The organism is Deltaproteobacteria bacterium (assembly GCA_016709225.1).
Taxonomy (GTDB): domain Bacteria; phylum Myxococcota_A; class Polyangia; order Nannocystales; family Nannocystaceae; genus Xiheibacterium; species Xiheibacterium phototrophicum.
This window is the reverse complement of sequence record JADJEE010000001.1, coordinates 288,358-346,028: the sequence shown is the minus strand read 5'-3', so window position 1 is coordinate 346,028 and position 57,671 is coordinate 288,358. Positions and strand designations below refer to the sequence as shown.

Annotated in this window: 46 protein-coding genes (2 of these 46 only partly in view); 28 read left to right on the top strand and 18 right to left on the bottom strand. The window is 71.7% G+C overall.

The window, feature by feature from the left end; genetic code table 11:
• Positions 1–1,356 carry the 3' portion of a hypothetical protein gene (locus IPH07_01475; GenBank protein ID MBK6916047.1) on the top strand. 690 nt of this gene lie to the left of the window's left edge, so only the last 1,356 of its 2,046 coding nucleotides appear in the window; its start codon lies off the left edge, out of view; its stop codon occupies positions 1,354–1,356.
• Positions 1,357–1,366: 10 nt separating this feature from the next.
• Here the strand turns inward: IPH07_01475 and IPH07_01470 are convergent, their stop codons facing one another.
• From IPH07_01470 to IPH07_01455, 4 genes are all read right to left on the bottom strand, one after another.
• The gene (locus IPH07_01470; GenBank protein MBK6916046.1) at positions 1,367–2,686 is read right to left on the bottom strand and encodes a TRAP transporter large permease; all 1,320 of its coding nucleotides are present in this window, start codon (positions 2,684–2,686) and stop codon (positions 1,367–1,369) included.
• A 2-nt stretch (positions 2,687–2,688) separates the two neighbouring features.
• Positions 2,689–3,816, bottom strand: a complete 1,128-nt coding sequence (locus tag IPH07_01465; GenBank protein ID MBK6916045.1) for a TRAP transporter small permease — start codon at positions 3,814–3,816, stop codon at positions 2,689–2,691.
• 150 nt (positions 3,817–3,966) lie between these two features.
• Complete coding sequence (dctP, locus tag IPH07_01460) at positions 3,967–4,992, bottom strand: TRAP transporter substrate-binding protein DctP (GenBank protein MBK6916044.1); 1,026 nt, start codon at positions 4,990–4,992, stop codon at positions 3,967–3,969.
• A gap of 129 nt (positions 4,993–5,121) precedes the next feature.
• Positions 5,122–6,063 carry a hypothetical protein gene (locus tag IPH07_01455; protein ID MBK6916043.1) on the bottom strand — a complete coding sequence of 314 codons (942 nt, stop codon included), beginning with the start codon at positions 6,061–6,063 and terminating at the stop codon, positions 5,122–5,124.
• A 247-nt stretch (positions 6,064–6,310) separates the two neighbouring features.
• Between IPH07_01455 and IPH07_01450 the strand changes: the two genes are divergently transcribed.
• Both IPH07_01450 and IPH07_01445 read left to right on the top strand, forming a co-directional pair.
• The gene (locus tag IPH07_01450; GenBank protein MBK6916042.1) at positions 6,311–6,745 is read left to right on the top strand and encodes a hypothetical protein; all 435 of its coding nucleotides are present in this window, start codon (positions 6,311–6,313) and stop codon (positions 6,743–6,745) included.
• Positions 6,746–6,761: 16 nt separating this feature from the next.
• Positions 6,762–7,667, top strand: a complete 906-nt coding sequence (locus IPH07_01445; GenBank protein MBK6916041.1) for a hypothetical protein — start codon at positions 6,762–6,764, stop codon at positions 7,665–7,667.
• 51 nt (positions 7,668–7,718) lie between these two features.
• Here IPH07_01445 and lon read toward each other — a convergent pair whose 3' ends face one another.
• A complete protein-coding gene (gene lon / locus IPH07_01440) occupies positions 7,719–10,187 on the bottom strand; it encodes an endopeptidase La (protein ID MBK6916040.1) in 2,469 nt (822 codons plus the stop codon).
• A gap of 91 nt (positions 10,188–10,278) precedes the next feature.
• Entirely contained in the window at positions 10,279–11,469 is a 1,191-nt protein-coding gene (locus tag IPH07_01435; protein MBK6916039.1) for a hypothetical protein, read from the bottom strand.
• Between the two features lie 204 nt (positions 11,470–11,673).
• Between IPH07_01435 and IPH07_01430 the strand changes: the two genes are divergently transcribed.
• Positions 11,674–14,517, top strand: coding sequence for a serine/threonine protein kinase (locus IPH07_01430; GenBank protein ID MBK6916038.1), 2,844 nt, complete (start codon positions 11,674–11,676; stop codon positions 14,515–14,517).
• A 14-nt stretch (positions 14,518–14,531) separates the two neighbouring features.
• On the opposite strand, the gene IPH07_01425 is transcribed toward IPH07_01430, so the two are convergent.
• Complete coding sequence (locus tag IPH07_01425; GenBank protein ID MBK6916037.1) at positions 14,532–15,518, bottom strand: hypothetical protein; 987 nt, start codon at positions 15,516–15,518, stop codon at positions 14,532–14,534.
• A 185-nt stretch (positions 15,519–15,703) separates the two neighbouring features.
• Here IPH07_01425 and IPH07_01420 point away from each other — a divergent pair, with 185 nt between their 5' ends.
• Positions 15,704–16,120, top strand: coding sequence for a hypothetical protein (locus IPH07_01420; protein ID MBK6916036.1), 417 nt, complete (start codon positions 15,704–15,706; stop codon positions 16,118–16,120).
• A 23-nt stretch (positions 16,121–16,143) separates the two neighbouring features.
• On the opposite strand, the gene IPH07_01415 is transcribed toward IPH07_01420, so the two are convergent.
• Positions 16,144–19,185 (bottom strand): insulinase family protein, encoded by a 3,042-nt coding sequence (locus tag IPH07_01415; GenBank protein MBK6916035.1) that lies wholly within the window; start codon positions 19,183–19,185, stop codon positions 16,144–16,146.
• Between the two features lie 275 nt (positions 19,186–19,460).
• Between IPH07_01415 and IPH07_01410 the strand changes: the two genes are divergently transcribed.
• The 3 genes from IPH07_01410 (at position 19,461) to IPH07_01400 (ending at position 25,263) form a co-directional block, all read left to right on the top strand.
• Positions 19,461–21,905 (top strand): hypothetical protein, encoded by a 2,445-nt coding sequence (locus IPH07_01410; GenBank protein ID MBK6916034.1) that lies wholly within the window; start codon positions 19,461–19,463, stop codon positions 21,903–21,905.
• Positions 21,906–21,930: 25 nt separating this feature from the next.
• Positions 21,931–23,814 (top strand): hypothetical protein, encoded by a 1,884-nt coding sequence (locus tag IPH07_01405; protein ID MBK6916033.1) that lies wholly within the window; start codon positions 21,931–21,933, stop codon positions 23,812–23,814.
• 114 nt (positions 23,815–23,928) lie between these two features.
• A complete protein-coding gene (locus tag IPH07_01400) occupies positions 23,929–25,263 on the top strand; it encodes a glycosyltransferase family 39 protein (GenBank protein MBK6916032.1) in 1,335 nt (444 codons plus the stop codon).
• On the opposite strand, the gene IPH07_01395 is transcribed toward IPH07_01400, so the two are convergent.
• Both IPH07_01395 and IPH07_01390 read right to left on the bottom strand, forming a co-directional pair.
• Complete coding sequence (locus IPH07_01395; GenBank protein MBK6916031.1) at positions 25,260–25,673, bottom strand: hypothetical protein; 414 nt, start codon at positions 25,671–25,673, stop codon at positions 25,260–25,262. The genes IPH07_01400 and IPH07_01395 overlap by 4 nt on opposite strands.
• Complete coding sequence (locus IPH07_01390) at positions 25,651–27,231, bottom strand: hypothetical protein (protein ID MBK6916030.1); 1,581 nt, start codon at positions 27,229–27,231, stop codon at positions 25,651–25,653. Before IPH07_01390 ends, IPH07_01395 begins: the two co-directional genes overlap by 23 nt.
• Positions 27,232–27,253: 22 nt before the next feature.
• Between IPH07_01390 and IPH07_01385 the strand changes: the two genes are divergently transcribed.
• The 4 genes from IPH07_01385 to IPH07_01370 all read left to right on the top strand — a co-directional run bounded on the left by IPH07_01385 (position 27,254) and on the right by IPH07_01370 (position 30,819).
• Complete coding sequence (locus IPH07_01385) at positions 27,254–28,996, top strand: hypothetical protein (protein ID MBK6916029.1); 1,743 nt, start codon at positions 27,254–27,256, stop codon at positions 28,994–28,996.
• 83 nt (positions 28,997–29,079) lie between these two features.
• A complete protein-coding gene (locus IPH07_01380; protein MBK6916028.1) occupies positions 29,080–29,844 on the top strand; it encodes a hypothetical protein in 765 nt (254 codons plus the stop codon).
• Positions 29,841–30,122, top strand: a complete 282-nt coding sequence (locus IPH07_01375; protein ID MBK6916027.1) for a hypothetical protein — start codon at positions 29,841–29,843, stop codon at positions 30,120–30,122. The genes IPH07_01380 and IPH07_01375 overlap by 4 nt, the downstream gene beginning before the upstream one ends.
• Positions 30,123–30,345: 223 nt before the next feature.
• Complete coding sequence (locus tag IPH07_01370; GenBank protein ID MBK6916026.1) at positions 30,346–30,819, top strand: hypothetical protein; 474 nt, start codon at positions 30,346–30,348, stop codon at positions 30,817–30,819.
• Positions 30,820–30,933: 114 nt separating this feature from the next.
• Here the strand turns inward: IPH07_01370 and IPH07_01365 are convergent, their stop codons facing one another.
• The 3 genes from IPH07_01365 to IPH07_01355 all read right to left on the bottom strand — a co-directional run bounded on the left by IPH07_01365 (position 30,934) and on the right by IPH07_01355 (position 33,445).
• Positions 30,934–31,395, bottom strand: coding sequence for a DUF2383 domain-containing protein (locus IPH07_01365; GenBank protein ID MBK6916025.1), 462 nt, complete (start codon positions 31,393–31,395; stop codon positions 30,934–30,936).
• Positions 31,396–31,530: 135 nt separating this feature from the next.
• Positions 31,531–32,493, bottom strand: a complete 963-nt coding sequence (locus IPH07_01360) for a homoserine kinase (GenBank protein MBK6916024.1) — start codon at positions 32,491–32,493, stop codon at positions 31,531–31,533.
• 13 nt (positions 32,494–32,506) lie between these two features.
• Complete coding sequence (locus IPH07_01355) at positions 32,507–33,445, bottom strand: thioredoxin domain-containing protein (protein ID MBK6916023.1); 939 nt, start codon at positions 33,443–33,445, stop codon at positions 32,507–32,509.
• 277 nt (positions 33,446–33,722) lie between these two features.
• On the opposite strand from IPH07_01355, the gene IPH07_01350 reads away from it, so the two are divergent.
• The 11 genes from IPH07_01350 (at position 33,723) to IPH07_01300 (ending at position 47,218) form a co-directional block, all read left to right on the top strand.
• Complete coding sequence (locus tag IPH07_01350; GenBank protein MBK6916022.1) at positions 33,723–34,541, top strand: electron transfer flavoprotein subunit beta/FixA family protein; 819 nt, start codon at positions 33,723–33,725, stop codon at positions 34,539–34,541.
• A complete protein-coding gene (locus tag IPH07_01345; GenBank protein ID MBK6916021.1) occupies positions 34,538–35,506 on the top strand; it encodes an electron transfer flavoprotein subunit alpha/FixB family protein in 969 nt (322 codons plus the stop codon). Before IPH07_01350 ends, IPH07_01345 begins: the two co-directional genes overlap by 4 nt.
• A gap of 133 nt (positions 35,507–35,639) precedes the next feature.
• On the top strand, positions 35,640–37,256 hold the full coding sequence (locus tag IPH07_01340) for a HAMP domain-containing histidine kinase (protein MBK6916020.1): 1,617 nt from the start codon (positions 35,640–35,642) through the stop codon (positions 37,254–37,256).
• Positions 37,253–39,325: a hypothetical protein gene (locus tag IPH07_01335; protein MBK6916019.1), complete on the top strand. Its 2,073-nt coding sequence runs from the start codon at positions 37,253–37,255 to the stop codon at positions 39,323–39,325. Before IPH07_01340 ends, IPH07_01335 begins: the two co-directional genes overlap by 4 nt.
• A 37-nt stretch (positions 39,326–39,362) precedes the next feature.
• Complete coding sequence (locus IPH07_01330; GenBank protein ID MBK6916018.1) at positions 39,363–40,007, top strand: class I SAM-dependent methyltransferase; 645 nt, start codon at positions 39,363–39,365, stop codon at positions 40,005–40,007.
• Positions 40,008–40,177: 170 nt separating this feature from the next.
• Positions 40,178–41,173 (top strand): MoxR family ATPase, encoded by a 996-nt coding sequence (locus tag IPH07_01325; GenBank protein MBK6916017.1) that lies wholly within the window; start codon positions 40,178–40,180, stop codon positions 41,171–41,173.
• 9 nt (positions 41,174–41,182) lie between these two features.
• A complete protein-coding gene (locus IPH07_01320; protein MBK6916016.1) occupies positions 41,183–42,145 on the top strand; it encodes a DUF58 domain-containing protein in 963 nt (320 codons plus the stop codon).
• On the top strand, positions 42,142–44,307 hold the full coding sequence (locus tag IPH07_01315; protein MBK6916015.1) for a DUF3488 domain-containing protein: 2,166 nt from the start codon (positions 42,142–42,144) through the stop codon (positions 44,305–44,307). Before IPH07_01320 ends, IPH07_01315 begins: the two co-directional genes overlap by 4 nt.
• A 61-nt stretch (positions 44,308–44,368) precedes the next feature.
• Positions 44,369–45,166, top strand: coding sequence for an SDR family NAD(P)-dependent oxidoreductase (locus IPH07_01310; GenBank protein MBK6916014.1), 798 nt, complete (start codon positions 44,369–44,371; stop codon positions 45,164–45,166).
• A gap of 747 nt (positions 45,167–45,913) precedes the next feature.
• Positions 45,914–46,681 carry a VCBS repeat-containing protein gene (locus IPH07_01305; GenBank protein ID MBK6916013.1) on the top strand — a complete coding sequence of 256 codons (768 nt, stop codon included), beginning with the start codon at positions 45,914–45,916 and terminating at the stop codon, positions 46,679–46,681.
• Positions 46,682–46,846: 165 nt separating this feature from the next.
• Complete coding sequence (locus IPH07_01300) at positions 46,847–47,218, top strand: hypothetical protein (GenBank protein ID MBK6916012.1); 372 nt, start codon at positions 46,847–46,849, stop codon at positions 47,216–47,218.
• 41 nt (positions 47,219–47,259) lie between these two features.
• Here the strand turns inward: IPH07_01300 and IPH07_01295 are convergent, their stop codons facing one another.
• The gene (locus IPH07_01295; protein MBK6916011.1) at positions 47,260–47,766 is read right to left on the bottom strand and encodes a hypothetical protein; all 507 of its coding nucleotides are present in this window, start codon (positions 47,764–47,766) and stop codon (positions 47,260–47,262) included.
• 174 nt (positions 47,767–47,940) lie between these two features.
• Here IPH07_01295 and IPH07_01290 point away from each other — a divergent pair, with 174 nt between their 5' ends.
• Together IPH07_01290 and IPH07_01285 are read left to right on the top strand one after the other, a co-directional pair.
• A complete protein-coding gene (locus IPH07_01290) occupies positions 47,941–49,284 on the top strand; it encodes a VCBS repeat-containing protein (GenBank protein MBK6916010.1) in 1,344 nt (447 codons plus the stop codon).
• 250 nt (positions 49,285–49,534) lie between these two features.
• Positions 49,535–50,038 carry a hypothetical protein gene (locus tag IPH07_01285; protein ID MBK6916009.1) on the top strand — a complete coding sequence of 168 codons (504 nt, stop codon included), beginning with the start codon at positions 49,535–49,537 and terminating at the stop codon, positions 50,036–50,038.
• A 64-nt stretch (positions 50,039–50,102) separates the two neighbouring features.
• Here the strand turns inward: IPH07_01285 and IPH07_01280 are convergent, their stop codons facing one another.
• Positions 50,103–50,828, bottom strand: a complete 726-nt coding sequence (locus tag IPH07_01280; protein MBK6916008.1) for an NAD(P)H-binding protein — start codon at positions 50,826–50,828, stop codon at positions 50,103–50,105.
• A 95-nt stretch (positions 50,829–50,923) separates the two neighbouring features.
• Here IPH07_01280 and IPH07_01275 point away from each other — a divergent pair, with 95 nt between their 5' ends.
• Positions 50,924–52,396, top strand: a complete 1,473-nt coding sequence (locus IPH07_01275) for a M20/M25/M40 family metallo-hydrolase (protein MBK6916007.1) — start codon at positions 50,924–50,926, stop codon at positions 52,394–52,396.
• On the opposite strand, the gene IPH07_01270 is transcribed toward IPH07_01275, so the two are convergent.
• Genes IPH07_01270 through IPH07_01260 form a run of 3 tightly spaced genes read right to left on the bottom strand, consistent with a single transcriptional unit; the run spans position 52,393 to position 55,637 of the window.
• A complete protein-coding gene (locus IPH07_01270; protein MBK6916006.1) occupies positions 52,393–52,980 on the bottom strand; it encodes a hypothetical protein in 588 nt (195 codons plus the stop codon). The genes IPH07_01275 and IPH07_01270 overlap by 4 nt on opposite strands.
• Positions 52,981–53,012: 32 nt before the next feature.
• Positions 53,013–55,151, bottom strand: a complete 2,139-nt coding sequence (locus IPH07_01265; protein ID MBK6916005.1) for a hypothetical protein — start codon at positions 55,149–55,151, stop codon at positions 53,013–53,015.
• 9 nt (positions 55,152–55,160) lie between these two features.
• The gene (locus IPH07_01260; GenBank protein ID MBK6916004.1) at positions 55,161–55,637 is read right to left on the bottom strand and encodes a MarR family transcriptional regulator; all 477 of its coding nucleotides are present in this window, start codon (positions 55,635–55,637) and stop codon (positions 55,161–55,163) included.
• A 179-nt stretch (positions 55,638–55,816) separates the two neighbouring features.
• On the opposite strand from IPH07_01260, the gene IPH07_01255 reads away from it, so the two are divergent.
• Positions 55,817–57,022, top strand: coding sequence for an acetyl-CoA C-acetyltransferase (locus tag IPH07_01255; GenBank protein ID MBK6916003.1), 1,206 nt, complete (start codon positions 55,817–55,819; stop codon positions 57,020–57,022).
• 28 nt (positions 57,023–57,050) lie between these two features.
• Positions 57,051–57,671: the 5' end (the start) of an enoyl-CoA hydratase/isomerase family protein gene (locus tag IPH07_01250; GenBank protein ID MBK6916002.1), read on the top strand. The gene runs 1,515 nt beyond the window's last position; the window shows 621 of its 2,136 coding nt (coding positions 1–621); it begins with the start codon at positions 57,051–57,053; its stop codon lies beyond the right edge, outside the window.

Genomic DNA, 57,671 nt, shown 5'->3' with positions numbered 1-57,671 from the left:
GTGCACCTGACCGGCAGCTTCGCGTTCGACGGCGTCGCAGCCCCCGACAGCGCCACCGAGCACGGCCGCGTGTACCTGCGGGGGCTCGCCACCGGCGACGAGATCCTGCTCGGCGACACCCGCTACGGCGGCTTCGATCGGCGGGTCGTGCCCGGCGACTACGTGATCTACTACGAGGCGATCGCGGGCGCCGACGTCGCCCCCGTCAACGCGCGCGCGCAGGTCGGCGAGCTGGTGATCCCGAAGTCCGAGAGCCTCGACGTGGCGATCGACATCGCCACGGTCGAGATCGGCGGCAGCTTCAGCTTCGACGGCGCGCCGGCGCCGTCGTCCGCGGCCGAGAACGGGGTCGTGAGCCTGATCGGACCGGGCGACGACCTCATCGTGCTCGGCGAGACCAAGAACGGCAGCTACCAACGCCGCGTCGTCGCTGGCAGCTACGATCTCGTGTACGAGGCCAAGGCCGGCTTCGAGACCGCGCCCGCCAACACCCGCGCAGTGTTCGATGTGCTCGACACCTCGAGCGGTAGCTTCGACGTCGACGTGACGACGGTCGCGATCGCGGGGGCGATCACCGTGAACGGACAGCCCGCGCCCGCCGATCCGACCGACGACGGCCGGGTGTTCCTGCGCCACGCCAGCGGCGACGAGATCCTCTTGGGTTCGACCTCCGAGGGCAGCTACCAACGCCGTGTGATCGCCGGCTACTACGAGCTCTACTACGCGCAGGACACCAGCCGCGTCGACGTGCCGCGCAACTCGAACGCGCTGCTGGGCTCCTTCGACGCCACCGTCGGCGCCGACACGCCGATCGACATCTCGTCGATCGCCATCGACGGCGCGATCACCTTGGCCGGCGACACCCCGCCCGACTCCGAGTACCAGAACGGCCACGTGTACCTGCGCGACATCGAGACCGGCGACTCGGTCCTGCTCGCGACCACCCGCGCGGCCGCCTTCGCCGCGCCGGTGGTGCCGGGCGCCTACGAGATCGTCTACGTCGCCGACCACGCCGGCGGGCCGCTGCCCGCCAACACCGGCGCGGTCATCGGTGATGTCGTGCTCGACGACGCGCCGGTGCAGTCGTTCGCGATCGACGTGCCGGTGGTGGCGCTCGCCGGTCCCGTGACCCTCGACGGCGCGACCCCACCGGCGGCGGCGGCCGACCTCGGCAACCTCTACCTCGTCGACGCGCGCACCCGCGACCAGATCTACCTCGGCACCACCGCCGAGGGCATGTACAGCCGCCAGATCACACCCGGCGACTACCTGCTGTACTACCGCGCAGCGGCGAGCACCGGGTTGGTGCCGCAGAACAGCAACGCCAACCTCGGCTGCTGGCAGATCGTCGAGTAGCGCGTCGGCGTCACGGCGCGGGCGGCCGCAGCCAGTGCAGCAGCCCCAGCGAGAGGCTGTCCTCGAAGGTGATGAGCAGCAGCGCCGCCAGCATCAGCAGCAGGAACGGGATGGTCATCCGGTACAGCTGCACGATGGGACGGTTGAACGCCAGCGACGAGATGAACAGGTTCAGCCCCACCGGCGGCGTCAAGTAGCCGATCTCGAGGTTGGCGAGGAAGATGATGCCCAGGTGCACCGGGTGCACGTGGTACTCCGCGGCGATCGGCGTGATGAGCGGCACCACCACGATGATCGCGGAGAAGATGTCCATCAGGCAGCCGACCACCAGCAGGAACAGGGTCAGCAGCACCAGGAACGTGAAGCGGCTCTCGATGTGACCACTGATCGCCTCGAGCAGCTTCATCGGCACCTGCTCCTGGATCAGGAAGTTGGTCATGCCCATCGCGACGCCGAGGATCAGCATGATCGCGCCGACCATCACCAACGACTCGCGGATGACCTTGCCGAGGTCGGGGACCGCGGGATCGTTGGAGCGCAGCTTGATGTCCTTGTGGACGAACACCTCGACCACCAGCAGGTAGATCGCGCAGATGGCCGACGCCTCGCCGATCGTGACCAGACCGTCGGTCACGCCGGGCACGCCGTAGATACCCACCACCACCACGACCGGCACCAGCAGCTCCCACTTCGCGGCCCAGGTCGACGCCCACGCCTCGCGCAGGTCGAACGCCGTGCGCATGACGTCGCTGCGGCGACCCACGATGATGCAGTAGGCCCCCAGCACCAGCAGCAGCAGCAAACCCGGCACCACGCCGGCGACGAACAGGTCGTCGATGCTGGTGCCTGCGACGATGCCGTAGAGGATGATCGGCAGCGACGGCGGGAACAGCAGGCCGATCGAACCCGACGACGTGATGAGCCCGAGGCTGAAGCCCTCGGGATAGCGCTCCGACAGCAGCATCGGATAGAGCAGCCCGCCGAGCGCGATGATCGTGACGCCCGAGGCGCCCGTGAAGGTGGTGAAGAACGCACACGACGCCACCACCACCACGCCGAGTCCACCCGGCAACCACCCCAGCAGCGCACGACTCACCCGCACGAGGCGGTCGCCAGCCTTGGACTCGGCCATCAGGAAGCCCGCCAGGGTGAACAGCGGGATCGTGACCAGGTGGGGGTTGGTCGCGAGCTTGTAGTGCTCCTCGGAGAGCACCACCAAGCTGGTGTCCGAGCCGACGAAGTTGCCGATGCCGATGCCGCCCAGCACCGAGAACAGCGGCGCGCCGAACAGCGCCAGCGCGACGAGCAGGATCACGACGAGCGCGCCCATGGCTAGGCCTCCCCTTTGCGCGCCACCGACGGCGTGTCGACCATCGGCGCTTCTGCCACCGGCGCGGTGCCGGTGAGCGCCTCGAGCAGGCGGACCCCGAAGTGGAACGCCAGCAGCCCGAAGCCGAGCGGGAACATCAGCTGGAACGCCCACTCGTCGGCCCACGGCATCAGCGGGCTGGGGTGCTCGCGTCCGATCGCGACCAACTCGGCGCCGGCGCGGGCGAACACCGCGCAGACCCCGACGGCCAGCGCGTTGGTCACGACCGAGAGCGCGCGGCGGCCAGTCGGCGGTACCAGCTTGCTGAGCGCATCGACGTTGATGTGCTTGCCGCGGTGGGTCGCCATCATCGCGCCGAAGAAGCTGACGAGGATCACCAGCTGCCGCAGCAACACGTCGATCCAGTCGAGCTTGATGGCATCGATGAACGCGACCATGTTGGCGGCGAACGAGCCCTCGGGCGGCGGGCCGCCCTCGTCGGGGTCGATCGGCGGCGCGGCGGGCCCGCCCTTGGCGTCGATGTCCGGCAGGTTCGCGAACGGATCGGAATCGGCCTCGTCGCCGAAGTCGTCGCCGCCCTCGTCGGGCTTCGCATCGGCGCGATCGGCCGGCGCCTTGGCGTCGCCACCCTCGCCCCAGTCACCCGCGAAGCCCTCGGCCGCGCCGGGCTCGGCCGGCGCCGCCGCGGCGCCGTCGTCCTCGCCCCAGTCGCCGCCGAAATCGCCGGCGTCGTCCTTCGCTGCTTCGGCCTTCGCTGCGGCGGCCTTCGCTGCTTCGGCCTTCGCTTCGGCGGCCTTCGCTTCGGGGTCGTCGTCGGCCGGCGCGTCGATCTCACCGCCCTCGCCCCAGTCACCCGCGAAGCCCTCGGCCGCGCTCTTGTCGGGTGGCGGCGTCGCGGGGCTCGCCGCAGCGCCGGCCGCCGCGGGCGTGGCCGGGGCCGCCGGCGTCGCGTCGGGCTCGGCCGCCGCGGGCTTGGGCCCGCTGTGCGCCCAGTGCCGCTGCATCGGCACCAACACGTTGCGGTACACCACGTTGTAGCCCGCGAGCGCGAGCATCAGCACGACCAGCGCCACCGCGACGGTGCCCTCGACCCGCAGCAGCGCCGCCTCGAACGCGCGCAACGACTTCATCGCGGTCCAGTAGATACCGCAATTGCGCGCCATCGGATCGCCCACGCGCAGAAGGCCCCACGCGACGACGCGTGGCAGCGCGCGGACATGGCAGCGCTCGGGCGCAGGCCGAGCTCGCGGGCCCGCGGCGAGTCCGGTCGCGATGGGTGGCTAGCGGCCGGCCGCGATCTTGACCTGCTCGAGCACCTTGGCCACGATCGTGCCGTCGAGGTCACCTTCGGCGACCAGCTTCTCGCGGGCCTGCACTGCGATGGTGGCCCACTTGACGATGTCGGTCGGCTCGACCACCTCCATGCCCTTGTCCTTGAGGGTCTTGATGGCGCGGCCGTTGTCGTCGCGGATGCGGGTCAGGAGCTTGCCGTAGTTCTCCTGCGTGATGGCGGTGAGCGCCTCTTGGTGTGCGGGCTCGAGCGAGTCCCACGCCTTGGTGGTGATCACCGAGCCGCCGATGCCGACCGAGAGCTTGAGGTTGGTGACGTAGCGGGCCTTCGTGTACCACTGCAGCGCGATCGCGCCGTACGGGGAGTTGGTGAACGCGTCGATGAGCCCGGTCTCGAGGCTCGGCAGCACGTCGGGCACGCCCAGCGGCACCGCGTTCACGCCGGCGACCTTCATGACCGCCTTCGACACCGGGTCGGTGTCCCAGACCCACATCTTGGTGCCCTTGATGTCGTCGGGCGTGGCCACCGGCGTGTTCGAGAACAGGTAGATGAAGCCGACGTCGCCCCATGCGCCGAGGCGGAAGCCGGCGTCGCCGAGCAGGCCCGAGAAGGTGTCGCTCATGGCCCCGCGCACCGTGTCGAGTTCCTTGTCGTTCTTGAACAGCAGCGGCAGCTGCAGCGCCAGCAGCTGCTGGTTGATCTGGCCCAGGCCCACGCTCGTCAGCGCGGCACCATCGAGCTGCCCGTGCCGCATCTTGCGGACCATCGCGCCCTCGTCACCCATCGTGCCGCCGGCGTAGATCTTCATCTCGAGCGCGCCCTCGGTGCGCTCCTTCAGATCGCGGGCGGTCTTCTCGAAGGCCTTGTGCCAGCTCGAGCCCTGCGGGGCGAGCGTGGCGATGCGAAGCTTGCGACCCTCGGCGCGGCCGATGAGCGGCACCGCGAAGATGCCCGCTGCGCCGGCGGCGGCAGTGGTCTTCAGGAAGCGACGACGGGACGCGCGAGACTTGTGCATGGGCTGCACCGATCCATACCCGAGCAGGGCTAGCGCAATGAAGCCCGTCGCGGAAAAACCCCCGCACGGCCCGTGTGGGTCGGCTCCGCGGCCCCGGCCGAAACCGCTGCGCGGGGCCCCCTCGCACCCTCACTGCGGCAAGATGAGATCGTCGGCGTGGGCCCGCCAGAAGCGGGCGCGGGCCCGCGCGACCTCGTTGTTCAGCCGCAGATCGGGCTGCTTGGTGACGTCGGCGGTGAGCACCCTGGCGATGAGCTCGTCGAACAGCTTCTGGTCCTGCACCTGCGGGCAGTAGAAGCGCGCGTAGAGGTACGGCACCAGGAGGTTGCGGTCGCCCCACGTCGCCATCGCGCGATCGAAGTACTGCTTGGCGAGCTCGGGCTTGCCACCGAACACCTGGGGTCGCGACGCGTGATAGACCGCCTGCAGCAGCAACGGCGTGCCAGCGTTGTAGTCGGGGTCGAGCGCGATCACCCGCGCGAGCATGTGTTCGATCGAGGTCAAGCCGGTCAGCGCGGCGGGGTCGTCCTTCGAGAGGTTGATGATCGACAGCCAGCCGTAGGTGGCCCAGAACAGCCCCGGCACGTCGTCGCGGCGCAGCTTCGCCAGCTCGGCGTCGAGCGTCTTCATGTCGCCGGCGAACGCCGCGCGCTCGAGCGCGGGCTTGGCGAGCAGACGGAAGCCGTAGCTACGCCCACGCAGGTAGTGGATCTTGGCGCGGCGAGTGTACTCGTCGACCTCGGCATCGGTGCCGTCGAGATCGGCGCGCTCGAGCTCGGCCTCGAGCGCCGCGAAGGCATACGAGTTGTAGCCGCGGGCCAGCAGCAACAGCAGCGATTGGTTCTCCGGCGAGGAGATCAGGAAGGTCTCGAGGGTCTTGAGACTGGCCGGGAACGCGTCCTTGGCGAACTCGAGGTCGCTCTCGCGATCCATCGCGACCGCGCCGAACTCGAGCATCCCCGAGGTCGCATTGGCCGTCAGCTTGTTGAGGTTGCAGGCGGCGGCGCAGGCGAGTGCGCCGGCGAGGACGACCGCGGTGCGCAGTCGGCAGAAGACCGTGGAAGACGACATCGCGGGCACCTCGGGGCGCGCGAGTATCGCAGCGCCCGCGCGGCGAAACAACCGCGAGCACCGGCCCTGCGAGCGCAGCCATCACACCCGTGGTGTGCTTCTGGGCCCGAGGCCGCCGCGATCGCGCGAGGTCGGCACGGCGTGCGGCCCTCGGGGCTTCGATCTCCCCATGCGCGACCGGTTTGGCGTAGGCTTGCAAGCCTCGAGGTCGCGGTGCTCGAGCCGCGACCGGCCGCCCCTGGTCCCCATGCCATCCTCGCTGCACCGCACGCTCTGCATGCTCGTCGTCGCCGGCACCTTCGCGGGCGGTTGCCAGAACAAGGTCGGCCAGTGCAACGAGCTCGTCGGCGCGATCCAGAAGCACACCACGGGTGTGAAGGACGCGGTCGATCGGCTCGCCGACGTCGAGCGCGACCCCTCCGTCGCAGAGGCGTTCGGCAAGCTGACCAAGGAAGCCCACACCGACATCGGCAAGCTCGAGTTCTCCGACGCCCGACTCGCCGAGCTGCGGGGCGACTACCTCGCGCTGCTCGACCGCGCCGAGGCATGGAGCCGCGAGCTGGCCGAGGCCGCGCGCACCGGCGACGTGCAGACGTTGGGTGAGGTCAAGCGCGAGGCCGTCGCGGTCGCCGAGCGCGAGGTCGCGATCGTCGACGCGGTCAACGAGTACTGCCAGGGCTGATGCTGCCACCTCCGAGATGATGCGCGTCGACGTCCAGGATCCATGGGGGCTCGTGGTGCTCGCGAGCTTCGTGCTCGCCGGCTTCGCGCTGCTGTGGTGGATGATCGCCGCGATGCTGCGCACCACCGGCCGTGGCGCGTTCTCGCTGCTGGGCTTCGCCGCATTCGTCTACCTCGCCGGCGGCATCGCAGGAACGGCGGCGCGGGTGATGGCCACGCCGCCACCCGCCCCAGAGCCCACGCCGCCCGGTCCCGTGAAGGTGCTCCAGGCCGAGGTCCCGACCGATCCCGACCGCCCCACCCCGCCGGCGTCCGACGCCACCGCGGGCGCGCCGAGCAGCGCCAAGGGCCCCGAGCTCGCGCCGCTGCCGAGCGTCGATCTGCCGGCCCCGACGCGCAGCGGGCGGGCGGCACTCGCGTTCGTCGATGACATCAGCCACGACCCGCGCAAGTGCGGCGACGCCGAGCAGGTCGCCGTCGCGGCCCGCGAGCTGCCGGGTGCGGCCAGCGAGGTCGCGCCGGCGCGCCTCGAGAAGGCGGCGTTCAAGCTCGAGCAGTGCCGGCGCAAGTTGATCTGGGCTCGCGCCTATACCGTGCGGCGCGATCGCGTGGCTGCCCGCGAGGCCTTCGCCGAGGCGGTGCGCAAGCGGCTGGGCGATCAGGGCATCGCGGTGCTCGTCACGCTGCGGGGCGCCGCCAAGGAGCGCATCCGCATGGGCGGCGAGAAGCTCGACGAGGCGCGCGCGCGCGGCCTGCTCGATGGCGGCCTGCGCGACGAACTCATCGCCGCCGGCTTCGCCGACGTCACGCTCGCGAACCTGCAGGGCTCGGTGCACGAGAGCCTCGAGGTGCCGAGCGACCAGGCCCTCGCCGAGCGCGAACTCCAGCGATACGGCCTGGGCTCGGCGATCACGGGCCGGTGAGCGCCGGCGGCTCGGGCTCGGTGGAACGCGGGGCGTTCCCCCGGACGTTCGTCAGTGGACCGGCTCGCTCTCGCGGCTGCGCTCGATGCGTTCCTGACGCTCGCGCTCGCGCTGGAACTGACGGACCGTGCGCCAGTCGTCGGCCTCGGTGGGCGTGGTGCCGGACAGGAACGCCCGCAGTGCGGCGTTGGGGTGGTCCTCCGCCAGCGGTGCGATGGCCCAGCGCAGCATGTCGTCGATGGTGTCGGCGTACTTGAAGTCGATCGCCTTGAGCACGTTCTTGGGCACCTCGTGGAGGTCCTTCTCGTTCTCGCGGGGGCAGATCACCGTGGTGATGTCGGCGCGGAACGCCGCCAGCACCTTCTCCTTCAGGCCGCCGATCGGCAGCACCTTGCCGCGCAGGTTGATCTCGCCGGTCATCGCGACGTCCTTGCGCACCGGCACCCGCAGCAGCGCGGACACCAGGCTCGTCACGATCGTCACGCCGGCCGAGGGGCCGTCCTTGGGCACCGCGCCCTCGGGGAAGTGCACGTGGAAGTCGACGAACTCGTAGAAGTCCGGATCGAGCCCCAGCACCAGGCTGCGCGCGCGCACGTAGGTCACCGCCGCGTGGGCCGACTCCTTGATCACGTCGCCGAGCTGGCCGGTGAGGGTGACCTTGCCCTTGCCGGAGGTGATGGTGGTCTCGACCGGCAGCAGGTCGCCGCCGAAGCTGGTGTACGCCAGTCCGTTGACCATGCCGATGCTGTCGGTCTCTTCGGCGCGGTTGAAGCGGTACTTGCGGGGCCCGAGCAGCTTCTGGACGTACTTCGCGTCGACCTTGAAGCTCACGCCCTTGCGCTGCTCTCGCACGTACTCGCGGGCGATCTTCCGCAGCACCGCACCGGTCTCGCGCTCCAGCGAGCGCACGCCGGCCTCCTTGGTGTAGTGGTGGATCAGCTCCTTGAGCGCCGCGTCGCCGACCTGGATGTCGACGCCCTCGAGGCCGTTCTGCTCGACCTGTTTGGGCACCAGGTACTGCTTGGCGATCTTGAGCTTGTCCTCGTCGGTGTAGCCCGACAGCTCGATGATCTCCATGCGATCGCGCAGCGGGATCGGGATGGTGTGCAGCGAGTTGGCGGTGCAGATGAACAGCACCTCGGAGAGGTCGTAGTCGAGATCGAGGAAGTGGTCGACGAACGCGCTGTTCTGCTCGGGGTCGAGCACCTCGAGCATCGCCGCCGACGGATCGCCGCGGAAGTCCATCGACATCTTGTCGATCTCGTCGAGCAGGAACACCGGGTTGGCCGAGCCGGCCTTGCGGATGCCGTGCAGGATCTTGCCCGGCATCGCGCCGATGTACGTGCGGCGATGGCCGCGGATCTCGGCCTCGTCGCGCACGCCACCCAGCGACACGCGCACGAACTTGCGGCCGGTGGCCCGCGCGACGCTCTTGGCCAGCGAGGTCTTGCCCACGCCCGGCGGGCCCACCAGGCAGAGGATCGGCCCGCGGATCTTGTTCACCAGCTTCTGCACCGCGAGGTACTCGACGATGCGCTGCTTGGGCTTCTCGAGGCCGTAGTGATCTTCGTCGAGGATCTTCTCGGCCTCTTCGACGTCGAGCTTGTCCTCGGTGCGCTCGAACCAGGGCAGCGCGAGCACGACGTCGATGTAGTTGCGCACCACGGTCGCTTCGGCGCTCATCGGGCTCATCATCTTGAGCTTCTTGAGCTCCTTCTTGAGCCGCTCCGCCGCCTCCTTGCTCATCTTCTTGCGACGGATGCGCTCCTCGATCTCGGCGATCTCGTTCTTGAACTCGTCTTGGCTGCCGAGCTCCTTCTGGATCGCCTGCATCTGCTCGTTGAGGTAGTACTCCTTCTGGTTCTTCTCCATCTGCTTCTTGACGCGGGTACGGATCTTCTTCTCCACCTGGAGAATCTCGATCTCGTTCTGCATCAGCTCGAAGAGCTTCTCCAGACGGGCGCGCACCGACTCGGTCTCCAGCAGCTCCTGCTTGGCGGTGAGCTTGAAGTTGACGTGGGCGGCGATGGTGTCGGCCAGACGTGCGGCGCTCTCGATGCTCTGCACCGAAACCGCGAGCTCGGGCGGCACGCGCTTGTTGAGCTTCACGTAGTTCTCGAAGGTCGCCTGCACCGAGCGCACCAGTGCGGCGAGCTCGGGGTCGTCGTCGGGGTCACCCTCGGCCTCGAGCGGCTCGGCCTCGACGAAGAAGCACTTGCTGGTGTCGAGGTACTTCTCGATCCGCGCGCGGCTCTTGCCCTCGACCAGCACCTTCACCGTGCCGTCGGGCAGGCGCAGCAGCTGGATGATGGTGCCGATGGTGCCGACGGTGTGGATGCCCTCGGGCTTGGGGTCGTTGACCTTGGCCTTCTTCTGCGCGCACAGCAGGATGTGGCGATCGTCGGCCATCGCTTCTTCGAGCGCGTTGATCGACTTCTCGCGACCCACGAAGAGCGGCACGACCTCGTGCGGGAACACGATCAGCTCGCGGAGTGGGAGCAGCGGAATCTTGCGTGCCATGTGACTTGCTCTGCACCGCGACAAATGCCGCGGAGCGCCTCGAAACCTAGCATCCGTGCCAGGGGGGGTCAAACCGCGCGATCGGTCGGGATCAGTCGCCTGCGGCCCCGAGCGGGCCGGCGAACCAGCGCCACACGCGAGCGGCGGCGCCCATCAACAACAGCGACCACGGGGCGGTCGGGACGCCGGGCAACGCCGCGAGCAGGATCGCCAGCTCGAACATCGGTGCACCCTCCATCACCGCGGGCAATCGCGCGCCGAGGCGCGCAGCGACTGCGTGTGCGTCGGGCAACGCGAACACCGGGGCCTCGTGGCCGCGGAGCAGGAACCGCGCCTGCACCAACGCGATCAAGGTGGCACCAGCGCCCGCCGCGAGCAGCACCAAGCCCGCGACGTCGGCTCGATCGGCGCGGGCGATCACGGCGTAGGTCAGGCCGCCGCAGAACGCGGCGTGTCCCAGCGGCCGGGTCGCGCGCGCGAGTCGTTGCCCCACCACGTCACCCGCGTCCGCCGCCACGTACTGTCGCAGCGCCCGCACCGACTTCAGCAGCTTGCTGACGTGCACGCCCGCGAGCAGACATGCGGCGCCGAGCGGGATCCACGGCCCGCCCCCGAGCAGCGCCAGCGGCAGCGACATCGCGACCAACACCAGCGCGAGCAGCTCGAGCTGCGCGACGGGCCCGCGACGGGCCGCCATCCATCGCAGCGTCGGCACACCCAGCCGACGTCGCCACGCCGACGGTGCGGCGGGGAAGACCTCCTCGGCCTCGAGCACCAGCAGCTCCGCACGCGCGAGGTCCTCGGGATACACCACGCGCACCACGTCGCGCGCCCCGATGCCCTCGGGGTACGGCAGCTCCTCGCTGATCGGCAGCTCGGCGGGCACCTGCGTCTGCCGACCGACGAACGCCGCGGCCGGGCGCCCGGCCTCGTCGTACAGCGTGTAGCGCTCGTCGTCTTCGAGCGGATGCGCGACCATCAGCTCGAGCAGGCCCGCGCGCACCGAGGTGGTCTCGAACACCACCAGCGCCGGTCCCCCGAGCGCATCGCCGGTCGCGACCTCGCGGGCGCCGGGGCCGGTCGGCGTGGTGCCGGGCGCAAAGAGGATCGGATCGAAACCCACGCGTCGCGCCGCGCACACCAGCCGAAGGATCGGGCTGGCCCCGAGCACGCCGGCGTCCGGCGACACGCGGGCGTCGGGATCCGGCAGCACCACCAGGGCCGGCGGTGGGCTCTGGAACTCCGCCCCCGCGCGCTCGAGCTGCTGCAACGACTCCACCATCGACCCGCGCCGCATCGTACCATCGGCCACCTCGTGCACTCCCGCGATCCCGCCGCGCCCGCGCGCCGCGGGGCCGCGACGATGGAGATCCGCGCGCGGACGCACGTGAAGTCGCTCGATCCCAGGCGATCCACGTCGCCCCGGGCCGCTCTCGGGACCATCCGGCGGCGCGGCCTGGTATGATGCGGTCCTGCTGAAGCTCCGATGATCTCGCGGGACGCCAGCGCCGACGACAGCGCGCCTCCGGTCGCATCCGACCGGCTCGACGTCGAGGCCGACACGATCATCGAGGGCCAGCGACGCGCCGCCGCCGATGGCGAGCACGGGCTGACCCCGGGCACGCGCCTGGGTCGCTACGTCGTGCTCGAAGAGATCGGCCAGGGCGGCATGGGCCTGGTGTTCTCGGCCTACGATCCCGAGCTCAACCGCAAGGTCGCGCTCAAGCTGCTGCGACCCAATCAGAGCGAACGCAAGCGGGCGCGCTCGCGCCTGCTGCTCGAGGCACAGGCGCTCGCGAAGCTCGCCCACCCCAACGTCATCACGGTCTACGACGTCGGCACCGTCGGCGAGCGCGTGTTCGTGGCGATGGAGCTCATCGAGGGCACCACGCTCAAGGGCTGGCTGGCCGAGAAGCCGCGCCGCTGGGACGAGGTGCTCGAGGTGTTCGTGCCCGCCGGGCGCGGGCTCGCAGCCGCCCACGCCGCCAACCTCGTGCACCGCGACTTCAAGCCCGACAACGTGTTGATCGGCCGTGACGGCCGCGTTCGCGTGATGGACTTCGGCCTCGCGCGACCGGTCAACAGCGAGGTCGTCGACACCGACGATCACGACGACGACGACGAGCCCGCAGCCGTCGGGAACGACGACGACGCCGCGCTGTACGAGCCGCTGCTGACCCAGACCGGCTCGATCATGGGCACCCCGGCGTACATGGCCCCGGAGCAGCACCTCGGCCAGCCCACCGACGCGCGCAGCGATCAGTTCAGCTTCTGCACCTCGCTCTACCAGGCGCTCTACGGCGAGCGGCCGTTCGACGGCGACGACGCGGCTACGCTCACCGCCCAGAAACGCAGCGGCAAGGTCCGCGAGCCGCCCGAGCGCGCCAGTGTGCCCGGCTGGGTGCGCCGCGTGCTGCTGCGCGGCCTGGCGCCGACCCCCGAGGCGCGCTTCGACAACATGGACGCGCTGCTGACCGAGCTGGGCAAGGACCCCCGCGTGCTGCGGCGCAAGATCGCCACCGGCGTCGGCGTGGCGGCGGCGATGATCGGCACGGTTGCGACCGCCGACCATCTGCTGCGTCCGCCGCAGACCGCGTGCGTCGACATCGCGGCCGCGCTGCCGGCGGTGTGGAACGACGCGCGCAAGGCCGAGCTCGCCGCGGGACTCGCGAAGGTCGATCGGGCGTTCGTGCCCGCCACCGCGTCGCTGGTCTCGAGCACGCTCGACGCCTACGCCGAGGCGTGGACGCAGATGAAGACCGACGCCTGCGAGGCCACCCACCTGCGCGGCGAGCAATCCACGCGGCTGCTCGAGCGCCGCGACCTGTGCCTGCAGGATCGCCTCGACGAGCTCGACGCACTCGCGGCGATCCTCGCCGAGGGCGATCCGATCGCGGTCGCCCACGCCGGCTTCGCCGCGATGGAGCTGCAGCCCATCGCCCAGTGCGCCGAGACCGAGGCGCTGAACGCCGAGGTCGAGCCGCCACAGGAGCCCGCGATCGCCGACGCGGTCGCGGCCTCGCGTCGGCAGCTCATGCGCGTGCGCGCGCTGACCAGCGCCGGGCTCGCGCGCGAGGCCATCGCCGAGGCCCAGGCCGCCTACGCGCGCGCGCAGACCATCGCGACCCCCGACGGCGAGAACTACCGCCCGCTCGTGGCCGAGGCCGGCTTTCGCCTGGGGCAGGCGCAGGCGTTGGCGTTCGACGCCGACGCCGGCTGGAAGAACCTCGAGGAGGCGCACTGGATGTCGTCGGGCCTCAAGCACGACGTCATCGCGGCCAAGACCGCGGCCGCGTTGGTGCCGGTCTCGACCCAGACGTTGCGCCGGCCGAGCGACGGGCTGTCGTGGGCGCGCCACGCCGAGGCCACGCTCAAGCGGGTGCGGCTGTCGGGCCGTGCGGAGGCGCAGCTACGCTTCGACATGGCGCAGGTGATCGCCGGTGAAGGCGATCGTGCGGGCGCCCGCGAGTCGCTGGCGACCGCGCTCGAGCTGTTCGAGCGCGAGCCCGCCAACACCTGGTGGCTCGCCGCCGTCCATCGTTCGCTCGCCGACCTCGCGCTCGCCGATGCACGCATCGCAGACGCGCAGGCCGAGCTCGGCCAGGCCCGCGAGATCTTCGACGCGGCGTTCGGCCCCGCGCATCCCGACGCTGCCCTCGACCTCGCGCTCGACGCCCGCATCGCTGCCGCCATGGGCGAGCCCGACCGCGCGCGCGCGCGGCTCGATGACGCCGTCGCCCGCGTCGAGGATGCGCTCGGTCCATCGAGCGCGGGGCTGATCCCGCTGCTGCAGCAACGCGCCGCGCTCGAGCAGTCTGCCGGTCGCCACGACGACGCGATCGCTGCGCTGCGACGCGCCCACGCCATCGCGCGCGACGTGTGGGGCGACCATCCCAAGGTCGCGCGTGCGCTCAGCGAGCTCGGCGACGCGCTCGCCACCGCCGGCCGCCTCGACGAGGCCCGGCAGCAACAGGAGCGCGCGCTCACCCTGTGGGAGCGCACCCGCGGCAAGGACAACCCCGACGTCGCGTTTGCGCTGACCAGCCTCGGCGAGCTCGACCTGCGCGAGGGCAAGGCCGAGGACGCGGTCAAGCGACTCGAGCGCGCCTACAAGCTTCGCGGCGGCCGCGGCCTCGATCCCCAGCTGTTCGCGCAGACCCAGTTCGCGCTCGCCCAGGCCCTGCACGCGATGGACGACCGCGCGCGCGCACGCGAGCTCGCTGCCAAGGCCCGCGACGCCTTTGCCAACGGCAAGCCGCCCGCACCGGCGCGGGCCGCTGCGGTCGATGCCTGGCTCGCGAAGGTCGGCGAGACCCTGCCGCAGCGCTGACTGTCCGCGGCAGGCTACCAGACGTAGCCGACGGTGCCCTCGTCGACGAAGCCGAGCGCATCGACGGTGTTGTCGTGCTCGGCCTGGCTGGTCGTGAAGAAGTGATCGCCGTTGGCGGGGTTGTACGAACGAAGCAACGGCGTCGAGCCGGGCAGCGCGACCTGGCCGATGTAGCCCATGACGCCCTCGTTGACCGACAGGCCCTCGCAGTTGGCGTCGGTGGTGTAGTGGTGCAGGCCGTTGTCGCCGTAGCAGCGGTACCACGCCACCGTCTGCGGCTGCGCGGCGGCGTACAGCCGGTAGTAGTCGGCGTACTCGAGCGTGAAGCCGCAGCACAGGCCCTCGTTGACGTCGAGCGAGTAGAAGTGCTCGCCCGTGGTCGGGTGCCACCAACGGTGCACGCCGACCCGGCAGCCTGGCACACCGTCGTCGACCTGACCGTTGCAGTCGTCGTCGGCGACGTTGCACGACTCGGCGGTCGGTGGCGGCGCGTCACACTGGCCCCACGCGCCGCCGCGGCACACCTGCTGGCCCACGCCGCAGCTCGAGTCGCAGCTGCGCGTGAGTTCGTCGTCGACGGTGCCGTCGCAGTCGTCGTCGAGCCCGTTGCAGAGCTCGTCGGTCGGCGAGCCCGGGAAGCACTGCGCGGGCACGCCGGCGTCACAGCCCGGCACCTGGGCCATGCACACGCCCATGCCACAGCCGAGCGCGGGGATGCCATCGTCGACGATGCCGTCGCCGTCGTCGTCGAGCCCGTTGCAGATCTCGCCGCCGGCGGTGTCGTCGGTGTCGTCGCTGCCCATCGACGTGCCGCTGCCGCCCTCCCCTTCGCCGGTGGACCCGCTGCCCTCGCCGCTGGCCTCACCGTGGCTCGCGGAGCCGGCCCCACCGTCGCCGATGCTGTTGCCGAGCAGGCCCTCGCCGCCGTTGGCACCGGCGCACGCGAGCGCGGGCAGGCCGAGCAACGTGACGAGTGAGAGCATGTGCCTGACGCCGGGCATGCGTACCGTCTTGGGATTATCCCCAGCCTCCGATGGTAGGCCGCAGACGTGCCCGTGCGCCAGCGCGGCCGCGCATTTCGCCGCGGACGCAGCCCAGGGGCGGTCCTCCCCGCCGATCGCGAGGGGGCTCCTTCGACGAGCGCTCCTCGTGATCAGAACCGCTCGGGCCGCAGTCTTGGGGGGCGATGTCCACTTCAATGCGCGCAGCGTCGCTGCTGCTCCCCCTGTTGCTCCCCTCGGTGCTGGCCACCGCATGCTCCACCGTCGACGACGATGCCCGCGACTTCGATGAACTCGCGGCGCAGCTCGCCGAGCAGGTCGGCGTCGAGGACTACGAGGTCGTGGTGCTCGACGACCACTTCGTCGAGCCCGACGGCAGCCCCACGGACGAACCACCGAGCGCGTCGTTCCCCGACGAGCTCGCGAGCGAAGAGGATCCGACCATGGCGTGCCGGCTCACGGGTTGGATCGGGCACACGCCGATCTGCCAGGTCTGCACCCTCGACTGGTTCTGGGTCGCGTGCATCGAGCGTGTGGACTGCGGCGACGGCAATCCCTATCTGCGGTACTGCAGCACCGCGACCCCGACCTTCGAGGACTGACGCCGGTTCGCGCCAGCGCTCGACTACTCCGCCTGCGCCGGCGCGTCGTCGCCGGCTGGGCGCTCGTGCCCCGGCGGGAACGCGCCGTAGGAGAACAGCTGCGACGCCTGCACCTCGGTGACGGGCGCGATCTTTCGCAGCTCGGCGAAGTCGATCTTCGTGCGGTCACCGACGATCGAGATGATCACCGGGGCGTCGGCGGTCGCCGACGTGAGCGCCTCGACGTCGGCCACCGTCGCAGCGTTGATGTGCTCCCACAGCCAAGGCCGCGGATCGGTCGCCTCACCGAGCTCGTCCCACGACGCGACCCAGCGCGTGATCCAGCGCGGGTCGAGCCGTGTGGCGCGGTACTGTTGATCGAGCCCGTCGCGGGCCTCGGACAGCCGCGGCGCCTGCACGGCCGGGCTGCGCAGCAGCCCGAGGAACGTCGTCAGCGCCACCGGCACCTTGTCGGCCTGCGTGCTGACGGCGCCGAACAGACCCGACGCATCGCGGGGGCGCGCGCCGAAGTCGTAGTTCGACCACGCACTGTAGGCCAGGCCCCGCGACTCGCGGATCTCCTGGAACACCAGCGCGCCCATGTTGCCCGAGAGGTACTGCGAGAGCAGCTCGGCGGCGGGTCGGCGCTCGCGGGGCAGCGGCGGCTGCGGCAGCACCAGCCGCACGTTGGCCTTGGCGCCCTGCTTGTGGAGGAAGAAGATCTGCGGCCCGTCGACGCGGCGGAACACGCGGGCCTGGACCTCGCCGACGTCGCGGTGCGCGTGCCCGCGCGCGACGATCTTCGCGACCGCGTCGGCGTCGCGGGGGCCGAAGTACAGCGTGCGGTGGCGGTGGTCGAACAGCGTGCGCAGCAGCGACGCCAACGCCTTCGGGCGCGCCTGCGCGAGCGCGCGGTTGCTCGGCTCCTGCAAGAACGCGCTGCGGCGATCGTACTTGGCGAAGGCGTCCAGCGCCGCCGCCAGCGTGCGGTCGTCGGCCATCGCGTCCTGCCGCTCCGACAGCGTGTTGGCCAGCAGGTCGGCCTGCACTTCCTTGCCGAAGCGGGGCGCCGCCAACCACCCGTCGACCAACGCGAGCACCGGCTCGAGCGCGGCGTCGGGCCCCGAGATCTCGACCTCGCTGACCTCCGCGGTGCAGCGGGTCGAGACCGACGCGCCGAGGGCGTAGATGCGCTTCTGCAAGACCTCGGCCTCGTCGGCCCCGGCGCCGCTGCGATCGAGGAGCGCCAGCGCGTGGCACAGCAGCGGCGCCTTGCGCTCGCCGCGTTCGAACGCGTAGACGAGGGTGAACAGGTCGTTGCGGGGGTTGCGGGCGGCGATGAGGTCGCCCGCCGGCAGGCTGCGGTGGACGTAGTCGGTGCCCTCGACCGCCCACACCGGCTCGAGCGGCTTGCTCGGCAGCGCCGCGATCCGCTTGGCGAACGCGCTGCTGCGCCCGGAGTCGATCGCGACCGGCGTGATCTGGGGCTTGTCGATCTTCGGCAGCGTCGGCGTGCCGTGGCGGCGCGTCACGACCACGCGACCCTCGCCGAGGTAGGCCTTCGCGACCCGCACGACGTCCTCGCGGGTGACCGCATCGAGCGCGGCCTCGTGGGCGAGCACGTCGTGCCACTGCAGGTGCTGCGCGAACGACTCGGCCATCTGTGCGACCCGCACGACGCTCGACTCGGCCGCGAGCTTGCGCTCGACCTGCTGGTGCAGCTTGGCGGCGGTGACGTCGGCATCGGTGATCTCACCGCGGCGCAGCTTCTGGATCGCGCCGTCCAGCAGCTGCTCCACCTCGGCGAGCGACTGTCCCGCCCGCGCGACCCCGCGGACCCCCACGTAGCCGGCTTCGCGGTTGCGCACGCGGAAGCTGTCGGCATCGGGCAGCTTCTGCGTGAGCACGAGCTCGGTGTTGATGAGCCCGACGGTGTCGTCGTCGAGCACGCGATCCATGACCTCGAGCGCAGCCTCGTCGGGGTGCCCGGCGGGCACGGTGAGCCACGCGATCGCGACCGCCTCTTCGCCCTCGGCGACGACCTCACGGGCGACGCGGGTGGTCGGTGGCGACAGCGTACCCGCGTGCGGGCTCGCGAGCGCGGCGGGCTCCAGCCGCCCGAACGCGCGCTGCAGCTGCGGCAGCGCGGTCTCGCGGTCGATGTCCCCCGCGAGCACGATGGCCATGTTGTTGGGCACGTACCAGCGCGCGAAGAAATCGGCCATGTCTTGGTAGGCCGGGGTCTTCAGGTGCTCGACGGTGCCGATGGTGGTCTGCGCACCGTAGGGATGCTTGGGCATGAGCGCGGCGTTGAGCGCCTCCCACACCTGATCGTCGGGGTCGTCGAGCGAGAGGTTCTTCTCCTCGTACACCGCCTCGAGCTCGGGATAGAAAAGGCGGAACACCGGATCGGCCAGCCGCTCGGCCTCGACCAGGCTCCACCCCTCGAGCCGGTTGCTCGGCACCATCGAGATGTACGCCGTGATGTCGTCGCTGGTGAACGCGTTGACGTCCTCGATGCCCATGCTCGCGTACATGCGATCGAACTCGTTGGGCACCGCGAACGCGGCCTGGGCCTGGGTCTGCGCGTCGATCTCGCGCATGATGGCGGTGCGGGCGGCCGGCTCGCTGGTCTCGCGCAGCTTCGCGTAGAGCTCGCGCACGCGGGCGACGTGGGGCGCCTCGTGCTCGAAGTCGATGGTGCCGAACTCGTCGCTGCCCTTGAACAACATGTGCTCGAGGTAGTGCGCGAGCCCGGTCGAGTCCGGTGGATCGTGGCGGCTGCCGGCGCGCACCACCACCCAGGCGGCGAAGCGCGGCGACTGGCGATCGGTACTGATGTAGACCGACATGCCGTTGTCGAGGCGATCGATGGTGATGGCCATCGGGTCGTCGCTGCGCGGCGTGGGTAGCAGGGCCGGCAGATCGGAGTCCGCGAGGATGCGCTCGCGCGCCGCGACGTCGACCGTCGCGGCCGTCGGTGTCGCGACATCGGGGGTCGTCGTCGCGGTCTTGCGCCCGCAGGCGGCCGCAAGCGCAGCGACCACGAGGTAGGCGGGGAGTCGGGCGACGGAATTGCGCGGCATCGGCCCGTTTGCATACAGCGACCCGGGCGGCATCGGCAAGCCACGAAGCCACTCGGATCGCGCGTGCGATCGGAGCCGGCCGTCGCTGGAGCATGCCGGGTCGGTCCGCGTCCCGCGGTGTCGCGTGCAGGAACGTGGGGCCGTCGCGATCGTGGGACCGCGCCACGGATGAACGGCGTCTGGGACAATGCTGCGGTGAAAGCCGGCGTGCGCCAGGATCGTTCGCCGGCCCGACCCGCTATGCTCGGCGCCCCACGGGAGCCGTCCCCGTCGACGTGATGCTGCTGCCCCTCGCCCTCATGCTGCTGCTGCGCGCGCCCGCGCCCGACCAGACCGTCGAGCTCGACGGCGCCGCCGCGCTCGCGCTGCGCGACGCCGCCCGTGGCCCACAGCCGCGCGGCACCGCCGCCCACGCGCGGCGCCGCACGATCACCGTCGTCGCCGACGACCGCGGCCTCGAGCTCCGCGTGCGCTGGACGCTGCACGCCGACGAGCCGGGATGGTTCGCAGGTGCGCTGGTCGGTGGCCCGCTGGTGGTCGAGTCGGTCACGCTCGACGGTCGCCCCGCGGCCGCCGCCGGCGGGGAACCGACCCACGTGATCGCGTGGGTCGACGGCGATCGCGAGCTGCAGCTGCGCGCGCGCCTGACCGGCGATCCCCGACAGCGCGAGCAGACGTTCGCGTTGCTGCCGGCGGCGATCGGCGAGGCGGTGATCGACGACGCGCTGGGGCTGCGGCTCGACGCGGTCGACGAGCCGGCGATGCTGCGCCACGACGGGCGCACCTGGGGCGGCGCCGCAGGCCTGCGGCTCGGCCCACGTCCACCGCCGCGCACCGACGACGGCGCGGGCCCGCTCGCGATCGGCCGCATCGGCATCGGCCTCTCGATCGGCGACGCCGAGCTGCGTGGGCGCGCGCGACTGCGCTGGGCGCTGCGCCGCGGCGAGCTGACGCGGGTGGCCTTCACCGCCACCGGCGTCGGCGCCGACGTGCGGGTCGAAGGTCCCGAGGTCCGCAAGGTCGCGCACGAGGGCGATCACTTCGAGGTCGAGCTGCAGAGCCCGGTGACCACCGAGGTCGCGCTCGAGCTGTCGTGGTCGGCACCGACCCCGGCGGGCGACGCCAAGCTGGTGCCGCCGTCGTTCACGCTCGAGGGCACCTCGCGCGACGACGTCAGCTTCGAGCTCGCGCGCGACGGCGACGTCGACGTGGTTCCGACGCTCGAGTCGTGGCAGCCCACCGTCGCGACGCGTCTGCCCAGCTGGGGACGCGACCTGGTCGAGGGGCAACCGCAGGCCGCGTGGGTCCGCCACGGCCCGCCCCACGGTGCACAGTCGCTGCAGCTGCTGCGCTTCGTGCCGGTGGAGGCGCCCGCGGTGGTCATCGAGCGCGCCAGCTTCGAGCTCGCCGCCGCGGTGCACGGGCAGGTGCTGCTCAACGCGCGCTACGAGGTCGTCAACGAGCGCGCGTCGTACCTGCGCGTGCGGTTACCCGAGCGTGCGCGACTGCTGGCGGTCGAGATCGGCGGCGTCGATGTCCGCGCCGCGCGCGACGGCGACGCCGTGCTGATCCCGATGAAGCGCTCGCTCGAGACCCTCGCGGGCCTGACCGCGACGCCGGTCGTGATCAGCGTCCTGCTCGACGGCGCGCCGTGGCGCCGACGTGATCGTCGCGAGCTGCAGCTGCCGCGGGTGTCGGCGCCGATCCGTACCATCGACGCCGAGCTCACGCTGCCCCGCGACGTGCGGGCGACGCTCGACGAGGATGACGACGGCGTCGCACGGATCCTGCGCCACACGTGGCGACGCACCGACCTGCGCCGGGCCAGTCGCAAGGCCGGCAAGCCCACTGGGGCGGCACCGGCGGGCGATGCCTCGGGCACCGCGCTCTACGACTTCGAGGACCCGAGTCTCGAGGACAGCAAGGCCATGCGCCAGGCCAAGGAAGACCAGCTGCTGCGCAAGGCCGAAGAGGCCTACAACCGCAACGACTTCGACGGCGCGCAGGCGGCCATCGACGATCTGCGCGGCCAAGGCCTGGGCGGCGAGAACGCGGAGAAGCTCGAGTCCAACCTCATGATCCTGAACGCGCCCGCGCCGGCCTCCCCCATGGAGCCGGAGGCCACGACCACGTCCTCGGACGTGTCGATCAGCCTGGCGGGCAAGGCCGGGGTCCTGCGCCGCGTGAAGGACCAGGCCCGCGCGCGCGCGGGTGGGCTGCGGACGCAGAACTTCAAGCGCAAGGCGCGGGCGAAGCAGCTGCGCGCCGCCGGCGACTACGCGGCCGCGGAGCACGAGCTCGAGCGCGCGATCCAGGAGAACCGCTCGCTCGACAAGCTCGAGCAGGACGAGTCGCAGGTCTACGACTTCGAGGCCGAGGAGCTCGCGGCCGAGCTCGAGGCCACCAAGAGCGAGTCGGCCGCGCGCGCGCAGCTCGAGCACTCGAGCGTGCAGAAGCTGTGGTCGGGCGCCAGCTCGCTCGTCGTCCCCGGCGATGAGCACGGCCTCGGTGGTGCCGAGAGCACGATCGCCACCGAGGCCTTCGTCGACCACGCCGAGCCCGCGCCCGAGGTGCCTGCCAACTTCGGCCCCCGCGTGCTGCTACCGATCCGCGGCGGCGACACCATCCGCTACACCTTCGATCTGTGGGGGCCCGACACGCAGCACGTGCTGCGCGTCCGCTCCCGTCGCCTGCACCGCGGCCTTCGCCCGTCCCCGTGAAATCGCCCCAAGGAACAAGCCCACCATGCGCAACGCCCCCCTGGTCGCCCTCCTCGCCTACACCCTCGCCTGGCCCACGTCGGTGCGCGCCGACGATCCGCCCGAGCGCGTGACGATGAAGCTCGAGGAGTTCCTCAAGCTCTACGAGAGCACGCGCAAGCGCGACGAGGAGCCGCCACGCGAGGGCGCGTTGGCATCGGCGCGCTACCGCGGCGAGGTCGTGTTCGAGGATGGCAAGCCCAGCGCCGCGGTGTTCCGCGCCAAGCAGCACATCGAGGTGCTGCGCACGCGCGGCTGGGCCCGCATCCCGCTGCTGCCGGCGACGGTCGCGCTGCAGTCGGCCAAGATCGGCGGCAAGGAGGCGCCGGTGGTGATCGAGGGCGGGTTCTACACGCTGGTCACCGACCGCCGCGGCGCCTTCGATCTCGATCTGCAATTCGGCGTGGCGGTGGGCACCTCCGAGGGCCAGAGCAGCCTGTCGTTCCAGCTCGCGCCGTCGGGCGCCACCGAGGTCGAGCTCGCGGTGCCGGCCAAGGAGGACCTCGACTTCAGCGTCATCGGTGCGCAGCTGTCGAGCGACAAGGTCGTCGGTGGCAACCGCGTGGTCGAGGCGACGCTGCCGGCGACCGGCTCGCTGACGGTGCAGTGGCAGCGCGAGATTCCCGAGGCCGAGAAGAAGAGCGCGCGCGTCTACGCCGAGGTGCAGGCGCTGGTCTCGCTCGGCGAGGGTGTGCTGCGCTCGACCACGACCATCCAGCACACCATCCTCTTCGCCGGCGTCGACAAGTTCGCCTACGAGGTGCCCAAGGGCATGACCGTGCTCGACGTCCGCGGCACCTCGATCCGCGACTGGAAGCTCGGCGAGGACGGCAAGCTCGACGTGGTGCTGAACTTCGCGGCCGAGGGCAGCTACACGCTGGTGGTCGAGCTCGAGCGCGCGATGCCCGATGACGCCAAGGACCTCGCGATCCCGGTGGTGTCGCCGATCGGCGCCGAGCGGGCCAAGGGCTACGTGGGGATCGAGTCCCGCGGCAACCTCGAGATCGCGTCGGGCACCGTCGAGGGCGCGACGCCGGTCGACGTGCGCGCGCTGCCGGCCGCGATCCTCGGCGTGACCGATCAGCCGCTGCTGTTCGGCTTCAAGTACGTCGGCGCCCACCCGCAGATCGGCGTCGCGACTGGTAGCCACGCCGACGTCGAGGTGCTGGTCACGTTGCTCGATCAGACCCGCGCCACCACCATGTGGACCCGCGAGGGTCGACGGCTCACCTCGGTCAGCTACCAAGTCCGCAACAACCGCCGTCAGTTCCTCAAGCTCGCGCTGCCCGAGGGCGCCGAGCTGTGGAGCGCGTCGGTGGGGGGCCGCGGCGTGCAGCCGGCCAAGGCCAGCGATGGCCGCGTGATGGTGCCACTGCTGCGCTCGCAGGATCAGGGCGGCGAGCTGTCGGCCTTTGCCGTGCAGGTGGTGTATGTCGACAGCGGCGAGCCGACCGACGACAGCGGCCGCGGCACCTTCCACGCGAAGCTGCCGGTCGCCGACGTGCCCAGCACCTACGTCAGCTGGGAGGTCTACTCGCCCGAGGGCACCAAGGTCGCGCGCCGCTCCCACGAGGGCACGCTGCGCCACGTGAAGGATCTGTCGAACCCGATCCCGACGTCGCAGGTGGTGGTGCAGGTCCCGGCCGACGCCCCCGCCATGGCCCAGCCGCCGCAGCAGCAGCGGGACTTCGCCAACGAGTTCGGCGCCAGCCCGCCGACCGGCGGCGCGGCCATGGGCCAGGGCGCCACGCCGGTGCAGGTCAGCCTGCCCCTGTCGGGCGAGAGCACGTACTACGAGAAGTTGCTCGCATTCGGCGAGAAGGAGCAGCTCGAGGTCAGCTTCCGCTATCGCGGCCTGCGCAAGAAGTGAGGCCGGGCGGGCAGGCCGCGGCCGGGCCCGCGGCGCGCTCGGCCCGTGGTAGAACGCCGGGGTCGATTGTCGCCCGTGTCGTCGCCGTCTCGCTTGCAGCGCCTACGCGCCTTTGTGGTCGAGGAACGTTGGTCCATCGCGATCTTCGTGGCCGCGCTGCTCGTGCGCCTGCACTGGAACCTCGTCACCCATCCGCTGGGCGAGTACATCTACTCGGACATGAACGGCTACAACTCGCGGGCCGACAGGCTCGTGAAGGAGCCGTTCGGCCACTTCGAGTACCACGCGTTCTTTCCCTTCGGCACCCACGCGTTCGCGGCCGCGTTCAAGGCGGTGTTCGGGCTCGAGGATTTCCGCCAGCTGGGGGTCGCGTACGCGCTGATGGGTGCTCTCGGCGTGCTCGCGGCGCACCGCATCGCGCTGCGGGTGAGCACCGTGCGCTGGGTGCCGCACGTGTTGGGCCTGTTCCTGGTCTGCTACTACCCGTACCTCTCGATCGGCGGCTACCTGCTGTCGGAGCTGCCGTTCTCGGTGTGCTTCATGCTCGCGGTGTGGTGCTCGATCCGCCTGGTCGATCACGGCCGCATGCGCGACGCGGTGCTGATGGGTGCGGCCGCCGGTTTCGGGGCGTGGTTCCGCCCGCAGATCCTGATGTCGGTCGGCGTGCTGGGGCTCTACTGGCTGTGGCGTCGACGCGCGCTGCCGCGGGTCAAGCTGCTGCACTTCGTGGGCGCCGGCGTGCCGCTGGCGATCCTGCTGGGCCTGTCGGCGGCGCACTTCCGCTACCAGACCGGGCGCAACGGGCTGGTGTCGGAGAACGGCCCCTTCAACATGGTGTTCGGCCGCTGCCACAACTCGAAGATCGAGTCGCTGCCCGACGGCAAGGGCCACGGCAAGGTGCACTTCCGGCCGCCGGAGTTCCTGCAGCTGAACAACCTGCTCGAGCGCAAGCGCAAGGAGGGGGTCGAGCCACCGGTGAAGCTCAACCCGATCATCGGCGACGTGCTCAACTACCCCGGCTACATCGGCGATCGCGAGCGGCACAACGCGTACATCCGCGAGTGCCTGCACAAGACCACGCTGTGGCGGCAGCTCGAGTACACCTACCTGAACGTCGCGCTGCTGTGGCGCTACAACGTGCCGTGGCCGGACTCCGGCCGCGGGCAGTGGCGCGAGCCGGCGCGGGTGTGGACCCGCATCTACGAGATCGCGTTCGCGATCCCCTCGCTGCTGTTCCTGTTCACGCTGGGCCCACGGCGACTGGTGCGACAGGGCTGGCTGGCGGTGCACATGGTCGCGGTGCTGGTGACCGCGGCGCTGTACTTCGGCGGCACACGCCACCGCGCCTCGTACGATCCGCTGTTCCTCTTCTTTGCGCTCGAGGTCTACGCGGTGATCGGTCGATGGGCGTGGCAGCGCTGGCGGGCGCGTCGGGCCGCGCGCGCCTAGCCCGGCGTCATCAGGCACGGCAGGTCGAGTGCGAGCGGCTGCGGCCCCTCGAGCAGCGTGATGCCGACGTGGTGCCAGGCGCAGCCCTGCCACTGGTCGAGGCGCCCGCGGTCGTCGACCTCGATGTGGGCGGGCAAGCCCGGCGCGAGCAGATCGGTGCAGCGGGCCAGCGCCCCGACCATGAGGTGCTCGCAGCGATCGCGATCGATGCCGGCGCAGCGGCGCAGGCGTCCACCGGCGCGACAGCTCTCGCGCAGCAGCTGCCGACGCGCGTCCGCGCGCCACTGCGTCGCGCTCGCGGTCGTGGGCTCGGGCGGCGGCGCGGATGACTCGCCGCACGCCGCCGACAGCAGCCACACACACCACGCGGCCCGCAACCGCGGCGCGTCACGGCGCGACGACGGCCTCATCGTCCCATCCCGCCGGCGGTAGCTCACCACACGCGAGCGTCTCGTCGTAGAGGTAGCCGAACCACTTCACCGCCCCCGCTCGCGGATCGACGAGCATCACCGCCAGTGGCAACAGCGGCTGCCCCGAGCGGCACAGCGCACGCGAGAGCACGAACTGCCGCAGCGCCTTCGCGCCCTCGGTGACGCGCGCCGCCGGTGCGGACGCGGGCACATCGAAACGAGCGAACTCGTGCACCGGCCCCAGCCCGGGCACGTGGAACGGCAGCCCCGGTGCGGGCCCGTCGTCGGCGGCATCGAACACCCGCCAGCGCGACGGCGCCGGGGGCTCGCTCGACGCCAACGCGCGACCGATCGCGCCCAGCCGTGCCCGCGCGTCGGCGAGGTCGGCGGCCGCGAAGCGGCGGCGTCGCGGCGCGCAGACGTCGTCGAGCGCCGCATGCACGTCGGTGATGCGCGCGAGTCGATCGGCCAGCGTGATCGCCTGCGGATCGAAGGCTGCACCGGCGCTGCGCGCCGCGAAGCGTGCGGCCTCGCGGACCGAGGTTCGCACCTCGCCGGCCACCGCCGCGGGGCAGCCCTCGGGCACGAACACGCTGGGCTCGGCGGCGGCCACCTTCGCGCCACCGACCAGCAGCAGCCGCGGCGCCCACTCGCAGGGCCGCGGCGCCGCAGCGCAGTGCACGTAGTGCTCGAGCCACTGCGCGCTGGCGTGCCCGCACTCGTGCTCGCGCCAGGCGTCCTCGTCGACGAAGTCCCGGCGCTGCCGCGGCGGCGCGTATGGAGCGAGTCGACGCTGCAGCGCGGGCAGCCGCTCACGCAGCGCCGCCCGCCAGGTCGACCACAACGCGGCGTCGGCCCAGTCGAGGAAGGGCTCGAGCTGCGCGAGGCCCTGCTCCTGCCCGCGCGCGAGCGCCTGCAGCGGCGCATCGCAGCTGCCGGTGGTCTGCGCCGGGCTCGCTCGCCACGCAGCCTCGTCGATCACCGCGTCGTCGATCACCAACACCAGGCCGTCGCCCGCGGCCGCGCGGAGCCCCGCGACGAACGACGGCTGCAGCGTGAGCGCGCCCGCATCGGCGGGCGCCACCGCCGGCAGTGGCAGCGGCAGGGCGGCCGCGACCGACTGCGACGGCAGGAACTGCGGCGCCGCGGCCACGTCCATGGTCGCGAGCGCCAGGGTCAGTCGACGCCGCCACATCGCACCGTCGAGGCGGGGTCCGAGCACCACGCGCAGCTGCGCGGTGTCGTGCAGCACCGCCGCCAACGGCTCCGGATCGCCGGCCACCACCCGTGGCGGGCGCCATGGCGCATCGAGCGGTGGCATCGGCAGGCGATCGATCGCCAGCGGCGGCGCCCCCGAGAGCACGACCCCCTGCGCCTCGACGCCGCCGCCGGTGCCACGGACCACGGGCGCCGTGCACGCGAGCAGCCCGGTCGCGAGCGCGACGAGCCACCGCCGGCGCGGTCCCCCACGGGCCGACGGGACCGCGCCGCGGCCGACGGTGCGGTCGTCGCCGCGGCCGGCGCTGCACGAGTTGCCCGGGGGTACCGGCGCGTTCACGGGTGCACGTTATACTCCCGCCGTGGCTTGTCGCGCACGTCCGTGGGGTCTGCTCGCGCTCGGGATCACACTCGCGGTGCCGTCGATGACGCGCGCCGCCGATGGTGACGACGTCCTGGTCGAGTTCCACTACCAGCCGGTGCCCAACGCCCAGATCGCGATCTGGTTGGTGGATGCCAACGGCGTGTTCGTGCAGGACGTGTTCGTCACGCAGGCGACCGGCACGCTGGGCATCGGCAATCGCCCGGGCCGCTGGGACTTCCTGTCGAGCTGGCGCTTCCCCTACGGCCCGCGTCCGCAGGTGCTGCCGGTGTGGGCCTACGCCCGCGGCAAGACCTATCCGTCGCTGCAGTTCCACGACGACGACCCTTCGGATCAAGACTCGCTGGGCTGGCACGAGAACTCGAGCTCACCGGAGCCGTATTTCTGCCGTCCGCTCTCCGAGGTCGAGAACGAGACCATCTCGACCGACACCATGACGTGCCCCTCGCCGGCGACGTTCCAGTCGGACAAGGGCCGCTTCGACGGCGGCGAGACGCCCTACCCGCCGCGCAACGACCTCGTCACGTTCGAGGACGGCGGCGATCACCCCGACGTCATGATGTTCGGCTCGCTCAACGACCTCGACGCGGTGACCGGCGCGACGCCGGTCGGCGACGAGCCCGAGCTGGTCACCACCATCGTGCCGCGCGAGATCGCGGATCGCGGGCCCATGACCGCGTACATCGAGATCAACCTCGAGCACGACGAGAACGACGCGTGGGCCTTCGATCGCGACACCGACCACTTCGTCGATCCGCGCCTGTCGGGCTACGGCGTCGAGTACCTGGGCCAGCCCTCGGTGGTGTACGCGGTCGAGTTCGATCCGTCGAAGGCCGAGTTCGCCGGCGTCGACATGTACGCCGGCTACGGTGAGTGGGACGGCACGGCGGGCACCGTGCACCCGCCCGACGGCAGCATCTCCGCCGACCTCGGCAGCGGCGCCGATCGTCTCGAGCTGTACACCAAGAACGGCGAGACCTTCCGCTTCGGCGTGTACAGCCACGGCCCCGGCAGCGGCAACGACCCCACCGACACCGACTCCGCCGGTGACAGCGGCTCGGACAGCTCGGGTGGCGACGACGGCGGCTGGGGCGGCGGCTGCGACATCCATCCGCTACCGGCGGCCACCGACCTCGAGCTCGAACCGATCGACTTCGATCGCGTGCGCGTCCACTTCGCGATCCCGGCCGACGCGGTGACCGCTGGGGTCCGCAACGTGCGGCTCTACTACCGCAGCGGCGACATGGCGCTCGACGAGTCGAACGTCGGCGCGGCCATCCAGCAGGTCCCGACCGAGGCCGACTGCTCGGGCCCGATCGAACCCGGCGCGCCGATGTGGTGCGACCTCGACGAGCTGTTCGGCAAGTACACCTATCAGATCGGCCTGCGCTACGAGGACGGCTGCAGCAACAAGAGCGCGCTGGTGGCCAGCGAGATCGAGACCCCGGCACAGAAGTTCCAGACCGTCGACGGCTTCTGTGTGATCGCGACCGCGGCCTATGGCGGCGCATGGACCGACCAGGTGCAAGCGCTGCGATGGTTCCGCGATCTGTACCTGCGGCGCTCGGGCTTCGGCACCGCGTGGATCGAGTTCTACTACGCCAATGGCCCCAGCCTCGCGCAGCTCATCGCGCGGCGCCCGTGGGCGCGCGCGCTGACCCGGGCGGTGCTGTCGCCGGTCGCCGAGCTCGCACGCGTGAGCACGCGGATGGCCCCGCAGTAGCGGGAGCCGACGTGCACGTGGGGCCGCGCGCTCGTGTCGGCCCGCTCGCCGACGCCACCGCGGCTGTGGTATCAACGACGGCGATGCACAAGGCGCTCGCGTCCACGCTCGCCGTCGTGTTGCTGACCGCTCCGGTCACCAGCGCGCGTGCCGGTACGGCGGCGCTCGAGCCACCGCCACCGCCGGTGCCCACGCCGACGACGCCGGTGCCGACCCCGACCGAGCCCGCCCCGGCGATCCCGGATCCCACGGTGCCGCCGCCGACCGCCACGCCCGGCACGCCGAAGCGTGTGTACATGCCCGGCACCAAGGGCGAAGAGGTCGTGCTGCCGACGCCGGTCGATCCGACCTCGCGCGAGCCGACCCCGGTGCAGCCGACGGGACCCAAGCCGGTGGTCGGCCCGACCGACACCGGCAGCGGGACCGCCGTGAAGGTCGTGCCCGACGACACGCCGCAGCCGCGCAACCGCGATCGTCGACGCCGACGCGATCGCGCGCAGGTCGGCAGCGACGACGGTGCCACCGGGGTCTCGAGCCGTTGCATGGCGCCGCTGCAGCGCTGCCGCACCCTGGCCCTCACCGGCATCGCGTTGTCGGTGTCCGGGGCCGCGGTCGCGGCCGGCGGCGCGGCCCTGCTCGCGCAGCCGCAGACGCCGCTGCGCGACGACCCGACCATGCTCAAGAGCTTCCGTCCGCCGGGCGCCGTGCTGCTCGCGGTCGGCAGCGGGCTCATCATCACCGGCATCGCCGTGCTGGCCGCAGGCATCGTCGGCCATCGCCGCGACGAGTCGATGCGCAAGCGCAGCGCGTGGTGGCGTCCGCGGATGATCGTCGGGGTGCTGCCGTGAGGGCGCGCGGGGCCTGGCTTGCGGCCGCGGCGGCGCTCGGGGCCGTGCTCGGGATGGCTTGTCGCATCCCCAACCCCGAGCACTGCTCGAACCAGGATCGGCCCGGCAGTGAGTACTGCGTGAGCATCAACCCGGCGACGCCCTACTGCTCGCCCTGCCACTCGAAGTACCACGGCTGCTTGCCGTTCCCGCCGACCAGCTGCGACGGCTTCGCGACCGGCGACAGCGGCGGCGACGGCGACGGTTCGTCGAGCTCGGGCACCACCGGCGGCACCTGACGCCGAGATCGCCCCAGCGACGCAGCCCGCGCGATCGATGACCGCGGGACGCGTATTGCTCAATACGGTCCGATTTCCCGGCCCAAGGCTGGACTGCTGGAAAGGCTGATGTTCCGCAAGTACTCCCGGGAACATCATGGTCCCCTCGCGCGGGAAACTCGTCATGGAGGCCGTAAAGCCCAGGGCCGGTGGTGTCGAAGTGGGTGCAGGGAGAGACCGAAGGATGCGCCTCGCGAACATCGCGCTCGTCGCTTGCGTGACGCTGACCGGCTGCGAAGGCACCGACGGAGCGACCGTCGGCCCCCGCGGCGGCACGGTGGTATCCGCCGACGGTCGGCTTTCGCTCGAGATTGCCGAGGGCGCGCTGTCCCACGACGTCGACATCACCATCGACCAGGTCGACTGCACGGCGATGCACCTCGATGCGCTCGGCCCCTGCTACGAGGTCGGTCCGCGCGGTACCGGCTTCCTGTTCCCCGCCCGCCTGACGCTCGAGCTCGAAGAGGCCGATCTCGACGACGCCGGCGATCGCGAGCTGGGGCTGTGGGCACAGCGCGAGGCGACGTGGAACCTGCTCGCCGACCGGGACTTCGACGCCGAGAACGGCACGCTCGCGGCCTCGGCCACGTACCTCTCGTCGTTCGCGGTCGTGGCCCTGCCTGACGACGACGAGCGTCCTGCGCCGCAGCGGCACTGACCTGCGCACGCACGGCGACGACGCGCACGCGTGCGACCAGCCCTCGCGTGGCGCAAGCGGCGGGTCGCCCACGCGTGCGCGGGCGTCGATGCTGGCGGCCAGCGGTGGCGAGGCTCAGTCCATCGCGCGCTTCATTGCTGCGAGCGCGTCGTGGGTGCGACGCTGCTCGGGCATCAGGTCGCGCAGCACGAACTGGCGGGTCGTCTCGCCCACGCCGTCGAGGTCCTCGTAGACCTTCTTGCCGTGGTCCTCGCCCTGCTCGAGCGCCGCGATTGCGGCCTTCTCACCGAACACCGCCGCGCCGCCCTCGACGAGCTTGGCGAAGGTGCCCCACGCGCCCGAGTCGGTGTCGGCGGTGCCGCCCAGCTGCGACACGCGCTGGCTGAGTCGGCCAACGCGCGCGGCGTGCGACGCCTGCAGCGATCGCAGCTGTGCGCCCAGCGTGCTGCCCTGCGCATCGAGCTTCTCGATGCACTGGGCGTAGGTCTCGACCGCGGAGCGCTCGCCTCGGAGCATCGCGTTCAGGCGATCGACGTCGCGATCATTGGAGGTGTGGACTGCGTTGGCTTGCGTCATGGCGTGCGAAGGTGAGCAGGATCCATGCCTGTCGGACATCACTCGCGTTCTTGGCTTCACCGCACGCGCGGGCGTGGGGCATGGGCGCCCGAGCGAGCACGCCGGCACGATGCACGCAACGGGGCACTCGCCGCGTCAGTGGAGCACGGCGGAGATCACCCGCGCGCCGCCGCCGACCTGATCCACGAAGCCGCGTCCGGCGACGCCCGCAGCCGTGAAGGCCTCGTCGAGCAGGCCCAACAAGGCCTCGGCGCGACCGCGGTCTGCGGTCATCGCGAACGTCGTCGGGCCCGCACCGCTGATGCTGCACGCGATCGCTCCGGCCTCGCAGCACGCGGCCTTGGCGTCGAGGTAGCCGGGGATGAGCCCCGCGCGCGCGGGCTCGACGATGTCGTCGGTGATGGCCTCGCCCACGAGCGACAGATCGCGCTCGTGCAGGCCGTGCACCAACAACGCCAGCCGCGCGGCCTGCTGCACGCACGCCGCCAGCGACACCGCGGCCGGCAGCACCGCGCGCGCGGTCGCGGTGGGCACCTGACAACCGGGCGTGTAGATCGCCAACCACATCGACGGCGGCGTCGGCAGCGACACCAGGCGCAGCGGTGACAACGAGGGGATGAGCACGATGCCGCCGACGATCGCCGGCGCGACGTTGTCGGGGTGACCGGCGCCGCACGCCGCGGCTTCACCGGCGCGCGCCGCCTCGACCAGCGCGGTCGCGGGCAGGCCCAGCGCGAGCGCAGCGTCGACCGCCACCACGGCCGCCGCCGCCGAGGCCCCCGAGCTGCCGAGCCCGCTGCCGAGCGGCAGCCCCTTGTCGAGCTCGAGCTCGACGCCGGCGTGGGGCGCGTGGGCAGCGAGCAACGCCGCCGCGGCCACGGCGGCGGTGTTGCGCGCATCGCAGGGCAGCGCCCCGCCATCGCCGGTGACACGCAGCAACGCAACCCCGGCGTCGTCGCGACGACGCGCGCGCACGGTGTCGCCGCGGCTGCGCAGCGCGAGCCCGAGGCAGTCGAAGCCGGGGCCCAGGTTCGACACCGTGGCGGGCGCGAAGGCCTCGATCCACGGTCGCGGCTGCACTCGAGGGGCCTCGCTCACGCGCCCACCACCGTCAGCGCTTGAGCGCGTCGTCGATCCACCCGGGCAGCGTACCGCCGAACAGCAGCTCGTTCATCATGCGACCGTTCACGAACACCGCCGGGGTCCCGCCGATCTCGAGGGTCTCGCCGTCCTTGCGATCGGCGTCGATGCGGGCATCGCCCTTCTTGCCCTCGTAGGACGCGCGGAACTCGTCGAGGTCGAGCCCGACCGCCCGCGCATAGCCCATGATGTCCTCGTCCTCGAGCACGCCGAAGTGTTCGAAGATCTGATCGTGCATCTCCCAGAACTTGCCCTGCTCGTGGGCAGCCTCGGCGGCCAGCGCGGCGAAGCGCGAGCGCTCGTGGCCAGGGCCCTGCAGCGGGAAGTACTTGAACACGAGCTTCGCGCGGCCGCGGAACTGGTCGATCGCCGCGCGCAGCTTCGGCACCTCGGCGCGGCAGTGCGGGCAGGTGAAGTCGGCGAACACCACCACCGTGACCGGCGCGTTCTCGTTGCCCCACACCGGCCGGCCCTTGGTGGGGATGTCCCGCGGCTTCAGGCCCGCGACCACGACGTCGAGCGCGTCACGGATCGCCGACACGGTCGCGCCCTGCACCAGCGCGTCGGCGATGAGCTGCGCGACCACCAACGAGTCGCGACAGGAGCCGTCGTCGCGCAGCGACACCGCGATGCTGTGCGGCTTGTCGCAGGCGCTCGGCTCCGAGTTGATGATCTGGAAGAACGAGGTCTTCTGGGAGTCCGACAGCTTGTCGAGGGAGACCCCGCGGGCCTCTTTGATCTCTTCGCCGCCCGCGAGCTCGCTGCGGGCCTTGTCGCGCTCGCTCGGGGGCTCGGGCGCCTGTTCGGCCGGCGTCGCGTCCGGGGTCTTGGCCTCGGGCGTGGTGCAGCCGCTGCACGCCGAGAGCACGAGCAACGCGAGTGCGAGCAGGGAGTGCGAAGTCGGTCGCAACGGCGTGGACGCTAGCGCAGCGCCTGGGCGCCCGCAACCGCCAACGCGGGGTCGACGGCGGGCCGCGAGCACCGGCGCACGCATGGGCCCTCGCACCGCGTGCACCGCGAGCGCCGGCGCCCCGAAGCGTCCGCGCCGGCGCCACCTGCAGCGATGCCGGTGGCGCCCGCGACCGCGCACGTGGGCCCGCGCCGCCCCCGACGCCCTTGCGCGGCTTTGGCGTTTGACAGCCTGGGGCTCGCTTGCGATACAGCCGCGGTCTAAGGAGGGTCGATTCATGAAGATCCTGGTGACCGTCAAACGGATTCCCGATCCGGTCGAGCCGCCCAAGTTCGCCGGCGGACAGATCGACACCACCGCTGCGAAGTTCGTGCAGAACGAATTCGACGAGTACGGCATCGAGACCGCGCTGCGCCTCGCCGAGGTCGGCGGTGGTACCGAGCGTCTCGCCGAGGTCGTCGTCGTCAGCGTGTGCCCGCCCGGCAAGCGCGAGCACGTCACGAACTTCCTGGCGATGGGTGCCAACCGGGCCATCGTGGTCGAGGCCGACGACGCCCAGCTCGACGCCCAGAGCGTCGCGCAGCTGGTCGCGGCGGTGTTCCGCCGCGAGAGCGCCGACCTGCTGATCTCGGGCAAGCTCTCCCAGGACAACGAGGGCAACGAGGTGGCGCAGCGCATCGCCGGTCTGCTCGACCTGCCGCAGGCGACCTTCGCCGCGTCGGTCACGTGGGACCGCGAGGGCAACGCGCTGCAGGTCGCGCGCGAGGTCGAAGACGGCGTCGAGACCAAGCGCGTGCCGCTGCCGGCGGTGCTCTCGGTCGACCTGCGCATCGTGCTGCCGACCAGCGTCCGCAACGGCGCGACCCCGGCCGACCACCCCTACCCCGACAAACCGCGGTTGGCGTCGCTGCGCGGCATCACGATGGCGAAGACCAAGAAGGTCGAGGTGCTCAAGCCCGCGGATCTCGGCGTGACGCCGGGCCAGGCGGTGCAGAGCAAGGGCGCCGTGGCGCCGCCCAAGCGCCAGGCCGGCAAGATCGTCGGCTCGGTCGAGGAACTGGTCGAGAAGCTCGCGACGGAGGCGAAGGTGCTATGAGCAACGTTCTTGTCGTAGTCGAGATCGGGGACAACAAGCTGCGCGCGCACAGCCTGCCGGGCATCACGGCCGGGCAGCAGGTCGCCGCCGCGCTGGGTGGCGAGCTGCACCTGTTGGTGCTCGGCGCGTCGCCGCAGGCCGCCGCGGCAGCCATCGCCGCCGAGGGTTACGGCGCCAAGACCGTGCACGTCGCGGCCCATGCCGCGCTCGAGCCGTTCACGGCCGAGGCGTGGTCCGACGCGATCGTCACCGCCGCCAAGACGCTCGGCGTGGCAGCGATCGGTGGCACCGCCACCTCGACCCTGCGCGACACGCTGCCGCGCGCGGCCGCAGTGCTCGGGGCCCCGCTGGCACCCGAGGTCACCGCCGTGAAGGGCCCGCGGCTGTTCGCCCGCGAGGTCTCGGCCGGTCGTGCGATCGCCGAGATCGAGCTGGTCGGGCCGCTCGTCTGCTTCACCGCACGCGCCAGCGAGTTCGCGCCGGCGCAGCCCGGCGGCGCAGCGGCCAACGTCGCCCCGCTCGCGGTCGAGACCTCCAACCGCGGCACCCAGGTGATCTCGCTGGAGAAGACCCAGAGCGCGCGACCAGCCCTCACCGAGGCGAAGGTCGTGGTCTCGGGCGGCCGTGGCATGCGCGAGGGCGCCAACTTCAAGGTGCTCGAGGAGCTCACCGACCTGCTCGGCGGTGCGCTCGGTGCCAGCCGTGCGGCGACCGACGCGGGCATGGTGCCCGCCGATCTGCAGGTGGGTCAGACCGGCAAGGTCGTGGCGCCGAACCTGTACATCGCGGTCGCCATCTCGGGCGCGATCCAGCACCTCGCCGGCATGAAGGGCAGCAAGGTGATCGTCGCGATCAACAAGAACGGCGAGGAGCCGATCTTCCAGATCGCGGACTACGGCCTGGTCGCGAAGTGGGAAGACACGCTGCCCAAGCTGGTCGAGCTGGTCCGCGCCCGCAAGGGCTAGGCGCGACCGCGCCGGCGCACGCATCCACGCGCGCCTGCCAACGCACGGCCCCCACGCGCCCGCGCCCCCTCCGGGGTTGCGGGCGCGCTTGCGTGCCGAGCTCGCAGTTGCAGTATCCTATCGGCTCCACGCGATGAACGACGAGTCGACGCAAGCAGCTCGCGGCGACTCCGCGGGCGCGCTCGGCATCGTGCTCGCCGCATCCGCGGTGCATTTCGTGATTGCGCGGGTGCTGCTCACCGCCCAAGGCGGCGCGGCGCGGGTCGGCGCGGCTGGTCGCGACGCGCTCGACCTCGCGGTGGTCACCTGCGGCATCACGCTGCTGTGCGTGCTTTGGCTGCGCGCGCGAAAGGGCCGCGCGGCTGCGCTCGCACGCGAGCTACCGCTGCTACAGGTGGTGGTGCCGACGCCCGCGTGCGTGGTCGCGATGTGGTGGAGCGGCGACGACACCCACGGCGCCGCGGCGGTGCTGCCGGTGCTCGCGAGCGTGTTCGCGGCCGGCTGCCTGGTCGCGGTGGTGATGGCGCGGGCGATGGCGACGTTGGTGCTGCGCGGCGGCGTCGAGGGGGTCGAGCTGGTCGATCCGGCGCCGGCCTGGCGTGCCCACGTCGCGGCCATGCTGGCGCCCACCGCCGCGGTCGCGGCCATCGCCGCCGCGAGCCTCGCGCAGGAGTCGTGGCCGGTCGGGCTCGCGCGCGGCACGACCGCGATGTGGACCGGCGGCCTGCTGCTGGTGGTGGTGGCGATCGCGGCGGCGCGCAGCGGGGCGGTCGCGCTCACGATCGACATCGAGGGCGTCGCGCGTCGGCTCGATCACCTCGGCCACGGCACCGCGCCGATCGAGGCGCGCCCGTTCGTCGCGGTCGAGCCCGACGACGTCGCCGCGCTGCTCGGCGAGCTCGAGCGCCTGCGCGCGCGACTCGAGCAGGAGCAGCGCGTCTACCAGGAGGCGCTCGAGCGCACCCAGGCCGCCGACGCCGCCAAGGCCGAGTTCCTCTCGGCGGTGAGCCACGAGCTCCGCACGCCGCTGCACACCGTCGGCGGCTACGCGCAGCTGCTGCTGTCGGGCATCCCCGCGCCGCTGTCACCCGCGCAGGCCGACGACGTGCGGCTGATCCAGGCCGGCGGTCGACAGCTGCTCGAGCTGGTCAACGACATCCTCGATCTCTCGATGATCGAGTCGGGCGACCTACGGCTGCACTTCGCGAGCCACGACGTCGGCGCGCTGCTCGACGAGGTGGTGCGGATCCACCAGCCGCTGCTGCGCGACCGCGACGTCACGCTGCGGGCCGACCTCGCCGAGCTACCCGACGTGGTCTGCGATCGCCGTCGCATCGGCCAGATCCTCACCAACCTGCTCAGCAACGCCATCAAGTTCACCGAGCACGGCAGCATCGTGGTGCGCGCCGACGCGCTGGGCACCGACCGCGTGGCGATCGCCGTGAGCGACACCGGCGTCGGCATCGCGCCCGACGAGCTGCCGCTCATCTTCGACGAGTACCAGCAGGCCGGCACCATCTCGCGCCGCAAGAAGGGCACCGGCCTGGGCTTGGCAATCGCGCGCAGCATCGCGCTGGCCCACGGCGGTACGCTGTCGGTCGCGTCGGAGCCGGGCCGCGGCTCGACCTTCACGCTGGTGCTGCCCCTCGATCCGCCCCGACGCCCGACCACCATCGACATCGCCGAGGAGGCCGCGCGCGCGGTGGTGCGGGCACGCAGCCGCAGCGACACCTGGGAGCAGGCGCAGTGACGGACTCCCACAGCGACTCGGGGCCCGAGGTCGACCCGCTGACCTCGTCGAGCGCCGCGCTGCCGCCGGCCGAGGTGGTGCAGCAGCGGCGTCTGGGCAGCTGCGGTCGCCTGCGGGCCGAGCTCGCGCTGCTCGGCCGCATGGTGGCGGCTTCGCTGGTCGCGTGGTCACTCGCGGGTGCGTGGGTGGTGGTCGCGTGCGGCGAACGTGGTGCGCCGGCGCTGGTGCTCGCGCGGCTGGCGGTGCCGCAGTTCATCGCGGTGGCCGCGGTGGCGCTGCGCACGGTGGTCGATCTGCCGGCGGCGCGCTGGGATCGGCGCGGCCACGCGAGCAAGCCAGGGCTGCCGTGGAGCTTCATCGCGGTGGGCTGGCTGCTGTGGCCGGTCGCGCTGGTGTTGTGGATTCGCGATCGCGCGGCTCGTCGGGTGCCGGTCGGTGACGAGGCGATCGCCGGCGCCCACGCACGGCTGGCGCGGGTGCCCTACGCGGTCGCGCTGCGGTTCTTTGCATGGTCGGCGATCGCGTTCGCGGTCGACCTCGTGCTGCTGGCGTCGGAGCGACCGCTGTCGAGGGCACAGGAGCTGGCGCTGCTGCTCGCGTGGTGGGGCGGGCTGGCGGCGGTGTCGTCGTGGCTGGCCAACCTCGGGCGCGATTGCCTGCGGCCCGAGCTGCTCACGGTGCCGCTGCACCCGAGCGTGCGGGTGCGCGTCGACCTGCGCGTGCGACAGCTGGCGCTCGCGCTGCCGGCCGGGCTGGGCCTGGTGATCGCGACCGCCGCGGTCGCGACGCTGGCACGGGACGCCGTCGCGCAGCAGCACGCGGTCGCCCACGCCCGCGCGCTGGCCGAGGACACGCGGGCGCTGCTCGACGCCGGCGACGAGCGCGGGCTGGGGCGCATGCTCGCGCGGACCCCCGGGCTCGGCGTCGACGACGGCCAGCGCCGACTCGGGCGCGCCGCCAGCTTGCCGGAAGAGGACGGCCCCCACGACACCGACGACGACGGCATCGATGATCTCTACGTCGAGCACCACGGCGAGCGCACGATCGCCGTGACCGTCGTACCCCATGGCGAGGCCTCGCTGACGCCGCTGGCGATCGTCGCCGCGCTGGCGGCGATGACCCTCGGCCTCACCTATGTGCCGCTCGCCAACGATCTGCGCCGCGACGCCCGGCGAGCGCTGGCCCAGGTCGCCGCGGTTGCCGACGGCCGCGTGCCGCCGCCGCTGCCCGCCCACGCGCTCGCGACCGCCGAGGTGCGCCGCCTGGTGCACGCCGTCGATCGGCTGGTGTCGCGGATCACGGAGTCGAACGTCGAGAAGTACGTCGCCATCGAGAAGTCCAAGGAGGCCGACCGGCTCAAGAGTCAGTTCCTCGCCAACATGAGCCACGACCTCCGCTCGCCGCTCAACTCGATCCTCGGCTTCTCGGAGCTGTTGCTCTCGGGCATCGACGGCCCGCTGCAGGGCGAGCAGCGCGAGCTGGTCGAGACCATCCACACCAGCGGCCGCGAGCTGCTGCAGGAGATCGACGACATCCTCGACGCCGCCAAGCTCGACGCCGGGCGGCTCGAGCTGCACGCGGAGCCGACCCCGCCGGTGACGTTGGTGACGCGCGCGGTCGCCAACGCGGCCCGGCGCGTGCCCGCGGCGGTCGAGTACACCACCGACGCGGCGGCGACCCTGCCCCCGGCCTTCGTCGATCCCTACCGCACGGTGCAGGCGCTCGAGAACGTGCTGGTGTTCGCCGCCACTCGGGTGCCCCGCGGGACCTTGACCGTGCGGGTGCAGATGTCGAGCTCGGGACGACGGCGCGTGATCGTGGTCGAGATCCGCACGCCAGTCGCCCCCGCGACCGCCGCCCAGCTGACCGCGGCCCGCCGGGGTTTCCACCGCATCCCCGGACACCACGGGCTCGGCCTCGCGCTGCCCATCGCCGGCGCGATCCTCGAGCTGCAAGGCGGCGCGCTCGCGATCCGCGAGAGCACCCGCGGCATGGTCTTCCGCATCGAGCTGCGGGCGCTCGAGCTGCGCCGCGCGGGCACCAAGCCACCGCGCGGCACCACGACTTGAGCCGTCGGGGCTTTCGGACGAAGCTCGGGCTCCGCCCATGCTGACGCTGGTTCCACCGGACATCGAGCGCTACGTCGAAGCCCACAGCCCCGCCGCGTCGCCGTTGCTCGAGCAGCTGCGCGAGCGCACCCGTGCCGAGCTGCGCGCGCCGCAGATGCAGGTGGGCCCGGTCGAGGGCGCGTTCCTGCGGCTGCTCGTGGGCCTGTCGCGCGCCCGCAACGTGCTCGAGCTCGGCACCTTCAGCGGCTACTCGGCGCTGTGCATGGCCGAGGCGCTGCCCGACGACGGGCGGCTGGTGACCTGCGATCTCGATCCGATCGCGACCGCGGTCGCGCGCGAGTTCTTCGCCAAGAGCCCGGTCGGTCATCGCATCGAGCTGCGTCTCGGGCCCGCGCTCGACAGCATCGCGGCGCTGAAGGCCGAGGGGCGCCGCTTCGACCTCGTCTTCATCGATGCCGACAAGACCAACTACGGCGCGTACTACGATGCGGTGTGGGACCTGCTGCCGCCCGGCGCGTTGATCGTCGCCGACAACACGCTCTGGAGTGGGCGCGTGCTGGCGCCGAGCGACGACGAAGATCGGGCGATCGTCGCCTTCAACCGGCGCGTGCACGCGGACGAGCGCGTCGAGCAGGTGCTGCTGTCGGTGCGCGACGGCATGATGCTCGCGCGCAAGCGTTGAGGCGCGGGCGGGCCTGTGGTTCTCGCGCGCGTGCGCTCGCCGTCGACCACAGGCGAGGGCCGCCAACGTGGCACATGGACCGCGCGTGCCCGTGATCGTTCGTCAACCGCGAGCGGCCGCTCGCGGGCCGCTTTGCAGCACCGCCGACGTCGGCATAGACTGGCGGTTGGATGTCGTCCGTACTGCCCGCACCGAGGCCGGTGACCCCACCCGAGGCCGGTGCGTCGGACGCCGCGGAGGCCCGCGCAGCGGTCGAGCGGGTGCGGCGGGCGGTGTGCGCGGTGATTCGCGGCAAGGATGAAGTCGTCGAGCTGGCGCTGGTGGCCCTGGTGGCGCGCGGGCACCTGCTCATCGAGGACATCCCCGGCGTCGGCAAGAGCACGCTCGCGCGCACGCTCGCGCAGTCGGTCGGCGGCGAGTTCCGGCGCGTGCAGTTCACCAGCGACCTGCTGCCCGCCGACCTCATCGGGGTCTCGGTGCTGCGGCCCGGCTTCGAGCGCAGCGAGTTCCGCAAGGGCCCGGTGTTCGCGAACTTCGTGCTCGCCGACGAGATCAACCGCTCGCCGCCGCGCACCCAGAGCGCGCTGCTCGAGGCGATGGGTGAGCAGACGGTGTCGGTCGAGGGCGAGAGCCACCCCCTGCCCTCGCCGTTCATGGTGATCGCGACCCAGAACCCGACCGAGCACCACGGCACCTATCCGCTGCCGGAGTCGCAGCGCGATCGCTTCATGCTGCGGCTCTCGATGGGCTACACCGCCGCCGAGGTCGAGCAGGCGCTGTTGGCCCAGGGCGGCACCCAAGCCTCGGCGGAGGTCGCCCACGCCGGCACGCTCGCGTCGATCCTCGCGGCCCAGCTCGCCGCCGAGCAGACCTTCGTGCATGCGGATCTGGCCGGCTACGCGCAGCGCGTGGTGCAGGCGACCCGCAGCCACCCTGGTATGCGTTGGGGCGTGAGCACCCGCGGTGCGCTGGCATGGATGCGCGCCGCCAAGGCGCGTGCGTACCTCTCGGGTCGCGCGCAGATCGACATCGACGACCTGCAGGAGCTCGCGGTCGCGGCCCTGGCCCACCGCATCATCGCCGCGCCCGGGGCCGGCGACGAAGGTGGTGCGGTCGCGGCCGAGCAGATCCGCGAGCTGGTCGCGACCACGGCGGTGCCGCGCTAGCAAGGACGCATGGCCGCCAAGCGACGCAAGCGCTCGCTGGTCCGTCGTGCGCTCACCGCTCGCGGTCGCAGCCTCGAGATCACCCGCGCGGGCTGGCTGTTCATCGGGCTCACGCTCGCGGTCGGCTTCGCGGCGATCAACTCGGGCGCCAACCTGCTGCACGCGGTGTTCGGGGCCCAGATGGCGCTCATCATCGGCAGCGGCGTGCTCAGCGAGTCGATGGTGCGGCGGGCGATTGCCCGGCGCGTGCCGGTCGGTGAGGTCCACGCCGGTGTGCCGGCGGCCTTGCGCGTCGAGCTGACCAACACCGATCCCCACGTCGACGTGCTGTCGGTGAGCGTCGAGGACGACGATCGCGAGGGCACCGCGGGCAGCTGCGCGCCGGTGTTCGCGGTGCGCCTGCCGGCCGGTCGCACCATCGAGGTGCCGTCGACCGTGACGTTGCCGACCCGCGGGCGCCATCCGCTGCCACCTTCGGTGGTGGCCACGCGGTTCCCGTTCGGCCTGTTCGTGAAGCGTCGCGAGCTGGTCGCCTCGGCGCCGGTGCTGGTCTATCCCCGCGTGCACGAGGATCGCGGCGGCGAGCCGACCTCGCTGCGCACCGACATCGGCGAGTCGGCCCGCCGGCCCGCGCGTGCGGGCGAGTTCTACGCGCTGCGCGAGTACCGAGACGGCGACGATCTGCGACGCGTGCACTGGCCCGCGGTGGCCCGGCTCGGCCGCGCGGTGGTGCGCGAGGAGGAGGCCGATGGCGATCTCGAGATCGTGCTCGCGCTCGCCCGCGGCCGCACCGGCGAGCCCGCGTTCGAGGCCGAGGTCGAGCGCTGCGCGTCGGCGGCGGTCGCCGGGCTCGCCCACGCCGGCACCGCCGTCGCGCTGCGCTACGACGGTGCGCTGGTGGTGCCCTCGGGCAGCGGCGACGAGCAGCGCCGCCGCGTGCTCGAGTTCCTCGCGCTGGTGGGTGAGGCATGAGCGAGGAGCCCGTCGTGGTCGGCAGCAGCGCCCACGCGGCCTTGCTGCGCCTGCGCGATCGACTGAGCCTGCTGCAGATCGCGATCGCGACCGCCACCGTCGCGCTGGGCGACGGCATCGCGCCGTGGTCGCTCGCGCTGGCGTGCGCGCTGACGCTGCTGGCGTTCGTGCGCCCGCTGCCGCCGGTGCCCTCGCGCGCCGGTGAGCGGCTGTGGACGCTCGGCATCGCGGCCGCGTTGGTCGCGACGCTGGCGCGCGCCGTGCTCACGCTCGAGGTGCTCGACGCCGGCATCGACTTCCTGCTGCTGTTGGTGGTGCAGCGCTTCTTCAACCGCCAGCGCGCGCGCGAGCACATGCAGCTGTTGCTGCTGGGCTCGCTGCTGCTGGTGACGGGCGCCGTCATCAACGCCGGCATCAACTTCCCGCTGCTGTTCGCGGCCTACCTCGTGGTCGCGGTGATGACCTTGCTGCTGAACCACCTCGCCGCCGAGGGCGAGCGGCTGGGCGCCCGCACGGCGGTCTCGGTGGGCAAGGAGGGCATGCGCGCGCGCGGCTTCCTGTGGCGCGCGGCCGTGCAGGTGGCCGTGATCGCAGCGGTCGGCGCCGCCATCACCTTCATCGCGTTCCCGCGCTGGGGCGTGGGCTTCTTCCTGCGCGGCGGCATCGCGCGCGATCGCACCAGCGGCTTCGCCAGCACCGTCGATCTCGGCGACTTCGGCCGCATCAAGTCCGACACCACCGTGGTGATGCGCATCGAGCCGGTGCAGCGCACCACGGTCGAGCTTGCGCCCGACTGGCACCTGCGCGGCAGCAGCTTCGACGCCTACGAGCGCGGCCGCTGGTCCCACCGCGACGACGCCGAGGCCACCATCGTCGCGGGGCCCTACGGCTACCGCCAACTGCTCGACGATCGCGGCGGCAACCAACTCCAGCCGGGCTTCACCGGGCTGCCGCGGGCGATCGCGATCCCCGGCTTCGCGGCCGCGACCGACGTGCTGGTCGCGACCGTGACGCTCGAGGACATCGGCGTCGACGTGTTGTTCGCGGCCAGTGAGCCGCTGGCGGTGCGGGTGGCCCCGCGCGGCCCGATCGAGTCGCGCACGGAGATCCGCGCCGGCCGCAGCGCAGAGCTGCGCGCCGACAAGGCCCCCGGTCCGATCCGCTACGAGTTCGTCTCGCGCATCGGAGTGCCCACCACCAAGGAGCTGATCGCCGTCGGCAACCCCGATGCCCGCGCGCTCGCACCGTACCTCGCCCGCGCACAGGGCCTGTCGCCCGAGTTCGCCGCGCTCGCGGCCTCGCTGGCGCCCGGCGCGGTGAACCGGTTCCAGAAGGTCGACGCGGTGATGAAGCACCTCGCGGGTTTCCGCTACACGCTCGACAACCGCCCCAGCGATCGCGTGCTCGCGGGTGCCGATCCGATCGAGGGCTTCCTGTTCGACACCCAGGCCGGCCATTGCGAGTACTTCGCGACCGCGATGGCGCTGCTGCTGCGCGAGCTCGACGTGCCGGCGCGCATCGTCAACGGCTACTACGGCGCGCACTACAACCAAGTCGGCGACTACTGGTCGGTGCGCCAGGCCGACGCGCACTCGTGGGTCGAGGTCCACTTCGGTCACCTCGGGTGGGTCACCTTCGATCCCACGCCGCCGGGTGGACGCGAGGCCGCCGACGATGCGGCGTGGTGGCCGGCGGCCTCCGAGCTGGTCGACGCGGTGCGCAACGCGTACCTGTCGTGGATCATCGACTACGATCTCGGCAAGCAGCTGACGCTGTTCGAGAACCTCGGGCTGCGCAACCGCACCGGTGAGTCGTTGGTCGCGCGCTGGCGATCGCTGCTGCTGAGCCTGGTCGCGGTGCCGCTGCTGCTCGCGCTGGCGTGGCGGCTGCGGCGGTGGCGACGGCGGCGACTCGCGCCCGCGACCGCCGCGTGGCTGTCGATCGAGCGTCGGCTGGCGCGGCGCGGCTTCGTGATCGGTGGCCACGAGTCGCTGCCCCACTTCGCTGCGCGCGTCGCCGACACCGATGCGTCGCTCGGCGATGCACTGACCGCGTTCGCGCGCCACTACGAGCAGGCCCGCTTCGGCCCGCCGAGCGAGCCCGGCGCGATCGAGGCCGTGCGCACGGCGGCGCGGCGGGTGCTCGAGGTGCTGCGGCGCTGAAGCCAGGGGCGGCACCACGTCGCGGTTCGGCGAAACCATGCGAGCCTGGCGGCCGCTTGCCATGAACTCGCCGTCCCCGAGCGACCTCCATCCACTGCGCGACCTCCTTCCGCTGCGCGACCGGGTCGCGCTCGTCACCGGCGCCAGCAGTGGCATCGGCACGGCGATCGCCGAGATGCTCGCGGACGCGGGCGCCCGCGTGGCGTTGCTGGCCCGTCGCGCCGATCGACTGCAGGCGCTGGTCGACGCGCTGCGCAGCCGTCATCCCACCAGCGATCCGATCGCGCTGCCCTGTGATCTGCGCGACGCCGACGCGATCGCCCGCAGCTTCGCCGAGCTGCGCGCCCGCACCGGCGGCGTCGACATCCTCGTCAACAATGCCGGCCTCGGCCGGCTCGCGCCGCTGTGCAGCGGCGCCACCGCGGACTGGCGCGAGATGCTCGAGGTCAACGTGCTGGCGCTGGCGATCTGCACCCGCGAGGCGATCGCCGACATGCAGCGCCGCGGCGACCGTGGCCACGTGATCCACGTGTCATCGATGGCCGCGCACCGCGTGCCGGCCGGCAGCGGCATGTATGCCGCCAGCAAGTACGCCGTGCGAGCCCTGCTCGAGGGCCTACGACAGGAGCTGCGCGCCGGCGGCAGTGCGATTCGCGTGGGCGCGGTGAGCCCCGGCTACGTGCGCACCGAGTTCGCCGAGGTCTACGAGCGCGACCCCGAGGCCGGCGCGCGCACGTATGGTCGCTTCACCGTGCTCGAGCCCGCCGACGTCGCCGCGTGCGTGCGGCACATGCTGACCGCACCGGCGCACGTGCAGATCCACGACGTGTTGATGCGCTCGGTCGATCAACCCGACTGACCCAAGAGGGGTCCGCCGGTGCCCGTGGGGGCGACGGGAGAATCGGGTCGACAGCAGTGTGCGTCGCCGCTAGCGTGGACGGTGCGATGCTCTTGGGTGTGGCACAGCGGATGCGAGCGGCGCCGATCCTGGTGGCGCTGACGCTCGCGGGCTGGGCGTGCGGGCCCGTGAAGGGCAGCGGCGACGGTTCCGGCTCCGCGTCGGCCGACGGGTCCACGGCGGTCGACGCGACGAGCGCGAGCGTCGGCTCGTCCAGCGAGGCCAGCGGGTCGGCGGCGAGCACGACCACGGCGAGTGATTCCAGCACGGGCGCTGCGGTCGAGTGCCCCGACAATGTGGCGCTCGAGCCGTTCTGCTACCGCAAGTTTCCGATTGCGTGGGAGGGGCAACTCGGTGCGGGATGGCGTGGTCCACCAAGCGCTCGTGTCGGCAACTTTGGGGCCGACGGCGAGGAGGCATTCTTGCTCGCGGGCCGCGAAGGCGGCACGCCGATTGGCTTGGCGTTCTGGAATGGCAATGGGTTCGACGTGCAGCCCTGGGGTGTCGTGCCAGAACTCTCGAGCGCCGAGGCGCGAATCCCGATACGCCTTTTCGACGGCCTGCACTCTGACCTCCTGGTAGGGTCGCGCGGGTTCGAACCGATGCTCGCGGTCGCGCCGTGGACACCAAACGGGCCCGGCGAGCCGATCGCGGTGCCCCCCCCCCCCGAATGCTCTCATCGTCTCAGTCTTCGAGCAGCAGCCGATCATGGATGGCGATGGCGATGGTCGGCAGGACTTCGCCGTCTACTCGCAGGACTCGGTGTCAGGAGGCAACGAGCACTACCTGGTCCGCAACGTCGACGGCGCGCCGGGATTCTTCAGCACACCAATCACGCACACCGGGGCGTGCGGTGGCAACGTGAGTGGCATTTCGCCGGGCCGCTTCGATGACGACGCGTTCGTCGATCTGGTTGCGATCGGCTACTGCGATGTCGACGACTACGACGGTGCCTTTGCATTCGCAGCGGAATGGGGCGATGGAGCGGGGACATTCGAATCGGTCGGCATTCCATTTACTGCAAGCTTGCCAGCTGCCTGGCTGGGCGCCGCGGATTTCGATGGCGACGAACTCGATGACGTCGTCATCGCCATGGACGACTACGGCGGAAGCGGTGAAGTTGCCTACATTGAGCTGCACCGCGCCCGCGGCGATCGCAGTTTCTCCCCTCCCGCAGTGATTTGGAATGACACTATTGCGCCGGGCGGCTATCACCCATTTCCTGGATCGCCGCCGACCAACTCCTCCTTCATCCTCGGAGACGTCGACGGTGACGGCCGGAGCGATCTGATCTTCGCCTACTTCATGAGCGCGCTGATCGGCGCGCCAGAGAGACCCGTATCGTTCTCCATGTTCGCTGAACCGTGGCCGAATGAGCGTAAGATCGCCTCAGCATTCGACTTCAATCACGATGGGCGCCTCGATTTCGTCGTGCAAGATGAGGCCTCAGGCATCTACGCACTCATATCCTCATGACAGTCAACGCGACGCGTCGAACTCGAACGTAGAAGTGCAGAGCAAGACGAGCTGCCGGGCGTGGCGCTGACATCCGACTATTGAGGGTCATTGGGGTCATCGCTCAGAGGTCCCGCAGGACCCGCAGGTTCCGCAGGCTCCGCAATCGAGCACGGCGTCGGCTTCATGTTCGAGGCCGGTTGGGCCAACATCCCCGCCTACGGCAAGTTCGAGGTCACCCTCGACGTGCCCTGCAACGGCATCGTCGCCGAGGTCTCCGCGACCTTCGACGCCGTCGCCAGCAGCTGGCTCGGCTCGCCGCCCGAGGCCGAGATCACCGTGCCCTCGACCGTCACCTGCCCCAGCACCGTCAGCCTCACGATCGACACCGATGACGCCGAGGCCGACATTGCATCGGTCCGCTGGCGTGTCGACGGCGTGCTGCTCGACGACGCGCTCACGTCGATCCCGTTCACGCAAGCGCACGAACTCACCGCGATCGTCCGCGACGCCCGCGGGGCCACCACCACCGTGCGCAAGTCGATCGCCTGCCTGTGAGCCCGCGACGTCTCCCGCCCTCGCGCCCGCGGCAATCGCCCTCACCCGTCCGCGAGGTGGCCGAGCTTCGCGACCTTGGTCGCGAGGTAGCGCTCGTTGTGCGGGTTCTTCCCCGCATGCAGCGGCACCGGCTCGACGATCGCCATGTCGAAGCCCGACAGGCCCGCGCTCTCGCGCGGGTTGTTTGTGAGCAGCTCGAGCCGCCAAACGCCGAGTTGGTGGAGCATCTGCGCGCCCACGCCGTGGTCGCGCAGGTCGGCCGCGAACGACAGCCGCAGGTTCGCCTCGATGCCTCGTCCTGCAGCGCGCGGCCGAACGGCCGTCGACACGTCTCGCGGAGCACACGGCCGCCGGTGTCGGAGCGAAATGCCCATACGGGCGAGAAGGTCCTCGAAACCTCGGCTCGACGCCGGTAGAGTCCCCGTGCGATGCTCGTGGACGATGAGCACGCCGGCATCCGGCATCCGGCATCCGGCATCCGGCATCCGGCATCCGGCATCCGGCATCCGGCATCCGGCATCCGGCATCCGGCATCCGGCATCCGGCATCCGGCATCCGGCATCCGGCATCCGGCATCCGGCATCCGGCATCCGGCATCCGGCATCCGGCATCCGGCATCCGGCATCCGGAGGTGCGCGGTGGCTGAGCGCTGCGGTGCGGTCCAGCCCCGCATGGCGTGGGCCCTCCGAGCGCTGACGCTGGGCTTGCTTGCATGCGGACCTGTGAAGGATGACGGCGACGGCTCGGCGTCGGCCGAGGGCACCAGCGCCGATGCGACGAGCGCTTCGGTCGGCTCGGGCGAGAGCATCACGTCGACGTCGACGACGTCGGGCGCCAGCGTGGACGCATCGTCGACCGGGGCGCCGATCGCATGCCCCGACAATGTCGCGAACGAGCCGTTCTGCTATCGGAAGTTTGCGATCCCATCGAACGGCGAGCTCGGCCCCCTGCCCACCGGGGGGCAGCGGGCCCAACCCGTGGGCGCCGGACACTTCGGGCCCGATGGCGAGCTCGCGTTTCTGCTAGCCGGTCAGGACGCTGGGATGCCGATGGCGCTGGCGTTCTGGAACGGCGACGGGTTCGATGTGCAGCCGTGGGGCGTGGTGCCGGGCTTCGAGTATCCGCACACGCGTTGGCCGGTGCGGATGTTTGACGGCGTTCACTCCGATCTCGCGGTGGGACGTTCGGACCAGCCCAGCTATGCGTTGGCGATCGCGCCCTGGACGCCGGACGGCCCCGGCGAGCCTGTGGTGGTCGAGCCGCCGAGCCCGGACTACATCATCACGCTCTTTCGTGCCCAAACAGTGCTGGATGTGAACGGAGATGGGCTCGAGGAGATCGCTGTCCTCGTCCAGCCATTCGTGCATCGACTCGTGGGGAACGTCGATGGCGTGCCATCCTTCTTCGGCGACGAGCTCACGCACGATGGCAAGTGCGGGCGCGAGATCCTCGGCATCGGCGCTGGTCAGATCGACGGAGATGGCCTGGTCGACATCGTTTCCATCGCCGCCTGTGAACTGAGGAATCTCGGTGGAGTACTCGCGTTTTCGGCGGAGTGGGGGGACGGCGCCGGGGGATTCGCGTCCGAGGGCGTTACGTTCTCGGCGACGTCTCGTCCTGCGTGGGCCGGCGTCGCCGACTTCGACGGAGACGGCTTCGACGACGTCATGACCGCCACGGAGGACAACTCGAAATACTACGAGTCGTATCTCGACTTCCATCGCTCCCGCGGTGACCGCACGTTCGAAGCCCCGCTCAAGTTCTGGACGGAACTTGACCCGCCCGGCAGCTTCATACCTCCGCCGATACCGCCCTCGGCCGCGACACTCGGCCTGGTCTTCGGCGACGTCGATGGGGATGGCGCGGACGATGTCGTGTTCCAGGGGTTCATGCTCGCGGTCGTGCAGGTCGCCGGCGAGACGCAGTACCTCGAGATGTTCGACATCGCCTTGGACGAAGACTCCACGCAGATGGTCTCGGCGTTTGATCTCAACGAGGACGGCCGGCTCGATTTCCTCGTCTGGGACGCAACCGAGGGCGCCTACGCACTGATGTCCTCCGCATAGCGGGGACAATGTGGCTCTCTCGCCGTCGTCATGAGGCCGCCGTCCCGCGGGTGCGGCGGCCTCATCTGCGCCACGACGGGTCGCAGGCGCATTGTCGTTCGCTCGGTTGGAACTTCGCTCGTTCGCTTGTGCTCGGAGGTTTCTCGATGGTCCTCATCCACGACGCGTCCAACAAAGTTCAGCAACTTCACCCGGCGACCCTAGGAGACCATCAGCAATGCCGCGCCGCGCAACACGCGGATCTGCACCCGTGATGCCTCCGCTCGGATTGGGCTGCTCTTGTCGCTGGCAGCGTTTCCCCATCGGCGACACGGTACCCGCCGCTCTGGTCGAGAACGCCCAGGTCGAGCTGGCCCTCTACGTCGAGAGAATGCACCTGCCGGTCACGGCGTTCTCTCTGGCGATCGGCGGCGCGCTCCAGCTCGGTGGTTTGGACGGAAGCTTCGTTGACGTCGACGACGAGACGGGAGGAGAGCCGAAGGGGCTCTGGCCCGGCGCGCGCATCACGAATGCGACGGCACAGCGCTGCGCACACGAGGAGCCACTCCCAATCTGTGGACCTCCCGTGGGCCGCAACCTGCTCTCGTTCGTCGGCTTCGACCAGGACCTCGAGGTGTTCGACCATCAGTCCGCACAGACGGCTGAGTTCGAGATGCGCGTGGGAGACGCCCTGGTCATCATCGACGACGGAGAGCCTTGGGACTGTGGCGGTCCCATCGAGCGCTATCAGTTCCTCATCCTGCGCAAGGACTGACGGCCGTGGACGACGGTGCCTCGCCCTCGTTCGGCTGCGAGTACCGCGGGATCGATCTCGCCGATCACCCCGCCGAATCCCTCGAGCCGCCGCGCAGGTCCTCCGCGTACGCGACCCGATCCACGAACGCCGGATCGAGCCCCACCCGCACCAGCCCGCGCGCGAGCGTGCTCGCGTCGGTCGAGCGATACCGATCCCGCACCCGCTTGCCGCCGAAGACCCCGACCAAGGCCAGCGCCGCATCGCCGACCGCTGCGCCCGCGCGCTCGAGTGGACGCGACTCGTCGCGGTCCGATCCGGTGATGAACGACGGCCGCGCGATGGTCCACGGCAGGCCGCTGTCGCGCAGCACCGCCTCGGCGCGGGCGCGCGCGGCGAGGTAGGCGTTGCTGCTGCCGGGCTCGACGCCGAGCGACGAGAGGTACACGAAGCGCGGGCCACCACCGGTCGCGGCCGCGGCCTCGATCAGCCACTTGGTGAGGCCGAAGTCGACCCGCGCGTAGGCCTGCTGCGCGGCCATGCCGTCGGCCCGCGCGCGCGCGCGCGTGGTGCCGAGCAGCGCGAACACCAGCGTCGGGCCCCAGCGGCGCAGGCTCTGACGCATGGCCTCGAGCTCCCACGGCGTGCTGTCGACCTGCGCGCCCAGGGCCGCGAAGCGCGACTCGAACTCGGCGCGTCGCGACGAGTCGGGCCGCACGTGGGCGAGCGTCGTGATGCCGCGCTCGCGCAGCGCCGCCACCACGGCGCGTCCGGTGTAGCCGGTGGCGCCGGCGACGAAGGCACGCTGCAGCGAGGGCTCGTCCATGCGAGGGGCTCTTGGGCGGCGCGAGCGTAGCACCTCGGCTGCGTTGCGGGTTTTCGCCAGCCACACTAGCGTCGGGCGGCATGGTCACACCGGCCCCCTCGAGCCAACCGCGTGCCGTCGTGCTCGCGGCGTGCCTGCTCGGCTGCCACGCCAAGGAGCTGGTGCTGCCCGAGCCACCGCCGGTGCAGGCGCCGTGCCCGAGCGGCGCTGCGATGCCGACGGCGACCGCGAGCGGCGACGTGCCCGAGTCGCCGCCGCCGGCGGGCCTCGACCTCGTGCTCGAGCAGGTCGATCCCTCGCAGCTGCGCGTGCACGTCGATCGCTTGGCCGGCTTCGGCACCCGCCACACGCTGTCGGACACCGTCTCGCCGGTGCGCGGCATCGGGGCTGCGCGTCGCTACATCGCCGAGCGCATGGGCGCAGCCGCGGTCGCCCGCGGCGGCGCGCCGCCGCTGCAGGTCTCGCTCGACACCCACGCGGTGAAGCCCGACGGCAAGCGCATCGATCGCGCACTCGAGCTCGTCAACGTGGTCGCGACCCTGCCGGGCACCCGCGTGCCCGCGCGCCACGTCTACGTGGTCGCGCACTACGACTCGCGCGCCAGCGACGTGATGAACGCCGAGATCGACGCCCCCGGTGCCAACGACGACGGCTCCGGTACCGCGCTGCTGCTCGAGCTGGCGCGGGTGCTCGCGCCGCGCATGACCGACGCGACCGTGGTGCTGCTGGCGACCGCCGGCGAAGAACAGGGCCTGGTCGGCGCGCGGGCCCACGCCGAGGCCGCGCGTGCGCGCGGGCTCGACATCGCCGCGGTGCTCAGCTTCGACATCGTCGGTGATCCGCAGGTGCCCGGCGCCGCGCCGCGACGCGACACCATCCGCGTGTTCTCCGAGGGGCTGCCGCTGGCGGCCGACGACGCGGCGATCGCCGCCCTGCGCCGCGCGGGCGCCGAGCACGACGCACCCTCGCGCCAGCTCGCGCGCTACGTCGCGACCGTGGCGGCGTGGCAGCGCACCGCCGTGCGACCGCAGCTGGTCTTCCGCCCCGATCGACTGCTACGCGGCGGTGACCACACCGCGTTCGCCGAGCAGGGCTACCCCGCGATCCGCTTCACGGAGCCCGGCGAGCACTACGATCGCCAGCACCAGGACGTGCGCGACGAAGATGGCCACGCCTTTGGCGACGTGCCGCAGCACGTCGATCCGCACTACCTCGCCGACGTCACCCGACTCGCCGCGGCCACCGTGCTGCAGCTCGCCAACGCGCCGGCGATCCCGGCGGGCGCGCACATCGTCGACGCCACGCTCGGCAACGACACGACCCTGCGCTGGAACGCGGTCGCCGACGAAGACCTCGTCGGCTACGAGGTGCTGTGGCGCGAGACCACCGCGGCGCAGTGGCAACACGTGCAGGCGGTCGGCGACGGCACCACCGTCACGCTGCCGCTGCACCGCGACGACTGGCACTTCGGCGTGCGCACCGTCGATCGTGACGGCTACCGCAGCCCGGTCGCCGCCTGCGGCGTCACGCCACCGCCGCCGGGCAGCCGCTAGCGATCGCGCGGCACCACGGCGACCAGCAAGAAGCTCGCGGCCGTGGTCGCGTGCAGCCACAGACCCGGGCCCTGGCCACCGCGCACCTGCAGCTCGAACCACGCGAACGCGCCGAAGCACGCCATGGCGCCGAAGCGCACCGACGCACCGACGTCGCGGCGGTGCATCGGCGTGTGCGGGCTCGCCATGCGCCGCCACCACGCCGACGCCAGCACTGCGGCGAAGCCGATGAGTGCCAGCGGTGCGCGCCCACCCTGGCCTTCCTGCAGACCGTGCAGCACGATCAACGCCAGCAGCACCAACTCGACCATGAGCCACGCCGTCAGCGCGCGGACCCACGCCGGCGCTGCGCCATCGGGCGCGCGGCTGGCCACCATCGCCGTGGCCGCGAACAGGTGCGGGCCGCCGAGCACCAGCGTCGCCAGCAGCCCCTGCAGCCAGTCCTCGCGCCACGCCGCGAGCAGCAGCCCCGCGAGCGTGCCGTCTTGGCCGGCCGAGATCGGCAACCACGCGCACGCCAGCAGCACGGCTGCGGCCAGCGTCACGCGCCACGGAAGCGCCAAGCCCATCGAGTGCGCGGACATCCTCGCCAGGATACCGCGATCGACCGCGGCGACTACTGCGGGTTCGGCACCACCGCGCCGCCGCTCGGCCGCGGGTGCTTGCGCTCGTAGGCCTCGATGTCCTTCTGGCGGATCGCGTTCAGCTCGCCGCGCAGGGTGTCGGCCTTGCGGAAGGCCTCGTCGAGATCCTGCTGCGCCGCGCGCGGCTCCTGCATCGCCTTGATCGCCTTCAGCGACTCGAGCAAGGTCCCGGCAACGCCGTCCTTGCCGCGCACGAACAGGCCGCCGCGAACCAGCACGCCGTCGCCCTCGACCACCGCGTTGCCGGCGAGGCTGCCCCACGGCCGCACGGCCCTGCCGATGCGCGCGACCTCTTCGGCCGAGCGGCGCTGCTCGAGCTCGTCGATGCGGGCCTGCGCCCGGTCGAGCTCGCGCTGCTTGGCCTTGTACGCCTTCGACTTCGGCACCGTGGCCGTCCACGGATCCTCGAACATCGACGCGGTCGCGAAGCCGCCGAAGCGGGCGCTGGTGCCGATCGCGATGGCCTCGAGATCGAGCAGCGCCCCGATCGCCGCACCCGTGAGGGACGCCGCAGCGATCGCCGCCGGCTGGCCCTTGGTCTTGATGTCGCCGGCCGCACCCGCCTGCAGCCGCTTGCCGAACCCGCGGTCGGTGCTGATGACCAGGTGGTGGCCGCGCACCGCGATCTCGAGCGTGCGCCACTGCGGCACCGCGAGGCTCCACGTGCCGTCCTTGCCGCGGGTGAGCTTGCCGATCGGCTTGGGGTTCTTGCTGGCCTTGCCGCCGAGTTGGGCCAGCGCGAGCTTGCCGAGGCGCTCGAGCATCGCGGCCGCCTGCTCGGCGTCGGCGAGCTCGATGTCGACCGACGCGCCGAGCTGCGCCCGCAAGTCGGTGGGCATCGGATCGAGCGCACCGTCGAGCGTGACCGCGAACGATGCGTTGCCGGTCAGCAGCGGCCGCAGCTCGCCGTCGAGATCGATCGCCAGGTCGCGCTTGAGCTCGGCCACCAGCTCGGCCCAGCTGGTGCCATCGGCCTGCAGCGCGAGGTCGGCGAACGCGACCAGCTCCGAGACCTGGAACGCGCCCTCCATCAGCCACACCGGGCGGCCATCGAGCGACTTGATCAGCGCGGGCTCGCCGGCACGGTTGCGCAGCAGGGAGCGCACCGCCGCCTCGCCGCCGTACTCGATGCGGCCTTCGGCGACGATGCCGGTGGGCTTGGCGTTGAACGCCCACGCCGCGCGGCCGATGCCGAGCAGCAGGCGCTCCCGCAGGGTCCGCTCGGCGTGGCGACGCTTCTCCCAGCGGGCTTGATCGGCCTCGATCTGCGCGGCCTGCTGCTCGAGTTCCTGGATGCGCGCCGGCGTCTCACCGCGTTCCTTGGCCGCCGCGAGCTCGTCGGCCGCCCAGTTCGACGGCTTGCTCGGGGTCTCGCCGCCGGCGAGTGCGGTGGCGACCGCCGCGGCATCGACGTACGCGATGCCATCGGGCACCCCGAGCGCGCCGGTGGCCTTGCGGTAGCCGCGATCGTTGGCGAGCGAGGTGTGGGGGTCGGCGCCCGCGAGCTCGAGTGCCGGATCACCAGGCCCGTCGCCGTCGCGGATCACGAACACCGCGTAGGGACCGCGCAACACCAGCGCGGCGCGCTTGTCCTTGATGCGCAGCACTTCGGCGCCCGCGAGCGGCACCGGCACGACGTCGCCCCGGTTGCGGCGGATCGCGTCGAACATGAACTGCCGGAAGCGGCCGGCGTCGGCGACCGGCACGAAGAATGCGACGGTGAACGGCTCGGCGGCGATCACCGCCGCGCCCATCCGCCCCTCGAGGTCGACGCCGATCTCGCGCAGCTTCGCGGGATCGAAGATGTCGGTGCCGATCGAGCTCGCCATGTCGCGGGTGATCTGCGCGTACTCCTGCGGGAACGCGGCGACCAGCGCGTCGCGGCCGACGATCTCCATCACCCGGCGCGGGCCCGCGACCTCGAGCAGCGCCAGCGTCTTGGGCGGCAGCAGCTCGGCCATCTTGGTGACCGGCGCCAGCGGCGTCTGATCGTCGACGCTACCGCCGCCGCCGCCAGCGGTGGTGGGCGCGACCGGCTGCCCCTTCGGGTGGCAGCCGAGCGCGAGGGCGAGGGCGAGCGGGGCGAGGGCGGCGACGCGTCGGCGGGACATGGCGCCCGTTCATACCGCATCGTCGTCGGACGCGCGCGCGGGCTCGCCGAGGATGTTGCGTCGCAGCCGTTCGGTGGTCTGCGCCACGCGATCGACCTCGGCGGCCGAGAAGCCCGCGAAGGCCTCGTCGAGCAGCGCGTTGCTGACCGCGATGAAGCGCGGCAGCGCGCGATAGGCCTTGGGCGTCGGCGCCAGCAGGATCGCCCGCGAGTCGTCGGGGTCGGGGTCGCGACGGACCCAGCCGGCGTCGTGCAGCGCGTGCACGAAGCGCCCGACCGTCACCTCCGAGAGCCCCAACGCGCCCGCCAGCGCGCGGGCCCGCAGCGGCGCGCGGGCCTGGAACAGCACCATCAACGCGCCGGCCTGCGCCGGGGTCACGTCGCGCAGGCCCTGCGCGGCCAGCAGCTCGGCGCTGCGTCGCTCGATCATGCGATGGATCCGCGTGAGATCGAGGTAGGCCTGCGCCTGCCGACGCCGCTGCGCCAACGCGGCCCGGGGCTGCGAGTCCGCCGGCGCCGACGCGCCGCGCGTGGATCCGCGGGGTCGGGCCCGTGTGCCGGGCGGTTCACGTGCGTTCGCAGACATCGATCGTGGGCGCACGGCCGGCCCGCCGTGCTTGCGGCGAGATACTAAGCATGCTTAGTATTCCGCCGCAAGGAGTTCCGATGCCCGAAGCATTCCTGTTCGACGCGGTCCGCAGCCCCCGGGGTCGCGGCAAGGACAACGGCTCGCTCTACACCGTGCGACCGATCGACCTGCTCGCGCAGTCGTTGGTCGCGCTGCGGGATCGCAACGGCCTCGACACCTCGCAGGTCGAGGACGTCGTGATCGGCTGCGTCACCCAGACCGGCGATCAGGGCGCCTGCATCGCGCGCTTCGCCGCGCTCGAGGCCGGCTACGACGTCGACGCACCGGGCGTGACCGAGAACCGCTTCTGTGGCTCGGGTCTGCAGGCGGTCAACACCGCCGCGGCGATGGTCGCCTCGGGCTACTTCGACATGGTCGTGGCCGGCGGCATCGAGAGCATGTCGCGCGTGAAGATGGGTGCCGACGGCGGCGCGATCTGGGACCCCAGCACGCAGTGGAACGTCGGCTCGGTGCCGCAGGGCATCAGCGCCGATCTGCTCGCCACGCTGCACGGCATCACCCGCACCGACGTCGACGCCTTCGCGGTCGAGAGCCAGCGCCGCGCCGCGATGGCGATCGAGACCCACCGCTTCGATCGCTCCATCGTGCCGGTGGTCGACGTCAACGGCCTCACGATCCTCGATCGCGACGAGTACCCGCGGCCCGACACCACGGTCGAGAAGCTCGGCGAGCTGCAGCCGTCGTTCGCGGTGATGGGCCGGCAGTTCGGGCTCGACGCGCTCACCAAGGATCGCTACCCGCAGGTCGAGCGCATCGATCACATCCACCATGCCGGCAACAGCTCCGGCATCGTCGACGGTGCCGCCGCGGTGCTGGTGGCCAGCGAGGCCAAGGGCAAGGCGATGGGCCTGAAGGCCCGCGCGAAGATCAAGGCGGTCTCGCTGTGCGGCACCGATCCGATCCTCATGCTGGCGGGCCCGATGCCCGCGGCTCGGCGCGCGCTGAAGAAGGCCAAGATGGAGGCGAAGGACATCGACCTCTTCGAGGTCAACGAGGCCTTCGCCGCGGTGCCGCTGGCGTTCATGAAGGAGCTCGGCGTGCCCCACGACAAGCTCAACGTCCACGGCGGCGCGATCGCCCTGGGTCACCCGCTGGGGGCCACCGGCGCGATGCTGCTCGGCACCGTGCTCGACGCGCTCGAGCAGCGCAACCTCTCCACCGGCCTGGTCACGCTGTGCATCGGCGGCGGCATGGGCATCGCCACCATCATCGAGCGGGTCTAGCCCACGAGCGCGCCAAGGGACCAAACACATGAGCACCGAAACCACCAAGAACGGCATGGCCACCCTCGCGTTCGACGACGCCACCGGCGTCGCGACCATCACGCTGGCGATGGAGGGCAAGGTCAACAAGATCAACGACGACTTCGGCGCGACGCTGCATGAAGCGCTGACGTGGGCCAAGGCCCGCGCCGGCCTGCGCGGCGTGATCCTGGCCTCGGGCCACAAGGACTTCTGCGTCGGCGCCGACATCGAGCGGCTGTACCGCGAGCGCAGCGCGGCCACGATGGCCGCACGCCTGAAGGATCTGAACGGCATGTACCGCGCGCTCGAGACCCTCGGGGTCCCGGTGGTCGCGGCGCTGACCGGCAGCGCGCTCGGGGGCGGCTACGAGCTCGCGCTCGCGTGTCATCGCCGCATCGCGCTCGACGACGCGCGCGTGCAGGTCGGCCTGCCCGAGGTCGGGCTCGGCGTGCTGCCGGGCGCCGGCGGCACCCAACGCCTGCCGCGGTTGGTCGGCATCCAGACCGCGCTCGAGCACATTGCCCAAGGCAAGATCGTGCGCGCGCCCAAGGCCGTGAAGGTCGGCATGGTCGACGAGCTGGCGGCCTCGCCCGAGGCGCTGCGCACCCAGGCGGTCGCGTGGATCCAC

Bases quoted from the DNA above. Each gene is read 5' to 3' on its own strand.
- IPH07_01325 (MBK6916017.1), top strand. From the start codon at position 40,178: ATGTCGTCCGTACTGCCCGCACCGAGGCCGGTGACCCCACCCGAGGCC.
- IPH07_01380 (MBK6916028.1), top strand. From the start codon at position 29,080: ATGCACAAGGCGCTCGCGTCCACGCTCGCCGTCGTGTTGCTGACCGCT.
- IPH07_01430 (MBK6916038.1), top strand. From the start codon at position 11,674: ATGATCTCGCGGGACGCCAGCGCCGACGACAGCGCGCCTCCGGTCGCA.
- IPH07_01255 (MBK6916003.1), top strand. From the start codon at position 55,817: ATGCCCGAAGCATTCCTGTTCGACGCGGTCCGCAGCCCCCGGGGTCGC.
- IPH07_01275 (MBK6916007.1), top strand. From the start codon at position 50,924: ATGGTCACACCGGCCCCCTCGAGCCAACCGCGTGCCGTCGTGCTCGCG.
- IPH07_01345 (MBK6916021.1), top strand. From the start codon at position 34,538: ATGAGCAACGTTCTTGTCGTAGTCGAGATCGGGGACAACAAGCTGCGC.
- dctP (MBK6916044.1), bottom strand. From the start codon at position 4,992: ATGCACAAGTCTCGCGCGTCCCGTCGTCGCTTCCTGAAGACCACTGCC.
- IPH07_01365 (MBK6916025.1), bottom strand. From the start codon at position 31,395: ATGACGCAAGCCAACGCAGTCCACACCTCCAATGATCGCGACGTCGAT.
- IPH07_01270 (MBK6916006.1), bottom strand. From the start codon at position 52,980: ATGTCCGCGCACTCGATGGGCTTGGCGCTTCCGTGGCGCGTGACGCTG.
- IPH07_01445 (MBK6916041.1), top strand. From the start codon at position 6,762: ATGATGCGCGTCGACGTCCAGGATCCATGGGGGCTCGTGGTGCTCGCG.
- IPH07_01450 (MBK6916042.1), top strand. From the start codon at position 6,311: ATGCCATCCTCGCTGCACCGCACGCTCTGCATGCTCGTCGTCGCCGGC.
- IPH07_01315 (MBK6916015.1), top strand. From the start codon at position 42,142: ATGAGCGAGGAGCCCGTCGTGGTCGGCAGCAGCGCCCACGCGGCCTTG.
- IPH07_01370 (MBK6916026.1), top strand. From the start codon at position 30,346: ATGCGCCTCGCGAACATCGCGCTCGTCGCTTGCGTGACGCTGACCGGC.
- IPH07_01470 (MBK6916046.1), bottom strand. From the start codon at position 2,686: ATGGGCGCGCTCGTCGTGATCCTGCTCGTCGCGCTGGCGCTGTTCGGC.
- IPH07_01405 (MBK6916033.1), top strand. From the start codon at position 21,931: ATGCGCAACGCCCCCCTGGTCGCCCTCCTCGCCTACACCCTCGCCTGG.
- IPH07_01465 (MBK6916045.1), bottom strand. From the start codon at position 3,816: ATGAAGTCGTTGCGCGCGTTCGAGGCGGCGCTGCTGCGGGTCGAGGGC.
- lon (MBK6916040.1), bottom strand. From the start codon at position 10,187: ATGGCACGCAAGATTCCGCTGCTCCCACTCCGCGAGCTGATCGTGTTC.
- IPH07_01425 (MBK6916037.1), bottom strand. From the start codon at position 15,518: ATGCCCGGCGTCAGGCACATGCTCTCACTCGTCACGTTGCTCGGCCTG.
- IPH07_01350 (MBK6916022.1), top strand. From the start codon at position 33,723: ATGAAGATCCTGGTGACCGTCAAACGGATTCCCGATCCGGTCGAGCCG.
- IPH07_01420 (MBK6916036.1), top strand. From the start codon at position 15,704: ATGTCCACTTCAATGCGCGCAGCGTCGCTGCTGCTCCCCCTGTTGCTC.
- IPH07_01455 (MBK6916043.1), bottom strand. From the start codon at position 6,063: ATGTCGTCTTCCACGGTCTTCTGCCGACTGCGCACCGCGGTCGTCCTC.
- IPH07_01435 (MBK6916039.1), bottom strand. From the start codon at position 11,469: ATGGTGGAGTCGTTGCAGCAGCTCGAGCGCGCGGGGGCGGAGTTCCAG.
- IPH07_01415 (MBK6916035.1), bottom strand. From the start codon at position 19,185: ATGCCGCGCAATTCCGTCGCCCGACTCCCCGCCTACCTCGTGGTCGCT.
- IPH07_01320 (MBK6916016.1), top strand. From the start codon at position 41,183: ATGGCCGCCAAGCGACGCAAGCGCTCGCTGGTCCGTCGTGCGCTCACC.
- IPH07_01305 (MBK6916013.1), top strand. From the start codon at position 45,914: ATGGATGGCGATGGCGATGGTCGGCAGGACTTCGCCGTCTACTCGCAG.
- IPH07_01310 (MBK6916014.1), top strand. From the start codon at position 44,369: ATGAACTCGCCGTCCCCGAGCGACCTCCATCCACTGCGCGACCTCCTT.
- IPH07_01340 (MBK6916020.1), top strand. From the start codon at position 35,640: ATGAACGACGAGTCGACGCAAGCAGCTCGCGGCGACTCCGCGGGCGCG.
- IPH07_01295 (MBK6916011.1), bottom strand. From the start codon at position 47,766: ATGCCGGATGCCGGATGCCGGATGCCGGATGCCGGATGCCGGATGCCG.
- IPH07_01395 (MBK6916031.1), bottom strand. From the start codon at position 25,673: ATGAGGCCGTCGTCGCGCCGTGACGCGCCGCGGTTGCGGGCCGCGTGG.
- IPH07_01330 (MBK6916018.1), top strand. From the start codon at position 39,363: ATGCTGACGCTGGTTCCACCGGACATCGAGCGCTACGTCGAAGCCCAC.
- IPH07_01300 (MBK6916012.1), top strand. From the start codon at position 46,847: ATGTTCGAGGCCGGTTGGGCCAACATCCCCGCCTACGGCAAGTTCGAG.
- IPH07_01265 (MBK6916005.1), bottom strand. From the start codon at position 55,151: ATGTCCCGCCGACGCGTCGCCGCCCTCGCCCCGCTCGCCCTCGCCCTC.